This window comes from Aeromonas sp. MR16, assembly GCF_022549315.1.
Taxonomy (GTDB): Bacteria; Pseudomonadota; Gammaproteobacteria; order Enterobacterales; family Aeromonadaceae; genus Aeromonas; species Aeromonas aquatica.
Map to the genome: position 1 here is coordinate 1 of NZ_JAKZFK010000031.1, position 48,195 is coordinate 48,195.

Consider the following 48,195-nt stretch of genomic DNA (forward strand, 5'->3'; position numbering starts at 1 on the left):
TATCACATCCAGCATGTGAACGGATATCACAGGCGGTTGAAGGAGTGGATGGCGCGGTTCCATGGGGTGGCGACGAGCTATTTGAGGAATTATCTGGGCTGGCGAAGGATGTTGGAGCGTTATGGGCAGGCAGTGGATATCCCGCGTTGCTTGCATGAGGCGCTGGGGCGCCCCATGCAACACGTAATTGGGACATAGCCTTTGAAAAGCCCGCCGTGGCCGCCGTTTTAGTGCCGACGAATAAACGGACTATTTCATTAAAATCCGAATATTGAACAGATTTAATCAATCCGGCGGAATTGCGAGATAAAAAGATTGTCCATCTGGACGTCTATCTTGACCGAATGGCCCCGACTCACTACCGTGGGCACCCCATAGCGGCAGGATGCCCACCCTGTGCCCGAGCTGATTCGGGTTCACACAGGCCGCGACAGGAGGTCATTGTTCAAGTTTCGAGGAACACATGATCCAGACCCAACCCAGTGCCAGGGCCCTGCTGCCCCTGCTGGTCTTTCTTGCTCTCTTCATCGGTACCGGCACCTGGCTGACCCTGCAAGGAGTCGAATTCGCCTTCTACCAGTTGCCCGCCCCCGTGGCCGCCCTGCCCGCCGTCATGCTGGCACTGATGCTGGGCAAAGAGGGGTTCAACAAGAACCTCGAGACCTTCTTCAAGGGGGTCGGCGACAGCAACATCATGGCCATGTGCCTCATCTACCTGCTGGCGGGCGCCTTCGCCACCGTGGCCAAGGCCACCGGCGGGGTGGATGCCACCGTCGCACTGGGGCTGTCGCTCATCCCGAGCTGGTTCCTGTTGCCTGGCCTGTTCCTCATCTCTGCCTTCATTGCCACCGCCATGGGCACCTCCATGGGCACCATAGGCGCCGTGGCACCGGTGGCCCTCGGCGTCGCCCAGGCGACCGGCATCGATCCCGTGCTGATGGCAGGCACCATCCTCTCCGGCGCCATGTTCGGGGACAACCTCTCCATCATCTCCGACACCACCATAGCCGCGACCCGCAGCCAGGGCTGCGAGATGAGGGACAAGTTCCGGGAAAACGTCAAGATTGCCGCCCCCGCCGCCGTGCTGGTGATCCTGCTCTACCTGCTGCTGGGCTCCACCGGCGAAGCCCCGGCCACCAGCGCCGGCGCCGATCTGCTCAAGGTCGCCCCCTATCTGCTGATCCTGGTGCTGGCACTGGCGGGGATGAACGTGTTCGTGGTGCTGGGGCTCGGCATCCTGGCCGCCGGTGGCGTCGGCCTGGTCGGCAACTATCCCCTCGGTCAGTTCAGCAAGGACATCTATCAGGGCTTCACCAGCATGCAGGAGATCTTCCTGCTCTCCATGCTGATCGGCGGCCTCGGCGCCCTGATGGAGCGCCAGGGGGGGCTTGCCTGGATCAGCGCCCGCATCGCGGCCCTGATTGCCCGTTTCACCCGCGCCCACGATGGTGAACAGAACGAGAAGGCGGCCGAGCTCGGCATCGCCGGGGTGGTAAGCCTCACCAACCTCTGCACCGCCAACAATACGGTGGCCATCATAGTCGCCAGCAAGGTGGCGCGGGACCTGGCAGAGCAACACGGCGTCACCCCGCGCCGCGCTGCCTCCATGCTGGATATCTTCTCCTGCGTGGTGCAGGGCCTCATCCCCTGGGGCGCCCAGGCGCTGCTGCTCGGCTCCATCTTCGCACTGTCGCCGCTGGCGGTGGTGAGCATGAGCTTCTACCCCATGGCCCTGGCCTTGGCTGCCATAGTTGCCGTCTTTATCAAGCATCAGACCCGGGGCGCCGCCGAGCACCGACAAGCCGCCTGAGTAGCCACTCTTTGATGACGGGCACTGCCGCCAGACAGTGCCCGTCATTGGCCGGATCTTCTGCTGTCCGGCCAATGCACCGACCCTCCCCCGCTTTTCATCCCGGATGGCCCTTGTTAAGGTAACCCCAGCCTTTTCGCCCCATCACAGGAGCCCCCATGCCGGATACCCAGACCGATAGACCCGATGAGCGACAATCCCTGCGCCAACTCATTCGCCAGCGCAGAAAGAGCCTGAGCCCGGCCGAGCAGCAGGCAGCCGCCGCGCAACTGGTGGTCCGCTTCCAGGAGCACCCGCAGATCCTGGCGGCCAGCCGCATCGCGCTCTATCTCGCCAACGACGGCGAGCTCGATCCCGGCCCCGCCATTCAGTGGCTCTGGGCCCGGCAACAGGAGGTGTTCCTGCCGGTGCTGCACCCGGACGCCCCGGGTCACCTGCTGTTCCAGCGCTACACCCCCACCAGCCCCATGACCCGCAACCGCTTCGGCATTCCCGAGCCCGAGCTCGATATGTCGCAGGTGCTCCCCCACGACGCCCTGGACATCATCTGCACCCCGCTGGTGGCCTTCGATGGGTTGGGCAACCGGCTAGGCATGGGCGGTGGTTATTACGATCGCACCCTGGCCGACTGGCACGAACACGGACTGGGCCCGAGACCCCTGGGGCTGGCCCACGACTGCCAGCAGGTGGATGCGGTGCCCAAGGAGCAGTGGGACGTGCCGCTGCCCGAGATCATCACCCCCGCGCGTTGCTGGTGCTTCTCCTGAGTCGGCGGGTTGTGCTGGTCAGGGTCACTGCCCGGCCCATACCTGGCGATATTTTCGACTACCGCACGGCGCCATGAACGATAAACAGGCAAACGATTTACATCTTGGGGTTTTTAGGACCAGAACGTGAGCCAGGTGGTCGCCCTCGGGGGCGGGCTTGGATATAATGCGCCCGCTTTTTCCATAAGGATCCATCATGACTCAAGATGAAATGAAGAAGGCGGCCGGTTGGGCTGCGCTCAAATACGTGGTACCCGGCACCATCGTCGGGGTCGGCACCGGCTCTACCGTCAATCACTTCATCGACGCCCTGGCGACCATGAAGGACGAGATCAAGGGCGCGGTATCGAGCTCCATCGCCTCCACCGAGCGCCTCAAGGGTTTCGGCATTCAGGTGTTTGATCTCAACGACATCGATGCCCTCTCCGTCTACGTGGATGGCGCCGACGAGATCAACGCCAGCCGCGACATGATCAAGGGCGGTGGCGCAGCCCTGACCCGCGAAAAGATCGTGTCTGCCGTGGCCGACAAGTTCATCTGCATCATCGACAACACCAAGACGGTCGAGGTGCTCGGCACCTTCCCGCTGCCGGTGGAAGTGATCCCCATGGCCCGCGAATACGTGGCCCGCGAAATCCGCAAACTGGGTGGCAACCCTGTGTGGCGTGAAGGGGTGGTCACCGACAACGGCAACATCATCCTGGACGTCAAGGGGATGGCCATCCACGATGCCAAGGCGCTGGAAACCCGGCTCAACGCCATCGTCGGTGTGGTCACCAACGGCCTGTTCGCCCACCGTGGTGCAGATGTCGTGCTGATCGGCACCCCGGAAGGCGTGATCACCAACGAATAAGCAGGTTCTGTGGTGATGCTGCCTTCCCTCTCAATGCAAGGGCCCATCATCACACCGACCATGAGAAACGGCGCCTGATGGCGCCGTTTCTGTTTATGCCTCAACGAGTTGCAAACCAGGATTTACAACAAACGTTGATAACATCAAAGAATTTGACTTTCGTCACAAATATTCCCTCTCCCAAACGTTTTTGCTACTTTACGGTTTTCTTCACACCGTATACCTGCACAGGTTTTTAAAACAATAGAGGGATCGTCATGACAGCCAAGTTTTCGCTGGACAAGGATAAAATCAAGGTGCTGCTGCTGGAGGGAGTCCATCCCAACACGGTGGAAACCTTCCGTGCCGCCGGTTACACCAGTGTGGAGTATCTCAAGACTTCCCTGTCGGAAGAGGATCTGATCGAGCGCATTCGCGACGTGCATTTCGTCGGCCTGCGCTCTCGCACCCAGCTCACCGAGAAGGTGCTGGATGCCGCCGGCAAGCTGGTCGCCATCGGCTGCTTCTGCATCGGTACCAACCAGGTCGCCCTCGACGCCGCCCATGTGCGCGGTATCCCGGTGTTCAACGCCCCCTTCTCCAACACCCGCTCCGTGGCCGAGCTGGTGCTGGGGGAGATCCTGCTGCTGCTGCGCGGCATCCCGGAGAAGAACGCCAAGTGTCATCGCGGCGTCTGGGAGAAGCTCGCCAACCGTGCGGTGGAAGCCCGTGGCAAGAAGCTCGGCATCATCGGCTACGGCCACATCGGTACCCAGCTTGGCATCATCGCCGAGATGATCGGCATGAAGGTCTACTACTACGACATCGAGAACAAGCTCTCCCTCGGCAACGCCATCCAGGTGCCAAACCTGGTGGAGCTGCTCAACATGTCTGACGTCATCAGCCTGCACGTGCCGGAAACCGCCTCCACCAAGGATCTCATTGGTGCCGAGCAGCTGCGCATGATGAAACCCGGTGCCATCTTCATCAACGCCTCCCGCGGCACAGTGGTGGACATCGAGGCCCTGGCCGACGTCATCAAGAGCGGTCACCTCTCCGGCGCCGCCATCGACGTCTTCCCGTCCGAGCCCACCTCCAATGACGAGGAGTTCCTGACCCCGCTGCGTGGCCTGGACAACGTCATCCTGACTCCGCACATCGGTGGCTCCACCCAGGAAGCCCAGGAGAACATCGGGCTGGAAGTGGCCAACAAGCTGGTCAAGTACTCCGACAACGGCTCCACCCTCTCCGCCGTCAACTTCCCGGAAGTCTCCCTGCCGGGCCACAAGGGCTCCAGCCGTCTGCTGCACATCCACCGCAACCAGCCGGGGGTGATGAACCAGATCAACCAGATCTTCGCAGACGAAGGCATCAACATCGCCGGTCAATACCTGCAGACCAGCAGCCATATCGGTTACGTGGTGATCGACGTGGAGACGGAGCACAGCGAGAAGGCCCTCGCCAAGCTCAAGGAGATCGGTGGCACCATCCGCGCCCGGATCCTGCACTAATGCCCTGAGCCGGTTGCTCGGACAACAAAAAGCCCGTCTCGATGACGGGCTTTTTCATGTCAGGAGGAAGCTTGCTCTCGCAAGCTACCACCATCCCAGCAGATTGCGGCCAATCAAGGCGCCCCACACCAGGGCGTTGAGGGCCAGGGCGATGAAGACGGCGGCGGAGCCGAGATCCTTGGCGCGCCCCGACAGCTCGTGATGCTCGGAGCCGACACGGTCTACCACCGCCTCGATGGCGGAGTTGAGCACCTCGACGATCACCACCAGCCAGCTGATACAGATGAGCAGCAACGTCTGGTTGAGAGAGTCCCCGAGCCAGCAGGCCAGCGGCATCAACAGCAGCACAAGCACCAGCTCCTGGCGGAAGGCCGCCTCGTTAATCCAGGCCGACTTGAGACCCTTCATGCTGTAACCGGTTGCGTTGATGATGCGAGTGACCCCGGTCGCGCCTGGCTTTGCCACGATAACTACCTCATTTGGAATGGCTTTTGGGCTCACATCCTAGCAGAGCCCTTGAAGGTTTCCATCAGGGGATTTTTGCTTTATTTTATCCCTTTGCCTTTTCGGCACGCCATCAGGCGACCGCCCACATCACCCACTCGAGAATTGAGTCGAATGTCCATTCACACCGATGAATTGCGCACCCGCCCACTGGAGTCCCTGATCACTCCGAGCGAACTCGCGCACGCCTTCCCCATCAACGACCGCATCGCCCAGAACCTGCTGGATGCCCGCCGCGACGTGGAAGCCATCCTGGCCGGTGAGGATCAGCGCCTGCTGGTCATCGTCGGCCCCTGCTCCATCCACGATCCCGCCGCCGCCCACGAGTATGCCCTGCGCCTCAACGCCCTGCGCGAGCAGTACAAGGGCAGCCTGTGCATCGTGATGCGCACCTATTTCGAGAAGCCGCGCACCATCGTCGGCTGGAAGGGGCTGATCAACGATCCTCGTCTGGACGGCAGCTTCGACGTCAACGAGGGGCTGAAGCTGGCCCGCAAGCTGCTGGTGGACATCAACGAGACCGGCATGCCCACCGCCACCGAGTTCCTCGACATGGTGACCGGCCAGTACATCAGCGACCTCATCACCTGGGGCGCCATTGGGGCACGCACCACCGAATCCCAGGTGCACCGTGAGATGGCCTCCGCCCTCTCCTGCCCGGTCGGCTTCAAGAACGGCACCGACGGCAACACCCGCATCGCCATCGATGCGGTGCGTGCCGCCCGCCACAGCCACATCTTCTATTCCCCGGACAAGGACGGCAAGATGACCATCTACCGCACCGCCGGCAACCCCTATGGCCACGTGATCCTGCGTGGCGGCCACAGGCCGAACTACGACACCGCCAGCGTCGACGAGGCCTGCGAGGCCCTGGCCGATGTCGGCCTGCCCGAGCGGCTGGTGGTGGACTTCAGCCACGGCAACAGCATGAAGGATCACCGCCGCCAGCTGCTGGTGGCGCAGGATATCTGCGATCAGCTGCGCCGTGGCCGTACCGGCATCGCCGGCATCATGGCCGAGAGCTTCCTGGTGGAAGGGCGTCAGGACGTGGAGAACGGCTGCGCCGCCACCTTCGGCCAAAGCATCACGGATGCCTGCCTCTCCTGGAGCGACACCGAAACCCTGCTGGCCATGCTGGCAGAAGCCGCCCAGGTGCGGTTGGACAAGCACAAAGCCTGAGGCGAACGCCCGATGAAACAGGCCAGTGCATCGCCGATGCCTGGCCTTTATCTTTCCTGGGCCGACACCGAAACTCTGCTGGTCATGCTGGCGGAAGCCGCCCAGGTGCGGTTGGACAAGCACAAAGCCTGAGCATCGGCTCGACGCTCACTCTGCCTATGCAAAGGGCCAGACACCACAGGTGTCTGGCCCTTTCGTTTTGTGGCACGCAATCAGTGCCGAGTCTCCCTCGGCCAAGGCAACAGCTCCCTTCTCCCCTCGTGGGAGAAGGGCTGGGGATGAGGGGGCAACCCGCCTCACAGACTCGGCATAAACCAGACCCGGCCACCCGCCTCGATGCGATCCGTCTTTATCTGGAACACCCGGGCCAGCAAGGCTTCGTCGATAAGCTCGGTGCCCCCCTCGCTCACCACCTGCCCCCCTTGCAGGCAGAGGACGCGATCCGCCCAGTCGATGGCCAGATTGATGTCGTGGATGGCGAGCACCACCAGCAGCCCCTGTCGGGCCAGCTGCTTGAGCAGGCGCAGCAGGGCCAGCTGATGGTGCAGATCCAGCCCCGCCAGGGGCTCATCCAGCAGCAGGATGCGTCCCGCCGGATTGAGACCGGGCCAGATCTGCAGCAGGGTGCGGGCGATCAGCACCCGCTGCTGCTCGCCCCCGGACAGGCGGCTGAAGTCCCGCGCCAGCAACCCCTCCAACTCCAGCGCCGCGCACAGCTCGGCCACCGCCCGGTTGCGCAGCTCGGGCTCGGTCGTCTCATCCAGTCCCAGGCTCAGCACCTGAAACACCGGGATATGAAACAGTTGGGGCTGGCGCTGGGGCAGCATGGCACGCTGCCGGGCGAGCGCTGGCCAGCTCATGATCGAGATGGATTGCCCTTCAAGCAGCACATCCCCCTTCGCAGGAAGGATGCCGGCCAGGGCACCGAGCAGGGTCGACTTGCCACTGCCATTGGGGCCGAGCAGGGCCACCAGCTGACCGCCGCCCCAGGCGAGATCCAGCGGCGCCAACCGCTCGGGAACGGCCAGCGCACGGGCTGCGAGCACGTCATGGGAACGGTCAGGCATGGGCATCTTGCCTCAGCAGCAGATAGATGAAGAGCGGCGCCCCCACCGAGGCGGTGATGACGCCGATGGGCAGCTCGCCGGCGCTCAGGGCCGAGCGGGCCAGCAGATCGGCGCCGAGCAGCAGGGCGCCGCCGCCGAGCGCCGAGGCGGGCAGCAGGAAGCGCTGATCGCTGCCGCCGCACAGTCGCAGCAGATGGGGCACCACCAGGCCGACGAAGCCGATGACGCCACACAGGGCGACCGCCATGCCGGTGAGCAGGCAAACCGCCAGCACCAGCCGCACCCGCACCCTGTCCACGTCCAGCCCCATCAGTCGAGCCTGGGTCTCCCCCAGCAGCAGTTGCTGCAAGGCCCTGCCCTGCCAGCAAAGCCAGCCCAGCGTCAGCGGCAGCACCAGCCACCACCAGGCGAGCTGCTGGCTGCCATAGGAGAGGCTGCCCATCATCCAGAACATGAATTCGCGCAAGGAGGCATCGTCGGCAAAATACATCAGCCAGGTCATGGCCGCGTTGGTGAGGATGCCGATGGCGACCCCGAACAGCAGCAACCTGGCGTGGCCGAGCCTTGCCCGACGCGCCAGCCGGATCAGCAGCATGGTCACCAGCAGGGCGCCGCCGAAGGCGGCCAGCGACAGCCCCCAGCCCGGCAGATAGACGCCGAGGGCTTTCGCTACCGCCATCGCCACCATGGCCGCCAGCCCGGCACCGCTCGACACGCCGAGCAGGCCGGGCTCCGCCACCGGGTTGTGCAGCATCACCTGCAGCACGGCGCCGCCACAGGCAAGCGCCGCCCCGGCCAGCAGGGCCAGCAGGGCGCGCGGCAGCCGCAGCTCCAGCAGTATATGGCGCTCCAGCTCACCCAGCGGTTGCCAGGGCAGCAGCAGGAATTCCCCCCAGACGAGGGAGAACGCGAACAGAGACAGGGTCAGCAGCGACAGGGCGAGCAGCCAGCGGCGCTGCCAGCGCCGCTGGCGATGGATAAGAGCGAGATACACGCGGGATCCCCGAAATGAGACAGGCTCGGCCCCCAACCAGGGAGCCAGCAAGAAAGCTGCATGATAACAGCGCGTTACCACCCAAGGTCAAGGGTGGTAGGCCTTGGCCAGTCCCTCGACCTCGCCGCTCGCCACCATCTCTTGCAACGCCTGCGCCAGCACGGGCCCGAGGCGTTGATGGGGTGAGCGCTTGCTCATGCCAAGATAGAGCCGCACCGGGTACGGTGGGCGATAGTCCGCCTTGACGAGGCCGGCGTCGTTGCGCTGGCTCAGGGCATAATCCACCTGGCAGTCGGTGCCTATCATCAGCGGCAGATGGCCGCGCTCCACCATGCGTTGCAACTGGTCTTCGGTGGGTACGCCGTGCTTGTCGATCTGGGTGTCACTATCGAAGGGGTCGAAATAGGCCGAGTTGAGCACATAGCCCACCTCCTTGCCCTTGAGATCCTCATAGCGGAGCAGGGCGGCAACAGCCGCAGGCTTGCCATAGAAGGCGGGCCGGCATTGATAGTAGGCCGGTTGCAGGTAATCGACGAAGGCGGCGCGCTCTTGGGTATGAGCCAACCCTATCATCAGGTCGGCCTGACCTGTCTGCATCTGCTTGAGGGCCCGCCCCCATGGCACCCGCTTGAGTTCGAGCGCGATGCCGCTGCGGGCCTGCAATTGGCGCAGAATATCGATATCCAGGCCGTAAAATTGATCGTCCTGCGCGAGCATGCGAAACGGGGGCCAGACATCGGTGACCACCGTCAGGGTTGGCGCTCCGTTTGCCATTGAGGTCACGGGCGCCATGCAGGCAAACAACAGACCAAGCACTCCCCAGCTTGTCTTGCCCATCCATTTCCAGCCTTATGTTGCTCCATCCTTGTGAGACAAAAATACCCTCAAGCCCCACTTATGGAAACCCATGGAGTCGAGATAAAATGCATTGATTTCAAAGGAGAACCTAATGAACCCTATCGTCACCAGCATAGGACTGCTGATCTGCAGCAACGTCTTCATGACCTTCGCCTGGTATGCCCATCTCAAGAGCATGAACCACAAGCCCTGGATCATCGCTGCCCTGGTAAGCTGGGGAATCGCCCTGTTCGAGTACCTGTTGCAGGTGCCCGCCAACCGCATCGGCCACACGGTGCTGACGGTCGGCCAGCTCAAGATCTTGCAGGAGGTGATCACCCTGACGGTGTTCGTGCCCTTCTCCGTCTTCTATCTGAAAGAAGATCTGAAGTGGGACTACCTCTGGGCCGGGCTCTGTATCATGGGAGCGGTATTTTTTGTGTTTCGCGAGAAACTCACCGGCGCCTGACAGGGTACACTCAAGCACATTGACAACCATCGCATCCCTTTGAGTGACGAGGCAAAACATGGAATTGCGCGACATGCTACAGACCCTGGCCAGCCAGGATGGCTCGGATCTCTATCTCTCCACCGGTGCGCCTCCCTGCGCCAAGTTCAACGGCGCCCTGCGTCCCTTGAACGAGACACCGCTGGAGCCGGGCGAGGTGGCCAGGATCGCCGCCGACATCATGGATCTCGAGCAGAAGCAGCAGTTCGAGAAGGAGCTGGAGATGAACCTCGCCATCTCTCTGCCCCAGATTGGCCGCTTTCGGGTCAACATCTTCAAGCAGCGCAACGAGGTCTCCCTGGTGGCGCGCAACATCAAGACCGAGATCCCGCGCTTCGAGGATCTGAAACTGCCCCCGGTGCTGCTCGACACCATCATGGAGAAGCGCGGCCTGGTGCTGTTCGTCGGCGGCACCGGTTCGGGCAAGTCCACGTCGCTTGCGGCCCTCATCGACCATCGCAACCGCAACCACAGCGGCCACATCATCACCATCGAGGATCCGGTGGAGTTCGTCCATCGCCACCGCAAGAGCATCATCAACCAGCGGGAGGTGGGGGTGGACACCCGCAGCTTCCACGCGGCGCTGAAAAATACCCTGCGCCAGGCGCCGGACGTGATCCTCATCGGCGAAATTCGGGATAGGGAGACTATGGAGCATGCCCTGGCCTTCTCCGAGACCGGACACCTCGCCATCTCCACCCTGCACGCCAACAACGCCAACCAGGCGCTGGATCGCATCATCAACTTCTTCCCCGAGGAGCGCCGCCCCCAGCTGCTCAACGATCTGGGCAACAACCTCAAGGCCTTCGTCTCCCAGCGGCTGGTGAAGACCACGGATGGCGGTCGCCGGGCGGCGGTGGAGATCATGCTCGGCACCCACACCATTCGCGATCTCATCAAGCGCGGGGAATTTGGCAGCCTGAAGGAGATCATGGAGAAATCCAGGGCCCTCGGCATGCTCACCTTCGACGGCACCCTGTTCGATCTGGTGGTGGAAGGGGTGATCGACGAGGAAGAGGCGGTGAAGAACGCCGACTCGGCCAACAACCTGCGCCTCAAGATCAAGCTGTGGCAGGAGAAGGGCTCCCTCGCCAACAGCGCCGATGCCAGCGGCTGGAGCCTGGAGCCGACCAAGGATGACAAGGACAAGCTGTTCTAGTCAGACACAGCCCCTCCCCCATTGAACACACAGTCGCCATGGCGGCTGTGTGTTCAACAAAGGTGTAGCGGACTCACGTTCCGCTGCGCTCCTTACGACCGCTGGGCGCACAATCCCCCTCTCGGCAGAGTCGCTCGCTCGCACAAATGACAAAAAAATCAACTTGAATCCCGACCTCGATTGAAAGCCCTTTCGTCTAGGCCTCAAAGGGGGCACAATCGAGGAGGTATATCAACAAAGGGGTATTCAATGTTGTTACAACCTACCAATACAGCAAAGTCCAGACAGTTGCTGAATGAGACCATGGCCCTGGTTCTCGCTGGAGGGCGGGGCAGTCGCCTCAAGCAGTTGACAGACAGCAGGGCAAAACCGGCGGTGCATTTCGGCGGCAAGTTCCGCATCATCGATTTCGTGCTCTCCAACTGCATCAACTCCGGCATCCGCCGGGTCGGTGTGGTCACCCAGTACAAGTCCCACAGCCTGCTGCGCCACCTGCAGTCGGGCTGGTCCTTCCTGCGCTACCAGATGAACGAATTCATCGAACTGCTCCCCGCCCAGCAGCGGGTGGATGAGGTCAGCTGGTATCGCGGCACCGCCGATGCGGTCTATCAGAACCTGGACATCATTCGCGAACACGGCCCCAAGTACGTGGTGGTGCTGGCGGGGGATCACATCTACAAGATGGACTACGCCGCCATGTTGCTCGATCACGTCAACCTGGGCGCCAGGGTGACGGTGGCGTGCATCGAGGTGCCCCGCCAGGAGGCCAGCGCCTTCGGGGTGATGGCGGTGGATGCGGATCGCAAGATCAACGCCTTCGTCGAGAAGCCGGTCGATCCCCCCGCCATGCCCGGCAAGGCCGACACAGCGCTGGCCTCCATGGGGGTCTACATCTTCGACGCCGAGTATCTCTACCAACTGCTGGAAGAGGATCTTGCCAACGACGACTCCCACCACGATTTTGGCATGGACGTGATCCCGCGGGTGGTCAAGGAGGGCACCGCCTATGCTCACCCATTCGGCCTCTCCTGCGTCGGCTGCTGTCAGCAAAAAAAACCCTACTGGCGCGATGTGGGCACGGTGGACTCCTTCTGGGAGGCGAACATGGATCTCGCCTCGGTGACCCCTGAGCTCGATATCTACGATCAGGACTGGCCCATCTGGACCAGCCAGAAGATGACGCCCCCCGCCAAGTTCGTGCAGGATCAGAACGGCCAGCATGGCATGACCATCAACTCCCTGTTCTCCGGCGGCACCATCGTCAGCGGCTCCTTCATCGTGAGCTCTGTGTTGTTCACCAACGTGCGGGTCGACTCCTTCTGCACCCTGGATCAGGCGGTGATCTTCCCCGGGGTCGAGATAGGGGCCGGCTGCCGGCTGCGCCGGGTGGTGATCGACAAGGGTTGCAAGCTGCCGGAAGGGCTGGTGGTGGGGGAAAACGCCTGCGAAGATGCCCGCCGCTTCCACCGCTCCGAGCAGGGCATAGTGCTGGTCACCCAGGAGATGCTGGCCGCGCTGTGAGTCCGGGCCGCCCTCCGGGCACGGCACGAAAACAAAAAGGACCCGCCATCGGCGGGTCCTTTTTTACTGATGAAGCGCGCTGATACACGGAAATCAGCACCGCTGGATCAGGCCTATCTGGCCGGGTTCGCACCACTCGAACATCACCTCCTGGCTCTTGCCGCAGCAACTGCCGCCACACACCTGGGTCTCCCGCTTGGCGACGCGGCCCTTGCGCATCCAGACCCCGAGCATGGCCTCCACCGCATCCTCCGAGGTGTGGAAGTGGCGAGCCAGCTCCCGCCGGCTCACCCTCTGCTGTACGGCGAGGTAGTCACCCAGTTCCCGCAAGATCATAGTGCCACCACCTTGCGCGCGACTATGTCACCGTGACGACGGCCGAACCACCAGAGCAGCACCAGAGAGAGGCCATAGCTCGCGACCCACAGCAGGCTCTGCTCGGGGTGGGCGGCAAAGGTGGCCAGCTGATAGAAGACGGTGGCGCACAGGAAGGCCGTGTAGTTGCACCAGGCGGCGGTGAACAGGGCCCACTGACGACCGGTTTCCCGCACCAGGGCGCCCATGGCGGCGGCACAGGGCATGTAGAGCAGCACGAACAGCAGGTAGGCAAAGGCCCCGGCCATGCCGTCGAAGTGGGTCTGCATGTTGCCGTAGGTGGAGGTGTCGACCTCTTGCGCCTGCGCGGCGGCTTGCTGGTCTTCCAGCTCACCCACCTTGAGCCCCATGGGATCGCTCGGATCGATGTCGGCCAGGTTGGCGGGGATGGTGGCGAGCGCCTCCTGCAGGCTGCCCAGCAGGGAGTATTCACTCTCTTCCTCATCCCCGGTGTTGCCGGCGTAGAGGCTGTTGAGGGTGGCTACCACGGCCTCCTTGGCAAAGATGCCGGTCAGGATGCCGACCGTCGCCTGCCAGTTCTCTTCCCGTATGCCGATGGGATGCAGTACCGGGGTCACCGTCTGGCTGAGCTTGCTCAGCACCGAGTCCTCCTGATCCTGGTTGCCGAAGCTGCCGTCGGTGCCGAGGGAATTGAGCACGCTCAGCACGGCCACCATCAGCACTATGGTCTTGCCGGCGCCGAAGATGAAGGCCTTGAGTTTTTGCCAGGTGCGGATCCCCACGTCCACCGGACGGGGCCACTCGTAGTCCGGCATCTCCATCACCATGGACTCGCTCTTGCCCGGCAGCAGGGTGCTGCGCAGGAACAGACCGGTGAGCACAGCCACCAGGATGCCGAAGAGATAGAGGCCGAACACCAGGTTCTGGCCGGATTCGGGGAAGAAGGCCACCGCGAACAGGGCATAGACCGGCAGACGGGCGCCGCAGGACATGAAGGGCGCCATGGCCGAGGTCATCAGCCGCTCGCGCTCCGAGTTGAGGGTGCGGGTCGCCATCACGGCGGGCACCGTGCAGCCAAAGCCCATCAGCATGGGTACGAAGGCCTTGCCGGGCAGACCGAGGCGACGCATCAGGGCATCCACCACGAAGGCGGCTCTCGACAGATAGCCGGAGCTCTCCAGCACGGCGAGGAACAGGAACAGGCAGCCCACCACGGGGATGAAGGTCGCTACCGTCTGCAGACCGGCGCCGATGCCGTCCGCCAGCACGGCCCCCAGCCAGTCCGGCGCATCAACCAGCCCCAGCAGATGGTGGATCCCGTCCACGAACAGGGCGCCCCCCATGATGTCGAAGAAATCGATGAAGGCGCTGCCCACCTTGATGGCGAACATGAACATCAGGTACATCACCAACAGGAAGAAGGGGATGCCAATCCAGCGGTTGAGCAGCGCCTTGTCCAGCCACTCGCTCTGGGCGACGGTGAGCTTGCCCTGTTGCCGGCACGCCTGCTGGGCCCAGTGATGGATATGGCCGTAGCGCAGATCTGCCAGTTGCAGATCGATGTCCTGAGCATTGTGGGCACGCTGCACCAGGTTGCTGGCCGCGGCTTGCTGACCGGCCTGCAGGGTCTCCTGCATGGCGATGTCTTCTTCCAGCAGGCGCAGGGCACGACCACGGGCGGCCAGATGATGGGGGGCGAGCAGGGTCTCAAGCTCGGCGATGTCGGCTTCCAGCGGCTGGCCGTAGTCGAGCACCAGCGCGGACTGGGGCTTGCCGATGAACTGCTGGATCTGCGCCTTGAAGGCCGCCACCTGCTGGCGATTGTGAGCCGACAGCGACACCACGGGGCAACCCAGCGCCTGGGCGAGCAGGGTCTCGTCTATGGTGATCCGGCGTTTTTGCAGCAGATCGATCTTGTTGAGCACCACCACCATGGGCAGGCCCAGCTCACGCAGTTGCAGGGTCAGGTAGAGGGAGCGCTCCAGATTGGCGGCGTCGATGACGTTGAGCAGCAAGTCCGGCTGCTGGCCCTGTACGAAGCGGCTGGCGATCTGCTCGTCGAGGCTCGCCTCCTGATTGGCCAGGGCATAGATGCCGGGCAGGTCCATCAGCTGATAGTCGTGACCCCCGGCGGAAAATTCCCCCATCTTCTTGTCGACGGTGACCCCGCTCCAGTTGCCCACCTGCTGGCGGGCACCGGTCAGGGCGTTGAACAGCGAGGTCTTGCCGCTATTGGGATTGCCGACGGTAACCAGGTTGTAGCTCATACCGGTTTGACCTCGACTCGTTGTACCAGGCTCTGCTGTTGAAAGGGGTTCATAACACTTCCACCTCGATTTGCTGCGCCAGGCTCTTTTGCATGGAGAGACAGATACCCTGGCACTGGATCTGGAGCGGATCACCGAGCGGTGCCGTGCGCAGATAGATAACTTCAGTCTGAGGCAGCAGGCCCATCACCATCAGCTTGCGTCGTAGCGGGCGCGTCAACTGGTTCATGTTCTTGATGCGAGCACTCTGCCCCGGCGACAACTGTGTGAGAACCATGACTGACTCCTGAAGTTAAACAAGAATAATTCGCTTTTAGTCGGGGAATTATAAGCTGTGCCCCCAACTTTTATTTGCGTAAAATCAAACTCCGCTCAGCTAACTCACAAAGATTTACCATGACCCCAGACAACAACAGCCGCCTGGTCTATAGCACGGACGGCGGCATGATCAAGGAATCCACCAGCGCCCAACCCGCCTCCCCCTTCCCCACCGATGGGGTGGTGCGCATTCGCCGCGAGACCAAGGGCCGCAAGGGCGCCGGTGTCATCACCATCCACGGGGTGCCGGCAGATCAGCAGAAAACACTGGCGACCCTGCTCAAGAAGAAATGCGGTACCGGCGGTGGTCTGAAAGACGGGATCATCGAGATCCAGGGGGACAAAAGGGACCTGATCAAGGCCGAACTGGAGAAGGCCGGCTTCAGCGTCAAGCTGGTGGGCGGCTGATCTGCTTGTCTCCTTTCGGCTTTTTCCCTAGAATGCCCGCTCCCATCGAGGGGGAGTAGTCTCGCCGCCGGTTCCGCTTTTAGCCAACGCCGACGCGCGATCCTGATCAACATACTTGGTGCCAACTCACCATGGTCAGGATGATCCGGGCAATGCCGGATTTGACAAGACCTTTGACGGGCCAGTGCCAATACCGGGGACGGATGGCGCAGGCTTGTCATAGGTATAACAATTCCGTCCCCCGGTTATTTTTTATGGAAGCCTTGTTAACCTCAACCCTGAGCGTGGCCATCGCCGAAATCGGCGACAAGACCCAGCTGCTGGCGTTGCTGCTCATCTGTCGTTTTCGAAAACCCTGGCCCATCATTGCCGGCATGCTGGCGGCGACCCTGCTCAACCACGCGGGTGCCGCCTGGATAGGCGGGTTCATCAGCAACTGGCTGGATCCCAAGGTGATGACCTACCTGGTGGCGGCGGCCTTCATCGCCATGGCGGTCTGGATCCTGGTGCCGGACAAGATGGACGATGAGAAGAGTTCCCTCGACAAGTACGGCCCCTTCATGGCCACCTTCGTGCTGTTCTTCATCGCCGAGATCGGGGACAAGACCCAGATAGCCACTGTGCTGCTGGCGGCCAAGTACGACTCCCTCACTCAGGTCATCGCCGGTACCACCCTCGGCATGATGCTGGCGAACGTGCCCGTGGTGCTGCTCGGCAAGCTCGGCGCCGACAAGCTGCCCCTCAAGGGGATCCGCATCGCCTGCGCCGTGCTCTTCGTGGGGCTCGGCGTCAGTACCCTGCTCTTCGTCTGAGTTGGCCCCATAAGGTAGGGAGGTCAGCGTGAGCACTGACTTACCCCGCCAGCGCGCCAATCACATCAAGCCCCGATCCCAGATCGGGGCTTTTTTGTGCCTCCCTGCTGTGCCTCCCTGGCCGCCCATGCCGCTCTCCCCGCAACCTGGCCACTGTCGCATCCACCCGGTCGGGGTCTGCCCCGGGCCGCCGCACCGTGCCATAATGCGACAAACACAAGTACAGACAGGCACTTGGGAGCCTCGCCATGCACCTCACCTCAAGACAGACCCTGCTCGACTGGGTCAGACGCGGCCGCCTCGCACCGGCAAACCTGCCGGCCGCCCTGGCGCTGATGGGCCTTCCCCCCGCAAGCGCGCGCTGGCAGTGGCTGTTCGACAGGCTGCTGCTCTGGCTCGGCAGCCTGTGTCTGGGCGCCGGCCTAGTCTTCTTCGTCGCCTTCAACTGGCAGGAGCTCGGCCGCCTCTCCCGCCTCGCCCTGCTGGAGCTGCCCCTGCTCGCCATGCTGGTGCTGCTGTGGCGCAAACCCATGACGGACACCCCTCGCCAGGCCCTGCTGCTGGCCATCGCCCTCAATATCGGTGCCCTGCTGGCGCTGGTGGGCCAGACCTATCAGACCGGCGCCGATCCCTGGCAGCTGTTCGCCACCTGGGCCCTGCTGCTGTTGCCCCTGGCGGCGCTCGGCATGAGCCCACTGCTCTGGACCCTGAGCTGGCTGCTCGGCCAGCTGGCGCTGGTGCTCTACTGGCGGCTCGGCCTGTTCGGCTTCTTCTTTGCGTTCGATGAGCAGGCCCTCGGCTGGTGCCTGACCCTGTTCAACGCCGCGCTCTGGGGCGCGCTGCTGCTGGTGCCCGCCCGCGTCAGGCTGATGCCCTCCTGGCTGGCGGGGCTGGCGGCCGGGCTCGGTGTCACCTTGCTCGCCCTGCTGGCACTGTTCGATGCCGCCTCCCCCTGGGTCTGGCCCGCCTGGATCGGCTGGCTCGCCGCCGCCTATCTGCGCTGGCACCACAGATTCATCGCCGGGCTCGCCATGGGGTGCCTGAGCCTTATCGCCGTCACCCTGGCGGCGCTTGGCAAGTGGATGGAGCCGGACGTGAACGGTTTCCTGCTGCTGAGCCTTATCGCCATCGGCCTCTCGGTCCTGGCCAGTCGCTGGCTGCAGCAGCAACGGAGGCAACATCATGTGTAATCTGACCCATTGGCAGACCACGATGGCTGGCCTTTATCGCCATCGTACTCTCATCACTGTCGTCGCCAGCCGCTGGCTGCAACAGCAACGGAGGTCCCATGTCTGAGCTGACTCCCTGGCAGCGGCTGCTGGCCGCGGATCTGGTCGAAGGCGAGACGCCGCTCGACGATCAACCCCACTGGTCGAGCCGCTTCCTGCTCGGCATGGTGGGCTGGATAGCCGCCCTCTTCCTGCTGTTCTTCCTGTTCATGGCCTTCGAGGGTGTCATCCGGGAGGCCAACCACGCCCTCGCCATGGGCGGCCTGCTGATGGTTGCCGCCCTCGGCCTCAACCGCCAGGCCAAACGCAACGATCTCTGGGATCAGTTCGTGCTGGCGCTGGCGCTGGCCGCCGATGCCTGGCTGCTCTATGGCCTGATCGACAGGATCGATCTGCACTCAGCCCCCCTCTGGCTCGGTCTCTGTCTGCTCTCGTCAGGCATCGCCGCCCTGTTCGAACACTGGCTGATCCGGCTGTTTCACAGCTTCGCCGCCGCCCTGCTGCTCACCCTGGGGCTGGCCTGCCTCGGCCTGCAACTGCTGGCCCTGCCGCTGGTGATGGCGGCGCTCACCGCCTGCTGGCTGCTGGCCGAGCGCCGGCCCAGTCGCCATCAGCTCTATGAATCCCTCACCCTGGGGCTGGCCCTCTCCCTGCTGGTGCTGGGCCGCCTGCACCATCCGCTGTGGGAGAGCGGTGGCAGCGTGCTCGACGAGCTGGGGCGCTCCCGCCTGCCGCTCTGGCTCAACCCCGTGCTGTGCGCGGCCCTGTTGCTCGGGGTCATGGTGAAATTGAAACTGCCGTTGCTCTATGGCCTGCCGCTGGTGCTGATCAGCGCCATCATTCCCGGCATGGGGGCCGGCGCCCTGGTGCTGGTGCTCGGTTTCTATGCCGGGAGTCTCGGGCTGATGACACTGGCGGGCCTGCTGCTGCTCGGCTTCGGCTCCCTCTACTACTACGATCTGGGGCTGACCCTGATGACCAAATCCTGGCTGCTGCTGGGCTCGGGGGCCCTGCTGCTCGGCGCCCGCCAGTTGTTGAAAATCCTCAGCAAGGAGATCCCATCATGAGACGCCTCGCCCTTGTGTTGACCGGCCTCGCCATCCTGGCGGGCATCAACTTCAGCGTCTGGCGTTTCGAGCGCGCCATGAGCAGCGGCGAGGTGGTGCTGCTGCGCCTCGCCCCCGTCGATCCCCGCTCCCTGATGCAGGGGGACTACATGCGCCTCAACTACGAGCTCGCCCGCCAGCTGGGTAGCCTGACGCAAGACGCGGCCCCCGCGACCGACATCCTGGTGATCCGGCTCGATGAGCATCAGGTCGCGCACTGGGTGACTGACGGCAAGGCGCAGGCACTCGAGGCAGATCAGCGCCTGTTGCAGGCCCGCCGCCAGGATGGCCAGTGGCAGATAGGGCCGGATGCTTACTTCTTCGAGGAAGGAACCGGTGAGCAGTTCGAGGCGGCCCGCTATGGCGAGTTCAGGTTGCAGGCCGATGGCAAGACCCTGCTGGTCGGCTTGCGCGACGAGGAGTTCAAGCCCATAGGCCATATCCGGGCGGCCTGGTAGCCGCCCCCTCACCCCACATCGATTCGGTGCGCCAGCCCCCTCGCGGGGCTGGCGCCGTTCAGGCCGTTCGGGCGGCGGTCTGAACGGCCTGACTACACTTGAGGTGCGCACACAGCCTCAGGATGGTCGGGATGAGAAGATGGATACCCTTGGTCACAGTCGCCGCCCTCACCGCCGCCTCCTGGGGCGGGTCAGGCAGGGCCCAGGCCAGCCCGGCACTCGGCCAGTTGCACTACCTCACCGAAGAGTACAGACCCTATAACTTCACCGGCGAAGACGGCAAGCCCAGCGGCCTGGCCGTCGAGTTGCTGCAACTGGTGTGGCAGAAGACAGACACCCCGCCGCAAGAGATCAGCATGCTGCCCTGGGCCCGGGGCTACTACCTGCTGACCCAGAAACCCAACGTCGTGCTCTTCTCCACCGCCCGCACCGAGGCGCGGGATCCCCTGTTCAAGTGGGCCTGCCCCATCGGCTATGCCGAGATAGTGCTGATGGGGCTGGCTGCGCGCAACATCCAGCTCGGCAAGCTGGAGGATGCCCAGCGCTACAACATCGGCGCCGTGCGCACCGACGTGGGGGAGCAGCTCTTGCTCAACGGCGGCTTCGATGAGCAGAAGATCATGGCCGCCAACCGCCTCTCCCAGGCCCTGCGGATGCTCACCTCGGGCCGGGTCGATCTGCTCTCCAGCAACAAGACCCCGCTGCAGGAACTCATCAAGGCCCAGCAGCTGGATCCCGCCCAGTTCAAGGTGGCCTGGGTGCTGAGCTCGGAGCAATTCTGCTTCGCCTTCAGCCACCCGGTCGATGATGAGCTGGTCAAGGAGTTTCAGCGCGGCCTCACCCAGGTGCTGGCCAGCGAGGCGTTCCAGCGGCTCCAGCACAAGTACTTCCCGGCGCCCTAATCGCCTCACCGGCAACAGGCTCTTCCTTGTTGCCGCTCACCCCGATACCCGGACTCTGCACCAACGTGCCGGCTCCCCGCTTCCCCACCCCATGTTCCGCCGCCCCCTGAGATCGCCTATAAAACCATGCAATTTAGGCACTTGCAGCAGCTATGGGGGGTGGATTGGACCGCATTGGCTCCGTAAGATAGGCGCGCTATCTGCCGCCTGCTCAGGCAAAGACCCAGCACGCGGCCGCAACCCGGCGCGGCGAGACAGGCCGCCTGCCCGTCAGTTCACACAGTCAGGATCAACGATGAACCATCAATGGAAGCTGTTAGCCGGGATCGCCCTCTGCGCCCTGCTAGGGGGATGTGGCGACAAGACCACCGGCAAGGCATGTCTGGGGGCCGACAACGACTCGCTGGTCGAAGGCATGCAGGAGCAATGCAAGGCCGGCGATACCGTGGCCACCAAGCACCCGGCCTATTTCTGCGACTTCCACTACGCCGTGGCCTACAACGGCTACAACTCCGCCATTTGCATCTATTCGGGGGCGCAAAAACCGGAGAGAACCACAGAAAAATCATGACGAGGCAGATGGAAACACCACTGCTGCGTGGGAATGGCATATAAAATGCCATAGGGTAAGGGTGGATTGTTACCCTCCCTCGCCCCAGAAGCGCCGCTCGGGGGCTTTTTCAGGCAAACGGCGAGGAGTCGGGGGAAGCGGGGCCGTTATTTGACCCGCATCAGCCGATGGCTGGCGCTGCCCAGCTCGAGCTGAATAGCCTGCGAGCGCCGCATCTGGTCCACCTGCTGCACCATGCCCGCATCGTATCCCTTGCGGATCATCCACTGCATGGGCTCCTCGAAGCCGCCCTCGTTGACGATGAAGGTGTCGGTGTAGGCCTCATTGACGATGCTGACCACCCAGATGCGCTGCTGAAACTCCGAGAGCTCGGCAAAGAGCGCGGCCGCTTTTGACGCCAGCGCGCGATAACTGCTGATAAACCGGTTTGCCATGGCGAAGTGATCCGGGTTGATGTGGGGGCAAGCATCCTAACATCGATGGCGAAAAAGCGGCAATCCGGGCATTCACGCCGCCGTGCCGTGCGCGCCCCGCCAAACTATCAACGGAGCCGTCTCAGGAGGCCAGTGCGCGGCGCTGGCGCTTGATCTCATACATGCTCGCATCGGCCTGGCGCAGGGCGTCATCGATGCTGGTGTGCACAGGATCGACCGCCACCACCCCCACGCTGGCGCCGGGGTAATAGAAGCCCTCGGGCGTCAACGGCAGCTGGACCACGCTGTGCTCGAACAGCCGGCGCTGGAAACAGTGCACGGCGGCATCGACAGTGTCATCGCCGTGGAAAGGCCCCATGCCCACGGCGACGAACTCATCCCCGCCGACCCGCGCCAGCAGATCGCCGCTACGCAGGGCCGCCACCAGTTGCCGCGCCACGGCTTGCAGCAGCAGATCGCCGGCGTCATGGCCGTGGGTATCGTTGATGGCCTTGAAGCCATCAAGATCGATGAAGGCGATGAGCACGGGGTGCCCGGCACGCTCCGACAGGGAGAACAACCGGGTGAGTTCGTGCATCAGGGCCCGCCGATTGGGCAACCCGGTCAGGGGATCGCACAGCGCCTGGCGCGACAGCTCGTGATTGGCCTGCTGCAACTGCTGCAGCAACTGCTCCCGCTCCACATGCTCGGCGATCAGCCGGGCAAAGAAGGCGATCAGGTGCTCGGAGCCCGCCACCAGAGGCTTTTGTCCTGCGCTGGCGCCACACAGGGTGCCATAGAGCGAGCCAGAAGGGGTGCGCACCGGGCTGCTCAGATAGGTGCGAATGCCCAGGTCCCTGGCCGCATCCGAATCACTCCAGCAGTCGGCGACGTTGTCGGTATAGATGCGCCCCTCATCGATCGCCCGCCGACACAGGGTATCGCTCCAGTCCACCGTGATCCCCTCCGGGATCTGCAGCTCTGCCGCGTTGCGGGCATAGCGGACGCTCTGTTTGCCCTCCCCGAGGTCTATCTCGGTGAGATAGGTCGACTCCAGCCCGGTCACCGCCTCCAGCATCTCCAGCAGCGGCCGCGTCAGGCTCTCCAGATCCCGCGCCTGCGTGACCCGCTCCGACAGGGCCTGCAATATCTTGTCCATGCACATCTCCCAGCTTGCATGTAAAACCCGCACACCATAACCAAGGGGGGCACTCCCCCACAAGCAGGGCGAGGGTCCGGGCCGGAGAAATCCGGGCCTTTTCACGCTTTGGCCGCCCCGCCGCCATGACTTTTCCCGGCAATCTGACTCGCTCGCGGCCACAATGTTGAGCCAGCGCAAATATTCATTCATTTCTGATGCTTGCATCACTAATTTCATGGATCGGGTCAAGCTGGCTCCGTAGGATGGTAACGGGTGCCCGTTGGCCCCCTTCCCTGACGATCGTCCACGACGCACTCTGGCAGCCACAGTCAGGCGGTAGCGTCCTTGGCGGATGCCAGCCCGGCATCCCGCGCCTCGGCAAGATGCGAGGACCTTGTCCTCGACCAGTGCAATCCGTTAGCGTCTCGGGCTTTCGGTTTGATCCCTTCGTCCCTTGGGGGAGAGGGTTAGGGTGAGGGGTTACCAACCTTATTTGGCATGGCTTCGCCAGTAGGGTCGAGTAGGGTCGATTAGCGAAGCGTAATCGTCCGCGGTAACAGTCCCCTCCCCCCAACGGGAGAGGCGTAGGGTGCAATAAGCACAGCGCATTGCACCACGGTAACCATCCCCTCTCCCCTTGCGGGAGAGGGTTAGGGTGAGGGGTGGGGTGAGGGGTGGGTAGCGGCATTGCCTGACGAATGCCGCCCCACGTCTCAATGGCACGGCTTCGCCATGCAGGACACGAGGGCGCTGCCCTCGACGGGGTTTCGCCGCCGCTACGCGGCTTGGCGAGTGACTTTGGAAAGACCCAAAGTCACCAAAAGTCTTCTCCCCCACTTGTTCGCCCTCCTTCGTCGGGTTCCCTCGGTTCACCCGTTTGTCCCACGGCACGCGCCGATGGGCTTTGACCTCCACCATCCTTGGCGTCGGTCAAAGTCCGCTGCGGACATCCTTGTCCTTGCGCCAAACCGGGCCGAGCGTTGCTCGTCCAATTCCGGTTTGGCCCCTGGCCCAGCGGCGCTCGCTCGGCATCCTGCCTCGCGGCCTGGACAAACGGGCTCACCTCGGCGAACAACAGGGGGCCAGAACCAACCCGTAACCCCGAGGTTAGTTAACAACCGTCTGTTGTATATTTAGGGCAATGAATGGGAGAATAATTATCTCTGAATTTTCCCTTAGTCCACCTCATAGCAAAGCAATTTTGTCATATCTATACAGCAAGTCACATCAACTTGATTGCATAGGTTAAAAAGTAACGTGTGAGCACAGCAGAATGCTGCTCTCACATATACCAAGGGAAAAATAGTGAATATTCCTCCTAACTCAACCTTATATGTGAATAAAATTTTAATCACTTTAGCTTTATAATGGATTCAACTACATGAGCGATATTGTTAACAAACTTATTGAGGCTGTAGAAAAAGGTAATGTATGGGTAGCTTTAACAGTCGTAGCCGTTGCGATTATTTTTAATTTGCGAACTCTATTTAGTTTCTTTGAGGAGAGACAGAAAGCTAGAATAATAAAGCTAGAAGCCGCTATACAATGTCCTCAAATCGTAGGTTCGACTAAGTCTCATTTAGAAAATGAACTTGCTGCAGAGCATTTCAAAATAACTACCGGAATGCGATTAGAAAAAGAAATGCGAGAATCATTAATTAATCTACATAAGAAAAGCCATGGAGAGATATCGTTTGCTCACTTTAAAAGAGGGCTGCCTCATATTTTTTATAAAAACAAAAGGGTCGTCATAGAAATTAGTTTTATTGAATATGCATTATTCGTCTTCAATCTACTGTTTGGAATTGCTCTGATATTTGCAGGGTTATTTTTCATGGTATTGCCAACAGATAGATCTATTACATGGATAGAGCTATTTTCACAAATAGGACTAGGGTTTATTTTTATCACCACAGCATTATTCATGCTCACTCAAACATTTCCAATAATGTCTGCCAATCGAGTGAAAAAACTAATACAAAAAATAAATGCCATGGATTAATGCCACTTCTCTTAAAAAAACAATCAACATCTAGCTTGATAGACATAACGTTTAATAAACCCACACCAATTATTAATTTTTTGCATGTAACTTCATATAAACGTTGATCTTAACAGAAAACATTTTCATTAACCAACAACATTAACATTACTCACATTTCCAACCCACGATGAAAATAAAGGGACTTATAAATGCAATTTGATAAAGAATTACTTGGTAAGATATTAGACCCAATTCATGGTATAATCCGCTTAAGTGAATTGGAAATAAAATTCATTAATCACCCCCTATTTCAGAGGCTAAGAAATATAAAGCAGAATACTTTTTTATATAAAGTTTTTCCCTCAGCAATGCATAGTAGGTTTGAACACTCTCTCGGCGTTATGCATCTATCATATGAAATATTAAAGAATTTAAATTTAAATTCATATAGATATCAAAATAAATATAGTGATGGTAGAATTTTTAATAATATTGAGCACCTTCCTTTAAGTAATATTCGGGAACTGAGATTGGCAGCTCTATTACATGATCTTGGCCATGGTCCTATGTCTCATCAATTTGATTCATTTATGTGCAAAAAAGAGGATTTATCAGAACATCTTGGACAGGACTTTAGTGATATTTTCAAGATGATTTCCAATGGTGCCACCATTGACCATGAGCATATGTCTGCGATCTTCATAAAAATTATTTATAATAGCTTGAATGATGAATTACGCAATTCAATAGACATTGACAATGTCATAAGTATTATCGAGAGCAAATATAAAAATAATAGAATGACAGTAAATTTTGGTGATAAAAGCTTAGACATCCTTCCCCTATTTACATCTATAATATCATCCTGCCCTATTGATGCTGACCGAATGGATTATCTTCTAAGGGACAGTTATTTTTCCGGTGTGAAATGTGGTATCTATGATTACAACAGGCTCTTTATGTCTATTGTGCCTGTTATCGATAATAATCAAGTGTTTTTGGCATATAAAGAAAGTGGGATTGACTCTATTGTTGAGTTTATAAATGCCAGATCAAGTCTATTTGGGCAAGTTTATTACCACAAAACAAATAGAGCATTTTCAGCAATGTTAGGAAATGTTTGTGAAATATCAAAAGAAAGTACATCTGGAGAGACTTTGAGCCTATTTAAACTTGAGGAACCAGATGCGGCTAACCCAGAGAGTAAGTTGGAACAACTAGAGGCCTTTTATCTAGATAATTCAGATGACTTTTTTTTAAATGAACAACTGCCAAGCTTCGTTGAGGAAAGTAAATACCATGATCTTGGCAAAAAAATACTCAACGACATCATAAACAGAAACCCTTGGTCAAAAAAATACGAATCTAAAATATACCCAAAAAACTTAAAAATAACAGACCTCACAAAGAAAGAATTCGTATCAAAACTCAAATGTGATTTACTTGAATTAATTTCCAAGACTGTCCCTAAATATAAGTTCGCTATAGACATAATGACTGACAATGCATTTAAAGATATAGATAAGACAGAAATAAAACTTCTAAGGAAAAATTTACATGGAAGCTATGATATTAAAAAGCTATCCGAAAGTGGTGACAAACTCGACAAATATCAGTCAATTAAATATTTAATTAGAATATTTATATGTAAAGAATACGAAAGTTATATATCGAATGATTTAATATCAGAGATTGAAATGCTGAAGAATAATATTGCACATGAATATTTCGATTTATAGCATATAAAGACCGCAGCCCAAGGGATGCGGTTATTAATTTCTATCTGCCAAACAGTCCGCACCCAAACCAGAACGTTATTTAGCCAGTACCATGCACTTCAATTTCCTTGCGGTGGGATAGGCTGTCAATATTAAAACTGGTATCACGGGCGGCCACGGTATTGGTTCCCCCTGCAAACCGCCGAGTCGAGTTCAACGGGTCAGGAGCGCCATCAGGGATGATGGCGCAGCCGCAGCCGGCAGGGGCCAAAGCGGATCAGGGCGAGCACTGCTCGACCCCGATTTGGCGCGAGAACAGGGAGGTTATGGCGTAGGCCAAAGTGCCGTGTGCGGCGCTCCGTCCGACCCGTTGGACGAGGCGAGGGAACCCGCGAAGCGGGCGGTTTGCCGGGGGAAAAGACTTTTGGTGTTATTTGCCAAAGAGAGCGGGTCTTTCCAAAGTCACTCGCCCCAGCCCGAAGGGCGGGCGAAACCCCTTCGAGGGCAAGGCCCTCGCGTCCTGCATGGCGAAGCCATGCCAATCAGGAGAGAGGGAACGTGTCAGCCCTCCGGCAGACCACAAACAAAAACCGCAGCCCTAGGGCTGCGGTTTTTTATTGGGTCAACCTGTTGGCTCCAACAGGGCAACCGGTCTTAGGCACGGCGCCAGCTGGTTTTGCCGGCGCTGTCTTCCAGCACGATTCCCATCTCGGTGAGACGGTTGCGGGCGGCGTCGGCGGCGGCCCAGTTCTTGTCTGCACGGGCCTGGTTGCGCTGGGCGATCAGTTGCTCGATCTCGGCCACTTCTTCATCGGCGTCATTGCCCTTGAGGAAGGCGTCCGGATCCTGCTGCAGAATGCCTAGCACGGCGCCGAGTTCGCGCAGGCGGGCACCGAGGCCCGCGGCCACGGTCAGATCTTCGGCCTTCTGGCGGTTGATCTCGCGCACCAGGTCGAACAGGGCGGAGTAGGCTTCCGGGGTGTTGAAGTCGTCGTCCATGGCCTCCTTGAAGCGGGCCACCTGCTCTTCGCCACCGGCGGCGGGGGCCGCAGGCAGGTCGCGCAGGGCGGTATACATCCGCTCCAGGGCGGCGCGGGCCTGTTTCAGGTTGTCTTCCGAGTAGTTGAGCTGGCTGCGGTAGTGGCCGGACATCAGGAAGTAGCGCACGCTCTCGGCATCGTAATGAGCCAAGACGTCGCGGATGGTGAAGAAGTTGCCGAGGGACTTGGACATCTTCTCTTTGTCCACCATCACCATGCCGCTGTGCATCCAGGTGTTGACGTAGTCGCCACCGTGGGCGCAGCAGGACTGGGCGATTTCGTTCTCGTGGTGCGGGAACTGCAGATCCGAGCCGCCGCCGTGGATGTCGAAGTGGTTGCCAAGGTGCTTGGAGTTCATGGCGGAGCACTCGATGTGCCAGCCGGGGCGACCCGGGCCCCAGGGGCTGTCCCAGGTCGGCTCGCCGGGCTTGGACATCTTCCACAGCACGAAGTCGAGCGGGTTGCGCTTGGCATCCACCACGTCGACCCGGGCACCGGCCTGCAGCTGTTCCAGATCCTGACCGGACAGCTTGCCGTAGTCGGCGAAGGACTCGACGATGAACATGACGTCACCGTTATCCGCCACGTAGGCATGATCCTTGGCGATCAGGGTCTCGACCAGATCGATGATTTCATGGATGTGCTGGGTGGCGCGGGGCTCGATGTCCGGACGCACCATGCCGAGGGCATCGAAGTCGGCGTGCATGTCGCCGATCAGCCGTTCGGTCAGATCGTCACAGGTGACCCGGGTTTCGGCGGCGCGCTTGATGATCTTGTCGTCCACGTCGGTGACGTTGCGCACGTAGTTCAGCTCATAGCCGCTGTAGCGCAGGTAACGGGCCACCACGTCGAAGGCGACGAAGGTGCGACCGTGCCCGATATGACAGTGATCGTAGATGGTGACCCCACACACATACATGCCCACCTTGCCCGGGTGGATAGGTTTGAATTCTTCTTTTTGACGAGTGAGTGTGTTGTAGATCTTCAGCATCTTATGACCACTGCCTGTGAGTAAAATGGTCTGACATTCTAACCGCATCCGGTGGAGAAAACGAGGCGCAAACGCGCCGGATCTGGCGTTCACGCCATGTCAGCCCTATGCCGGGCGGCCTTGTTGGGCTAGAATTGCCACCACTTTATGCCACAACCCATGCAACAGCCGCGAGCCGGCTTCGTGCTCGCGCAACATTTGAAAGGACATATCATGGTTACTCTGCACACCAACCACGGCGACATCACCCTGACCCTGAATGCGGAAAAAGCCCCGGAAACCGTGGCCAACTTCCTGCAATACTGCCGTGACGGTCACTATGACAACACCATCTTCCACCGCGTCATCGACGGCTTCATGATCCAGGGCGGCGGTTATGCTCCCGGCTTCGAAGAGAAAGAGACTCGCGCTCCCATCAAGAACGAGGCGGCCAACGGCCTGTCCAACAAGATTGGCACCATCGCCATGGCCCGCACCTCCGAGCCGCACTCTGCCAGCGCCCAGTTCTTCATCAACGTGAACAACAACGATTTCCTCGACTTCAAGTCCCCGACCACCCAGGGCTTCGGCTACTGCGTGTTCGGCGAAGTGACCGCCGGCATGGACGTGGTCAACAAGATCAAGGGCGTCAAGACCGGTAACTCCGGCCGTATGCACCAGGATGTACCGGTTGAGAACGTCGTCATCACCAAGGTCACCCTTGCCGACTGATTGTTGTCTGCTGCGTAGCGATGAAACTGCGGCCCCGGCCGCAGTTTTTCCATCTGCGCGGGGCGCTCCTTCGCCCTTGGCCCAGAACTGGCGCCGTCTCGACTATCTGGCGCTCGGCAACGAGCGCCAGCGTTCGGCCCATGCCCTCCTCGGCGCCGGTCTGTGGGATGAGCTGCTGCTCCTCTGCCAGGATCTGGCACTGGTGAGCACGGTTGCCATCGGGCTCGACAGACCGGGCAGCGATCTCGATATCCTCTGCCAGCACAGGGATCCCGCCGCCCTGGCCGCCCTGCTTGCCCGCCAGGGCTGGCAGGCAAGCGACAAGGGGGAGCGGGTATGGTTGCTGGAGCACGAGCTGACCGGCCCCGATGACCGAGTCTGGCCCGTCGAGCTCTATGTCACTCCCTTCCCCATCCATACGCGCAACGGCTGGCGCCACCTCAGCCTGATGGCGGCCTTGCTGGAACACTTCGGCTGGGCGTTTTATCGGGCTGTGCTGCACCTTCGCCTCGAGCAAGGGCTCAAGGGAGAGGCGGCCATCTGCCAGCTGCTGGGGCTGCCCGGCGACCCTTATCAGGCGCTGTTGGCCCTGGAAAGGGTCGATCTGGAGCGGCTCATCTGGCAATCTTCTCCCCTTACCCATGTCCCCCGTTTCGAGGACAACCTCCCGATGCCCAGGATCTCATGAGCACCCTCTTTATCAGTGACATTCACCTAAGCCAGGCGAGGCCCGATATGACGGCCGCCCTGGTGCACTTTCTGGAACAGGACGCCCCGGGCGCCGATGCGCTCTATGTGCTGGGGGATTTGTTCGAATTCTGGATTGGCGATGACGATCCCAACCCGCTCCACCAGGAGGTGGCGGACGCCTTCCTCGCGCTGAGCCAGCAAGGGGTGCCCATCTACTTCATCCACGGCAACCGCGACTTCCTGCTGGGCCGGCAGTTTGCCAGGCGCGCGGGCATGACCCTGCTCGGCGATCCCTGCATCATCGAGCTCTACGGCGAGCGGGTGTTGCTCAGCCACGGCGATCTGCTCTGCACCCAGGATGTCGACTATCAGAAGTTTCGCCGCATCACCCAGCTGACATGGCTGCGCTGGCTGTTCCTGCGCCTGCCCCTCGGTCGCCGCCAGCGCATCGCCGGCAAGATGCGCGGCAAAAGCCAGATGGAGAATGCCAGCAAGCAGCAGTTCATCATGGATGTCACCCCGGCGGCGGTGGACGAGATGCTGCACCAACACGGCTGCCGGACCATCATCCACGGCCATACCCACAGACCCGCCATCCACGATTTCAAGCTGGACGGCAAACCGGCGCGGCGCATCGTACTGGGAGATTGGTTCGAGCAGGGCTCCGTCTTGATCTGCTCGCCGGCAGGACAACGGCTGGAGACCCGCACGCTCCCCTGAGCAGGGGTATCATAGGGGGCTTAGGTTCTCATATGACGATTTATGACCAACCCTGTCCCTGGACGGGATGCAATCCAATCCGCTGCGTATACTCTAAATCTCTTCACACAGCGAGGATGATGTTATGGGATTTATTACTTGGGTTGTATTGGGATTGATCGTCGGCATCTTGGCCAAATGGATCATGCCGGGCAAGGATGGTGGTGGTTTCTTCATGACGGTGATCCTGGGTGTGATCGGCGCCATGGTGGGTGGCTATGTCAGCACCCTGCTAGGCATGGGCACCATCACCGGCTTCAATCTGCCGAGTATTCTTATCGCTACCGTCGGCGCCTTGATCGTACTGTTTATCTACAACAAGGTGCGCACTTAAACGACCGACTGCCTCCCTGCTAGTACAAACTGTGTGTCCCCCGGTGGGCCAGGATCCGAAACCTTGGGTTTCGGATTTTTTATGGGCGCGCTTCCAGCCTGATGACACTGTCAGTGCCGCATCAGGCGAACGCATCCATCAGCAGATAAGTGCCGGGCTGCCGTTGATGCAGATCGATCAATGGCACCAGCCGCTGGAAATGCTCGGTGGCGCAGTGCGCATCCAGGGCCGCCCTGTCGGGCCACTCCTCCACAAACACGAAGTGCCCGGGATCTTTCTGATCGATGCACAGTTCATAAGAGAGGCACAGCGGCTCTGCCCTGGTCTTCTCCACCAGCTCCCGATACAGGGGCATGACCTCCTCGATGCGATCCCGCTTGATGAAATCCTGCGCGATGACTTTCAGCATGAATGACCTCTTGTTCAGCCTGACGACAATCCAGGAGGCCGACTCTAGCCCAGCCCGCCGCACGAAGCGAGCGCTGGTGTGCTGGCAGCCGGGCCGATTCATCATGATCAGACAGGCGATCAATGGCGCGCCCCCCAAAGGCGCACGACCTGACCCGGTTGGGCTCGCAATGTGAAGTGAAACGAAGAGAATTGGGGGGAAAGAGGTGGCAGAGCCGGTGCTCTGCCGTCATGGTCACACTGGTAAGGTACTACCCGTTACCACGACGCCAGTCACGGGGTCACGGTCAAGTCTGCGGTTGCACTGAAGTTCTGCCCATTGAGTATCCCGGTCGCGGTGATAGTGGTGGTACCCGCCCCGGCGGCGGTCGCCGCTCCTTTACTGCTGGCAGAGTTGCTGACGGTGGCGACCGCCACATCACTGCTGCTCCAGTTCAGGGCCGGGTTGTTGGTCAGGTCGAGAATGCTGCCATCAGAGAGTGTCGCGTTGGCGACAAAAACGGTGATGACGATAGGTTGCGACGCCGAGGGCGGCATGCTGGAGGCGGTCGTTGGGGTGAGGGCCAGATCGGTGACAACGGCATCCGTCACCTCCAACCGGGCGCTTGCCTCAAATACCTTGCCGTTCTCGGTCCCAGTGGCGTTGACGCTGGCTATCCCGGCCCCGACAGCGGTCGCACGACCAGTGGCATCGACGGTGACGATGCTGGCATCACTGCTGCTCCACTGAAGGATCACGTCATGGGTGGCATCTGTTATGGAGCCATCATCCAGAGTGACCTTTGCAATAAACTGCTGTTGCAATCCTGCCGGGATACGGCTCTCTGAGGGGGTGACTTGCAGATTGGTGATCTGCCTTGCGCCCGGGCCATTACCTCCCCCGCTCCCACTGGGCACGGGCACCATGGTTTCGGTGTCACAACTGCCTAGCAGCAGCGCCATTGTGCTGAGGAGCACATATCTCATATTGAGCACACTCATGATGGATTCCTTGAAGTTGGTGTTCGTTCAATTTTTCCCTGTCTGATCTGACGTCGTTGATGTTCAAGCGGGCGGTTCCTTTTGTGATAAAGCGTCAAGCGTACGTCAGCTTCTGCCGCTCTGCGCGCAAGAGACGGCGCCAAAAACGAGGCCATCCAAGGGCCATAGCCCCGCTCGGCTACTACCTTCCGATAGTCGCCTTGCCAGCCTGATCCCCCCTTTCTCGTGCGCGATCCTGACCCCGCCACCGGGGTTGCACGCTATGAGATTGATTCGATGGGATCTGGGTTGCTTGAGGCGGCGGCGAATGGTGTGGGAAAGGGCAGGCATGTATCGCAGCGATTGAGACCCCCTTTGCCATGCCAGATCTGCAACAAAAAATTGAGTATTTTTTGTTCTATCAAGCCGCATCTTCCGCCCATATTGGACTGGGTAGCCTCAGATGGATTGCCTGCGGGAAAATGGTACCTCGCCCTTGGTGGCGAGCTGCTTGCGGAGCCGAGGTGCATTGGGATCAGTCTTGCTCGGTCGCCCCTCCGGCTCGGTATCGGCAACCCGAACTCATTGGCAGTGTTTGGCCGAAGCGCCTCATACATGAGGGGGGTGTAGCTGGGCTAAACTCAGCGTTACCTTGTTCAGTTCGACCGATTTGTCCGGCCCGGCCGCTGGACAAGCAAGCAGTAGAGGACATGGTCATGAAAAGCTGGAAAATTTGCCTGATAGGAATACAACTCTTGCTGGCCGGTTGCGCCTCCAATGGGGGGACCACGCCTCCCCCGACCGGAGATGACGGAAGCAATGCTGGCGGTAAAAGCAGTGGCGGGGGCATGGGTGGTGGTGGCGGTAGTTACTTTACCAATCCGTCTGAAGCCCCCTAGTGCATCTTCGCGGTGCCCTCGACCTGAGTAAGACGAGCGCCGGCAGTGAGCCGGCGCTCACTGCCCAACCAGTCGCCGCCCCGCATATTCCGGGCGGCATCGAGGCCGGAAAGCTTGGCAAGTAGCCTTGTCACTCCCATCCCATCCCACTCCACTCCACTCCACTCACCCTATGGTGTCCCATTGTTCCCATAGAGGCGAAAACCGGGTCGACGGCTCAACCGCTGGTAGTAATCACTCACTGCCGGCAATGGCGGACGATCAAATGGCGTTTCGAACCAGCGATTGACCGACAGACCGATGGGAATGTCTGCCAGCGAGAAGCCGCTCCCCGCCACATAGGCGCCGGTAGATGCGAGCCGTTGCTCCAGGATCTGCATATGTCTGGACCACTGCACACAGCCCGCGCCGAATGCCTCAGGGTCCTGATGGTAGGGTGAACGCCTGACCAACGCCATGAAGGCGTAGCGCCAGGAACTGTTCAAGTCCGAGGCTTGCCAATCGATCCACTGATCGACCATGGCCCTCGCTCGAGCTTCGGTTGGATAAAGCGCAGCGTCGCCATAGCGCGCCGCCAGATAACGGATGATGGTGTTCGACTCCCACAGCGTGAAGTCGCCATCCTGGATCACGGGCACCATGGCGTTCGGGTTCAACGCCAGAAATTCGGCGCTCTGGGTGGATTGGAAACCGCTCCCCCACTCCTCCCGTTCGAACGGGAGACCTATCTCGGCGCAGGCCCACAACACCTTGCGCACATTGATTGACGACGCCTTGCCCAATATCCGTAACATGTCTTCGTCCTTGCATGGGAAAGAGCTGAGCTTCCATGAAGGGCAATGCGCCGGTCAAGGGAGATCTTGAAGGCCATTCCTGGCTGATGTCACAGCTGTCGCCATTGGCCAAAAACAAAAAAGGCCACTATCGCTAGTGGCCTTCATAAGTCTTTGATTTTAATGGTGCCCGAGGCCGGAATCGAACCGGCACGCCTCGAAAAGCGAGGGATTTTAAATCCCTTGTGTCTACCGATTTCACCACTCGGGCACCGCAATCGGTATCAAGTCCGCAGGGCGGGCTTGTCAATATGGAGGCACGTTCCGGAGTCGAACCGGACTAAACGGATTTGCAATCCGCTGCATAACCGCTTTGCTAACGCGCCATGCAAAAGAGAGTTGGCTCTCGATTGTCTGAATTTGGAGCGGGAAACGAGACTCGAACTCGCGACCCCGACCTTGGCAAGGTCGTGCTCTACCAACTGAGCTATTCCCGCATCGGTCTGGCTGATTGCCTGACTACGAGGACGCATTCTAGCGATGTTCCTCGCTCAGTCAACCAAAAACATTTAATACGCTGATCGTTCGGGTGTTTTTTACCCTTATCCTGCACTTTTGCCGCTCATGACTGCTTCCCTGCCCCAACGACAGGGAAACAGCGGTTTGCACTCATGCAAACTAGAAGCGAGAGTGATAGGTCAGATCGCCCCAGGCGGCCTTCATGTACTGGAACATGGACCAGAAGGTGAGCACGGTCGCCACGTAGAGCAGCACGTAGGCGAGCCACACCATCCAGATATCGTATTGCCAGATGAGGCCGGTGAGCGACACCATCTGGATCATGGTCTTCCACTTGCCGATCCAGCTGACCGCCACCGAGGAGCGCTTGCCAAGCTCGGCCATCCATTCGCGCAGGGCGGAGATGATGATCTCACGGCCAATCATGGTCATAGCAGGGATGGTGACCCAGACGGTGTTGTAGTGCTCGACGATGACCACCAGGGCTGCGGCCACCATGATCTTGTCGGCGACCGGATCGAGGAAGGCACCGAAGGCGGTGGACTGATTCAGCTTGCGGGCGAGATAGCCATCAAACCAGTCGGTCGCTGCCGCCAGGATGAAGACGATGGCAGCCGCCACATAGGACCACTGATAGGGAAGATAGAACAGGATGACGAAGACGGGGATGAGCAAAATCCGAAAAAACGTCAGCAGGTTAGGAATATTTGTCATTATTTTCAGCCACTTCTTGTATGCCGCTACATGGTAGCCCCAAGCCGATCACCGATGCAACCGGACAGGTGCCCGCCTTGGTCTATGGATCCATCAACAACCTCAGGATGCCGGTCATTATGGCATTGGCGGGCCCCCTGCGTCACGGCCCTTGTACGCCGGTGGGGTCAGTTTCCCCTCAATTGACACCGCTATCGCGCGTGCAGGGCATCGTGGATGGCGTGGGCCACGCCAGCTCCTGGCTGATGCCGGATATCACTTTTCCTGAACAGCGGGCCCTTATCCGGGCTCAGAGTGAGTGCAGGGCGTCGTGAATGGACTGGGCCAGCTCCTGGCTGATGCCGGGCACCTTGGCAAGCTCGTCCACCCCGGCCTTCTTCACCTCCTGCAGGCCGCCCAGATATTTGAGCAGGGCCTGACGACGCTTGGGGCCCACCCCGGGGATATCTTCCAGGGTACTGGTGGTACGGGCCTTGGCGCGACGGGCCCGGTGGCCTGTGATGGCAAAACGGTGAGATTCGTCACGAATGTGCTGAATAAGGTGTAAAGCGGGCATATCTGCCGGCAAGTGCAGCTCTTCGTGGCTGTCCCCCAGGATCAGGGTCTCCAGCCCCGCCTTGCGGGTCACCCCCTTGGCGATGCCCACCAGCAGCGGGTATTTGCCGCCAAGAAACTCCAGCTGACGGGCCAGGATCTCCTCGGCGCGGCGCAGCTGACCGAGGCCGCCGTCGATAAACAGCACGTCCGGCACCTTGTCCGGCTCCTGCAGCTTGCCGAAGCGGCGCTCCAGCGCCTGCTCCATGGCGGCGTAGTCATCGCCGCCGGTGATGCCGTCGATGTTGAAGCGGCGGTATTCCGACGAGAGCGGCCCCTCCCGGTTGAACACCACGCAGGAGGCGACGGTGCGCTCCCCCATGGTGTGGGAGATGTCGAAACACTCCATGCGGGCGATGGGGGCTTCGAGCTCCAGCAGCTCTTCCAGCTGAGTGAAACGGGCTGTGGTGGTGCTCTTGTGCGCGAGGCGAGAGCGCAGCGCCGTCTCGGCATTGATGGTCGCGAGCTTGATAAAACGCGCTCGTTCACTGCGGGTGCGGCTCTGTACCCGCACCTTGTAACCGGCGGTCTGGCTCAGGGTCTGGGCGATGACCTCTTCATCCTCCAGCGCCACGTCCAGCAGCACCTCGCTCGGGATCTGCCGTCCCCCCTGCCCCGACAGATAGAACTGCAGCAGGAAGGATTGCACCACCTCATCGAGGGGCGTATCCGCCGGCACCTTGGGGAAGTAGCTGCGCGAACCCAGCACCTTGCCCTGACGGATAAACAGCACGTGGATGCACGCCGTCCCCTGATCGAAGGCCACCCCCACCACGTCCAGCTCGTCCAGCACGTTGCCGCTCACCGACTGCTGCTCTGTGACCCGGCGCAGGGCCTGGATCTGATCCCGGTAGAGGGCCGCCTCCTCGAAGCGCAGATCGCCGCTGGCGGACTCCATCTTGCCGACCAGCTCACTGATCACCTGCTGGTTCTTGCCCGCCAGGAACAGCTTGGCCAGCTCCACCTGCTGGGCATACTCCGCCTCGCTCACCAGCCCGGCCACGCAGGGGCCGGCGCAGCGCTTGAGCTGATAGAGCAGGCAGGGGCGGCTGCGGTTAGCATAAACGGCGTCCTCGCACTGGCGCACCGGGAAGATCTTCTGCATCAGGTGCAGACTCTCGCGCACCGCACCACCGGAGGGGTAAGGACCGAAATAATCGCCTTTGATTTTTCGGGCACCACGGTGGACGCCGATGCGGGGATGGCGATGGTCTGTGATGATGATCCAGGGATAGGACTTGTCGTCTCGCAGCAGCACGTTGTAGCGCGGCTGGTACTGCTTGATGAGGTTGTGCTCGAGGATCAGCGCCTCGGTCTCGGTGTGGGTCACCGTCACCTGGATGTCGGCTATCTGGCGCACCAGGGTGCGGGTCTTGATGCTGTCCACGTTGGTGCGAAAGTAGGAGGCGAGCCGCTTCTTCAGATCCTTGGCCTTGCCCACATAGATGACGGTGCCGCCGGTGTCGTACATGCGGTAGACGCCGCTCTGGTTCGTCACGGCACTGAGGAAGGCTTTGCTGTCGAAGAGAGGTTCAGACGTCGTCATGATGATCTCCGCGATAGATATCGATATGGTTCATGACCGCACTCAGAAACGCCTTGCTGTCGAAGAGAAGTTCAGACGCCGTCATGATGATCTCCGCAACAGACATAGCTATGGTGGATCAGGGCACTCGGCAAGGCCTGGCTATCGAAAAGGGGCTCGGGAAGGGACATCGGCGACTCGGCTCAGGGCAAACGAAAATTCACGGGAGAGATCATACTGCGCCCCCTTGTTTGAAAGCAAAGGGCCTCTGAAAGCAAAACCTCCTGGCCACGGGAGCACAAAGCAAAAAGGCGGCTCGGGCCGCCTCTATTTATCCATAAGAGTCCATCACACCCGCTTACAGGGTGTCGGCATCCAGCATGCCATAGCGAATGGCCAGATGGGTCAGCTCCACATCGCCATTGATGTTGAGCTTGCTGAACAGCCGATAGCGGTAGCTGTTGACCGTCTTCGGGCTCAGGTTGAGCTGCTCGGAGATGTCGGTCACCTTCTGCCCCTTGGTGATCATCATCATGATCTGCAGCTCGCGCTCGGAGAGGGACTTGAAGGGGTTCTCGTCCGCCGAGGCAAACTGGCTGAGGGCCATCTGCTGGGCGATCTCCGGGGAGATGTAACGCTGGCCGGAGTGCACCAGCCGGATGGCGTGGATCATCTCGTCCGGGGCCGCGCCCTTGGTCAGATAACCGGCGGCGCCCGCCTGCATCACCTTGGTGGGGAACGGGTTTTCTGAATGAATGGTCAGCACTATGATGCGCACATCGGGCCGGATCCGCAGGATCTTGCGGGTCGCCTCCAGGCCGCCGATGCCCGGCATGTTCATGTCCATCAGGATCACGTCGGGGTGGTGTTGCCGGCAGAAGGTCACGGCTGTCTCGCCGCTCTGTGCCTCGCCCACCACCTTGATCCCGCGGACATCCTCCAAAATGCGTCTTATCCCTGTACGCACCAACTCATGATCATCGACCAGGAATACATTAATCACCCATACACCCCGTTTTTTATCTCGTTATATGCCAGTTAGGGTTAACACGGCGTCTTGCATCATAACCAAACTCGATGATTTGGCAAACCATGCCCTGTGAAAGTTTGAAACTGCTCATGAATACTGTTTATTATCAAATGATTATACACAGATTCAACTTTGAAGCGGTTCGTCGCCGCAGACCACCACCACAATGAAAAAAGCCCCGAATTTCCATCCAGGGCTTTTTAAGGCAGGGTAAACGGCGATTACTTGGCCGTGCCCGCCTTGGCCGCCTCCCTGGCCCGCAGATCATGCTGGAATTGATACTCCGGCTGGGTCTCGTTGAGGCGGCTGCGCAGCTCGCCGTTGTGGCCAATGGTCACGTGGCAAGAGACGCATTGGAGTTTTTCCCCTTTTTGTTGCATCTCCTGGTAATGGGCGTGCATCTGCAGTGACTTGGGGTTGGTGGCCACCGTTTTTTCCAGCAATCCCTGGTGACAGGAGAGGCAGCCCGAATCGTAGACAAACTCCTCGCGCCTATCCCGCTTACCGAGCCAGTCGATCTTGCTGGTATCGGTCAGGGTCACCTTGTAGACGTCGTTGAGACCACTGGTCGCTTTCTTCAGCAGATAGTTGAAGGTGTTGTCATGGGGCAGGTGACAATCGGCACATTCCGCCTTGAAGCCCACCCTGTTGCTACCCCCGTGAATATCATGCCGATAGGCCTCCACCATGGGTTTCATCTCGTGGCAGGAACCACAGAAGCGCTCGTCACCGGTCGCCTTGACCACCTCGGCCCCGATCAGGCTGATCCCCAGGGAGACCAGACCCAGGACGCACGCCAACAGTAGACCGAATTTCATTCGATTCATCAACAAGGCTCCTAGGGGGTGGGACCAAACCAGTCACGGGTATTGTCGTGGCAGGTCTGGCAGAGATTTTGGGACGGCTTGTGCTCGGCATGGCACTCGTAGCAATCGAGATCCAGCTTGTCGTGCAGCGAGTTGTGCGGATTGGTGTGGTTCGCATCCATGAAACGGGTGCGATTCGCCACCTTCTGCGCGCTGCCGTGACACGCCAGACAGTCCTCGGTCTTGAGCCGCTGGTACTGCTTGGGATCCTTCCCCTGGTGGCAGTTCTCACAGGTGAAGCCGAGCTTGCCATGATGCGGCTTGAGGCTATGGCTGGCCGCCGGGGAGACGGGCGTCATCGCCGTGACAGGAGCCCCCGCCTCGGCCAGGGCGCCACCGCCAAACCAGAGGCCCGCCAGCGCCATCAGGGTCAGGAATAATGGTCTCATTCCTCTGCTCCTTAAGCCCAAGGCTCTGTTTTAGCGGCATTTTCGCCAGCGATCATGCCATAGACACCGCTATCCAGGCTGCTGCAGGCGGTCAATCGGATATAACCGAAGGTACCGGCGGCGGCTTCACCGCAGACGAAGACGCCGGGAATGGGCTGTTGACTGACCACATCCAGCGCTTCGGCCCTGGGGGTGATGAGGGCGCCACCCTGGCTGTAGTTGTAACGGGGATTGAGATACATGGCGTAATAGGGCGCCTTGCCGATGGCGATGGCGCTGCCCACCACGGCTCTTGGCTTGCCAAAGGCATCCTGATCCTTGGCCATGTTGGCGTTGTATTCGGCGATGGTCGCCTCCAGCTTGTCCAGATCCATCTCGAAGCGGGCCGCCAGTTCGGTCAGGGTATCGAACTTCCAGATGGTGCCCTCGGTGCCATTTTTCGCCTCCAGCGAGAGTTGGAACCGCTGCTTGTCGTGATAACTGTCCACCCCGGTCTGGTCATAGATGAGGATCGCCTGCTGACCGGGCTTGAGCTTGCGCCGCTCGGCCAGGATCGCCAGCCCCAGACCCTGACGGTCGTTGTTGTTGTGCTCGTTGATGAAACGCTTGCAGGTCTGCGGGTTCACCAGAATGCCCCAGTTGATATCCTCGGTGGGGATGGCGAAGGCGAAGCGGAAGAGCGTCATGTGCACCGGTTTGAAGCCCGCCTGCATCATGCACTTGAGGGCGCCGCCGGTGGCGCCTGGACTGGCGGTAGAGACACAATCGTGCAGCACGCCTATCTCATCGCCGCGGAACTTGCGATCCTGATTGAAGCCACCAGAGGCCATCACCAGCGCCCGCTTCACCTTGTAGAGCTTGGTGACGCCCGTACCGTTGAAGGCGGGATCGTCGTTGCGGCCGAAGTCGGGGGTATTCAGATCGAAGAAATACTCCTCGCGCACCCGCACCCCTACCACGCGGCCGGTCGCATCCCGATAGATCTCTTCCAGCTTGACCCGCTTGCGGATCTCGATGTTGGGCAGGTGCTTGGCCATGTAGCCATGCAGGTTCTTGATGACACCGGTCCCCCCCTCTTTTGGCCATACGACCCGGGCGCGGGAGTGACCGCCGAGGTTTTTAACCCCAGTGCCGTTGCCCATGCTCTTGTCATATTCGACGCCGTGCTCGGCCATGAAATCGAAGAGCTGCAAGCTGTTTTGCGCGACGACCTTGCTGATCTCGGGATGATTAAAGCCCTTGGACTCCTTCTCCATGTCCCCATAGAGCAGCTCCCAGCTGTCATCCGTCACCCCCATCTCTTTTTGCCACCGGGAACCGACCACCGCCATGTTGAGGCCGGAGATCAGGGAGGAGCCGCCGAGACGGGACATCTTGTCGGCGATGACGATCTTCATGCCGGCCCGGGTCTCTGCTGCCTTGATGGCCGCAACGGAGCCCGCGATGCCACTGCCGACGACCAGAATGTCCATCTCCTCGTCCCAGGGCAGTTGAGTCGGGTCGATGCAGCTCTGGGTCTGACTGGCGGCCGCAGCCGCGGGCAGGGCGGCGGCGATGGACGCAAAGGCGGCTGTCTGCAGGCCCTTGGTCAAAAAATCGCGCCGGGAACGATTGGAATTCTCTTGCATGATGCACTCTCTGCTACTGAAGAAGAGCGCCATGGTCCATAATGCGCGGTCGCCGCTCCATAGTGGCTGACCGCAGATCGGCGCCAAACTTGATCTGCATCAAGGACGCGGTGACGCCTATTGGGTCTCCTTCCCCATGTCCCCCTCCAGGAGCCACGAATTCATGGGCCGCTTCATCCTCTGTGCCTCCCTGCTCTGGTTGAGCTGGCTCGGGCCGACCCCCGCCAAGGAGTGGCAGACCAACCTCAGGCCGGTGATCCGCATCGGTGTCATCGCCTTCGATCAGCCCGGCTCCGAGAAGGCCCGCTGGCAACCGACGGTGGATTACCTCAATCGACGCCTGCCGCAGTATCAGTTTCTGCTGGTGAGCGGGGACGTGCGCAGCCTCAACCAGCTCGTCGCCTCCGCCACCCTGGACTTCGTCATCAGCAATGGCCTCAAGTTTCTCGACTATCAGCGTCAGCATGATGCGGTACGCCTCCTGAGCCTGAGCCCCCTGCGGGGCTCGGCCGAGCAAGCGGTCGGCTCGACCCTCATCGGCCGCGCCGACGCGCCTCCCGTCGGCGACTGGCAGACGCTGCGACACAAGCGCATCGTCGCCACCAGCCCGGAGGCCTTCGGCGGCTTTCAGATCATGCAGGGGCTCTGGCTCAGGGCCGGGCTTCACCCCGAGGAGGCCTTCCCCAACCTGGTCTTCGCCGGCTTGCCACAGGAGGATCTGCTGCGCCACCTGGCGGAGGGGCGCGCCGAGGTGGCGATACTGCCGACCTGCATCCTGGAGCAGGCCATCGCCCAGGGCCGTTATGACGCCGATCAATTCGTCGTCATCATGCCGCAACCCCAATCCGTGCTCCCCTGCCAGAGTTCGACCCCGCTCTATCCCACCCTGAGCCTGGCCAAGATGGCCCACGTCAACGAGGGCTTCGCCCGGGATCTGGCCAAGGTGCTGCTGGAGATCCCCACCGACTCGGCCGCCGCCCGGGCCGGCCACTATCGGCACTGGACGGTGCCGGTCAAGGATGCGGCCGTCATTGCCCTGCAACAGCAGCTGGACGCCGCCAACGCGCAACCATTGGCGGTGCAGGTCTGGTATCAGTATCGCGGCTGGCTGCTGATCGCCCTGGGGGGGCTGCTGCTGCTGGGGGGCTATCACCTGAGGGTCAAGTACCTCATCCAGCTGCGCACCCGCCAGCTCAAGGAGAGCAACGCGCGGCTGACCCGGGCGCTGACCGACAATCGCCTCGCGGCCGAGCGCCTGAACCAGCAGCAGAGCCAGCTCTTCTCGGCACAGCGGGTGCTGCTGTCCGGCGAACTGGCGGCCGGGATGGCCCACGAGCTGAACCAGCCGTTGATGGCCCTCAACAACTATCTGGCGGGCTGTCGGCTGCGTCTGGCGGCAGTACCGCCGGCGCTGGCCGATGTCGAGCAAGGGCTAGACCTGGCCCTCGCCCAGGTGAGCCAGGCCAAGGGGATCATCGCCCGGCTGCGCGACTTCATGCGCAAGGGTGAGGTGCAGGATCGCCTGATCTCCCTCGACGAGTTGCTGCGCGGTACCCTGCCACTGTTCCACGACCAGTTCGTGCGCCAGCGCATCAGCCTGCACCTGCCACAGGGGGAACCCGTCCATCTGCGGATAGACCCTACCCTGATGCAGCAGGTGCTGGTCAATCTGCTCTGCAACGCCAGCGAGGCGGTGGCGCTCAACCCCGACACGCGGCCGCCATGCATCGCCATCCGCCAGCGGATAGAGGCCAATCGGGTGACCATCAGCATTCATGACAACGGCACAGGCATGACAGAGGCGCAGCGGGCCCATCTCTTCGTGCCGTTTCACACCAGCAAGAAAGAGGGGCTGGGCCTCGGCCTTGTCATCTGCAAGCGGATCATCGAATCCTATGGGGGCACCATTTGGGCGGAAGCGGTGCCGCAGGGGGCGGTGATCGCCTTCTCGCTACCGCTCCAGCCACTGGAAGAAGGAGAGCAGGAATGAAGGATAACGTCTATCTGGTCGACGATGATCCCGCCGTGCGGGCGTCGTTGGGCTGGCTGCTGGAGGCGGTGCAGATCAGGCTGCAGAGCTACGACGGGGCCCGCAGCTTCCTGGCCGAGGCCGATCTGAGCCAGCCTGGCTGCCTGATCCTCGATCTCTGCATGCCTGGGATGAGCGGTGGCGAGCTGCAGGAGGCGCTGAACCGGCTCCCGAATACCCTTGCCATCGTCTTCCTCACCGGTGAGGCGGATGTCGCCACGACGGTCAGCCTCTTCAAGCAGGGCGCCTTCGACTTGCTGGAGAAGCCGGTGGATTCGGCGGTGCTGCTGGCGGCGATCGGCCGCGCCTGCGCCCACAGCCGCGCGGCACATGAGCGTCAGCTCGCCCGCCAGGTGCTGCAGACGCGGCTCGATCTGCTGTCGCCACGGGAGCGGGAGATCATGGAACTGGTACAGGAGGGCATGCAGAACAAGCAGATAGCGGATCGGCTCTGCATCGCCCTGCGCACCGCAGAGATCCACCGCCACAACATGATGAAGAAGATGGGTTGTACGACCCCGCTGCAGTTGGTACAGCTGCTGACGGAGGCTCAGTCTCGTTATCCGGCTCGAGCGATGGATTTGGACAACCCGGCCCCTGTCTGAGCGGCAATAGAAAAACGGCGCCTCTTGGCGCCGTTTTTCTCGGATGGACACTCCGACCTCAAAGGGCCAGCAACGCACGCACCTTGTCCAGATCGCGCTGGGTATCCACCCCGACCGGGGGAGCTTCCAGCGCCTGGGCCACGTGGATCTTCTCCCCGTACCAGAGCACCCGCAGCTGCTCCAGGGCCTCGATCTGCTCGAGCTGGCTCGGCGCCCAGTCCACATAGCGCTGGATGAAACCAGCGCGATAGGCGTAGATGCCGATGTGGCGCTGGTAATGTGCCCCGATCTGCTCCTGGCTCTGGGCGAAGCGATCCCTGTCCCAGGGAATGCTGGCGCGGCTGAAGTAGAGGGCGTAGCCATCCTTGTCCGTCACCACCTTGACCGCGTTGGGGTTGAACGCCTCTTCGGCATCCACGATGGGCACGGACAGGGTGGCCATGGGCGCACTCGCGCCGGCCAGATTGTCGGCCACCTGGCGGATGATGGCGGGCGGAATGAGCGGCTCATCCCCCTGCACGTTGACAACGATGGTCTCGGCGGTGAAGCCGTAGTGACGGCACACCTCGGCGAGGCGCTCGGTGCCGGACTGATGATCGGCCGAGGTCATGCACAGCTCGACGCCGGCCTGCGCTGCAAACGGCGCCAGCGCGCTGCGCACCCGCTCGTCATCGATCGCGACTATCACCCGCTCGGCACCGGACTGCAGGGCCTTTTCCACCACGTGCTGCACCATGGGCTTGCCATGGATGTCCGCCAGCGGCTTGCCCGGCAACCGGGTAGAGGCGTAGCGGGCCGGAATGACGACGACGAAACTCATGGCTTCAGCTCTTCCAGGGGCAGATGGCGAGCCCGGTTCTCCAGCAGGACGGGGATCCCCTCCTCCAGCGGATAGGCCAGTCTGTCGAAGCGGCAGATGAGCTCCTGTGGCGCCTTGTCAGATTGCGGTTGATAGTGCAGCTTCCCCTTGCAAACCGGGCAGGCGATGATGTCGAGCAGTTTAATATCCAGTGCCAAAACGAGACTCCTTCAGCGACGCCCGACGACGATGATGTCGAGCAATGTAATAGGCATGTCCGGAGCCATAACGAGACTCCTTCGGCTGCGCCCGACGGCAACGATGTCGAGCAATGTAATATCCATGTCCGGAACCCAAAACGAGGTGCCTTTCGCGGCACCGGCCTGGCATTCGCGCCGGACAACTCGGTATTTTTATCTTAACAGGCCAATATGGCAGTCATTACACAAGGTAAATATCACACCATAAGCATAAACGACTTATCTATTTATCATCCCCAGCACGAGACACTGCCAGAGAGGCCAGCAGAGTGTCGAGCAAGGAGGTCGGCAGCTCGGCGCTGACCGGCAGATACCACCAGCTATCCGGCGCAAAGGCCCGGCACTTGACCGCATCCTTCTCCGTCATCAGCAAGGGGCGTTCACCGAAGCGGGCCAGCAGCTCGGTGCTGTCGAACGCCTGATGATCCGCGTAGCCGACGCTCTGTTGCAACTCATAGCCGAGGCTGGTCAGGGTGGCGAAGAAACGGGGGGGATGGCCTATGCCGGCCAGGGCATCCACGGCGCGGGGCAAAGGCTCGCCGACCAGCGCATCATCCCGCACCCGGCGCGGCGCATCCGCCACCAACTGCATGGGGTACTCTCCTCTGGCGGGGGTGCCGCCATTGCAGAGGATGGCATCGACCCGTTTCAAGCGGGTCATGGGCTCACGCAGGGGCCCCATGGGTAGCAGGCAGCCGTTGCCGAAGCGGCGCATGCCGTCCACCACCACCAGCTCTAGGTCCCGGGCCAGGGCATAGTGCTGCAGGCCATCGTCGGTGATGATGATGTCCACCTCACCGCTTTGCTCCAGCAGCCGCACCGCATCGCTGCGCTTGGGGGCCACCACCACCGGGCAGCCACAACGCCTGGCGATGAGCACGGGTTCATCCCCCGCCTGCGCCGTGGTACTGGCGGCGTCGAGCCGGTACGGATAGTGCGGCGCCTTGCCGCCGTAGCCGCGGCTGACCACGCCGGGGCGCAGGCCACGGGCCTGCAGCTGCTCCACCAGCCAAACCACCACAGGAGTCTTGCCGTTGCCCCCCACCGAGAGATTGCCCACCACGATCACCGGCAGGCTGGCCCGATAGCTTTTGAGCCAGCCACGGCGATAGGCGACGCGACGCGCGCCGCTGATGAGGGCAAACAACAGGGCGAAGGGGGCCAGCCACCAGCGCCAGCCGCTTCGCCCGTACCAGAGCCGTTCCAGCATCAGCCTTGCTGACTCACAGCGGGTTGGCTCGCACCAAACTGGATGGCGCGCAGCTGGGCATAGGTGCCCTGCTGGGCCATCAGGGCGGCATGGTTGCCACGCTCGACGATGTGCCCCTCGTCGATCACCAGGATCTCATCCGCCTTCTCGATGGTGGAGAGGCGGTGGGCGATGACCAGGGAGGTGCGCGCCTTGCACAGCTCATCGATGGCCGCCTGGATGTGACGCTCTGATTCGGTATCCAGCGCCGAGGTCGCCTCGTCGAGCAGCAGAACTGGGGCATCGCGCAACAGGGCACGGGCGATGGCGATGCGCTGACGCTGACCGCCGGAGAGGGAGGCCCCGTTCTCACCGACCACGGTGTCATAGCCTTGGGGCATCTTGCTGACGAACTCATCCGCATGGGCGATGCGGGCCGCCTGCTGGATCTCTTCCCGGCTGTAGCGATCCTCCGCCGCATAGGCGATGTTGTTGGCCACGGAGTCGTTGAACAGGTGCACATGCTGGGAGACCAGGGCGTACTGCTTGCGCAGCTCGCTCAAGCGATATTCGCGGATGTTGACGCCGTCCAGCAGGATCTCGCCCTGCTCGATGTCGTAGAAGCGGGTCAGCAGGCTGGCGATGGTGCTCTTGCCGGAGCCGGAGCGACCCACCAGGGCCACGGACTTGCCCGCCTCCACCTTGAAGCTGATGTTGTGCAGCGCCGGGGTGTCTTTGGTCGGGTAGGTGAAGGTGACGTTGCGGAACTCGATCTCGCCACGGGCCCGCTCCAGGGTGCGGGTACCGGTGTCTTCTTCCGGGGTGGAGTCGAGCAGACCGAACAGGCTCTGGCAGGCGGTGATGCCGCGCTGGAACTGGTTGTTCACGTCGGTCAGGCTTTTCAGCGGCTTGAGCAGCATCATCATGGAAGTGACCATGACGGTGAAGGTACCCGCGGTCAGGGTCGCCTTGACCGAGTCTATGGTCGCCACGTAGAGGAAGACCGCCAGGGCGACCGAGGCCACCATCTGGACGATAGGGCTGCCGATGGCGTCGGCCGCCACCATCTTCATGGTCTGCTGGCGCATCCGGTTGCTGACGGTGAAGAAGCGCTTGTCCTCCACCTGCTGGCCACCGAACATCAGCACCTCTTTATGCCCCTTGAGCATCTGCTCGGTGGAGGTGGTGATATCACCCACCGCCTGCTGGATGTGGCGGCTGATCTTGCGAAAACGGCGGCTGATGAGGCCAATCAGAATGCCCACCACGGGGCCCACCACCAGGAAGATCACCGACAGCTGCCAGGAGTGCCAGAACATCAGGCCGAGCAGACCGACCACGGTCGCCCCTTCCCGCACCAGGGAGACCAGGGTCGAGCTCGCGGCGGAGGAGACCTGACCGGCGTCATAGGTCACCTTGGAAAGCAGGTTGCCGGTGTTCTGGCGATCGAAGAAACTCATGGGCATGGCCATCAGGTGGCTGAACACCTGCTGCTGCAGCCGCATCACCACGTGGTTGCCGACCCAGGCCATGCAGTAGTTGGAGAGGAAGGCGGCGCAGCCGCGCAGGGCGACGATGCCGAGCACGAAGAAGGGCATCCATTTCAGCACAGTGCTGTCGTTGCCGTTCAGGCCCTGATCGATCAGCGGCTTGATGGAATAGACGAAGGTGGTATCCACGGCCGCATAGCCCAGCATGCCGATGATGCCGCCAACCAGTCCCAGCTTGCGATCCCGGACATACCCGAGCAGGCGCTTGAAGACAGGCCAGCTCTCTTGTGAGGTTTCTTGTTGCATGAAAAGCCGTTAATAAGGGAAATGACGGGGTATTCTAGCCAAAGCCGGGGCAACCACCAAGCGCCGCCACACGGATACCATGAACCCGGCGTGCCCATCAGACTAAATTTCCGCCATTTCCAGCCACCTCTGGCAAACAGATGGGAAATGACGGCTTATTCCTCTCGCCACAGCCGGGGCTGCCACCAGGCAGCCATCAGGCAGCCATCATGCGGATACCATGAACCCGACGTGCCCATCAGACTAAATTTCCGTCATGTCCAGCCACCTCGGGCAAACAGATGGGAAATGACGGCTTATTCCTCTCGCCACAGCCGGGGCTGCCACCAGGCGCC

The 48,195-nt window shown here is 60.6% G+C and carries 46 protein-coding genes, 3 tRNA genes and 1 pseudogene; 24 read left to right on the forward strand and 26 right to left on the reverse strand.

From position 1 onward, the window contains the following. From MM194_RS18080 to serA, 5 genes and pseudogenes are all read left to right on the forward strand, one after another. Positions 1–198, forward strand: a pseudogene (locus MM194_RS18080) (IS1595 family transposase); the annotation flags it as partial. Positions 199–463: 265 nt separating this feature from the next. Next, entirely contained in the window at positions 464–1,810 is a 1,347-nt protein-coding gene (locus MM194_RS18085; RefSeq protein WP_033130119.1) for a Na+/H+ antiporter NhaC family protein, read from the forward strand. 158 nt (positions 1,811–1,968) lie between these two features. Further along, positions 1,969–2,577: a 5-formyltetrahydrofolate cyclo-ligase gene (locus tag MM194_RS18090; RefSeq protein ID WP_033130118.1), complete on the forward strand. Its 609-nt coding sequence runs from the start codon at positions 1,969–1,971 to the stop codon at positions 2,575–2,577. Positions 2,578–2,773: 196 nt separating this feature from the next. Then, entirely contained in the window at positions 2,774–3,430 is a 657-nt protein-coding gene (gene rpiA / locus MM194_RS18095; RefSeq protein ID WP_241344329.1) for a ribose-5-phosphate isomerase RpiA, read from the forward strand. A gap of 257 nt (positions 3,431–3,687) precedes the next feature. Further along, entirely contained in the window at positions 3,688–4,920 is a 1,233-nt protein-coding gene (gene serA / locus MM194_RS18100) for a phosphoglycerate dehydrogenase (protein WP_241344330.1), read from the forward strand. Positions 4,921–5,004: 84 nt separating this feature from the next. Here serA and MM194_RS18105 read toward each other — a convergent pair whose 3' ends face one another. Further along, the gene (locus MM194_RS18105; RefSeq protein WP_033131220.1) at positions 5,005–5,385 is read right to left on the reverse strand and encodes a diacylglycerol kinase; all 381 of its coding nucleotides are present in this window, start codon (positions 5,383–5,385) and stop codon (positions 5,005–5,007) included. 153 nt (positions 5,386–5,538) lie between these two features. On the opposite strand from MM194_RS18105, the gene MM194_RS18110 reads away from it, so the two are divergent. Beyond that, a complete protein-coding gene (locus MM194_RS18110) occupies positions 5,539–6,603 on the forward strand; it encodes a 3-deoxy-7-phosphoheptulonate synthase (protein WP_033131219.1) in 1,065 nt (354 codons plus the stop codon). Between the two features lie 296 nt (positions 6,604–6,899). Here the strand turns inward: MM194_RS18110 and MM194_RS18115 are convergent, their stop codons facing one another. From MM194_RS18115 to MM194_RS18125, 3 genes are all read right to left on the reverse strand, one after another. After that, on the reverse strand, positions 6,900–7,670 hold the full coding sequence (locus tag MM194_RS18115; protein ID WP_241344331.1) for an ATP-binding cassette domain-containing protein: 771 nt from the start codon (positions 7,668–7,670) through the stop codon (positions 6,900–6,902). Next, a complete protein-coding gene (gene btuC / locus MM194_RS18120) occupies positions 7,663–8,664 on the reverse strand; it encodes a vitamin B12 ABC transporter permease BtuC (RefSeq protein ID WP_241344332.1) in 1,002 nt (333 codons plus the stop codon). Before btuC ends, MM194_RS18115 begins: the two co-directional genes overlap by 8 nt. A gap of 87 nt (positions 8,665–8,751) precedes the next feature. Continuing rightward, a complete protein-coding gene (locus MM194_RS18125; protein WP_033131217.1) occupies positions 8,752–9,501 on the reverse strand; it encodes a transporter substrate-binding domain-containing protein in 750 nt (249 codons plus the stop codon). Positions 9,502–9,613: 112 nt separating this feature from the next. Between MM194_RS18125 and MM194_RS18130 the strand changes: the two genes are divergently transcribed. From MM194_RS18130 to glgC, 3 genes are all read left to right on the forward strand, one after another. Further along, positions 9,614–9,970 (forward strand): DMT family protein, encoded by a 357-nt coding sequence (locus tag MM194_RS18130; protein WP_033131216.1) that lies wholly within the window; start codon positions 9,614–9,616, stop codon positions 9,968–9,970. A 58-nt stretch (positions 9,971–10,028) separates the two neighbouring features. Next, positions 10,029–11,168 carry a type IVa pilus ATPase TapW gene (tapW, locus tag MM194_RS18135; RefSeq protein WP_033131215.1) on the forward strand — a complete coding sequence of 380 codons (1,140 nt, stop codon included), beginning with the start codon at positions 10,029–10,031 and terminating at the stop codon, positions 11,166–11,168. 249 nt (positions 11,169–11,417) lie between these two features. Then, the gene (glgC, locus tag MM194_RS18140; RefSeq protein ID WP_241344333.1) at positions 11,418–12,689 is read left to right on the forward strand and encodes a glucose-1-phosphate adenylyltransferase; all 1,272 of its coding nucleotides are present in this window, start codon (positions 11,418–11,420) and stop codon (positions 12,687–12,689) included. A 93-nt stretch (positions 12,690–12,782) separates the two neighbouring features. Here the strand turns inward: glgC and MM194_RS18145 are convergent, their stop codons facing one another. From MM194_RS18145 to MM194_RS18155, 3 genes are read right to left on the reverse strand one after another with little or no spacing between them, the layout of a single operon-like run. After that, positions 12,783–13,025, reverse strand: coding sequence for a FeoC-like transcriptional regulator (locus MM194_RS18145; protein ID WP_033131213.1), 243 nt, complete (start codon positions 13,023–13,025; stop codon positions 12,783–12,785). Further along, a complete protein-coding gene (feoB, locus tag MM194_RS18150) occupies positions 13,022–15,292 on the reverse strand; it encodes a Fe(2+) transporter permease subunit FeoB (protein ID WP_241344334.1) in 2,271 nt (756 codons plus the stop codon). Before feoB ends, MM194_RS18145 begins: the two co-directional genes overlap by 4 nt. A 49-nt stretch (positions 15,293–15,341) precedes the next feature. Continuing rightward, the gene (locus tag MM194_RS18155) at positions 15,342–15,569 is read right to left on the reverse strand and encodes a FeoA family protein (RefSeq protein ID WP_033131211.1); all 228 of its coding nucleotides are present in this window, start codon (positions 15,567–15,569) and stop codon (positions 15,342–15,344) included. Between the two features lie 119 nt (positions 15,570–15,688). Here MM194_RS18155 and MM194_RS18160 point away from each other — a divergent pair, with 119 nt between their 5' ends. The 7 genes from MM194_RS18160 (at position 15,689) to MM194_RS18190 (ending at position 21,096) form a co-directional block, all read left to right on the forward strand. After that, entirely contained in the window at positions 15,689–16,018 is a 330-nt protein-coding gene (locus MM194_RS18160) for a translation initiation factor (protein ID WP_033131210.1), read from the forward strand. A gap of 254 nt (positions 16,019–16,272) precedes the next feature. Next, on the forward strand, positions 16,273–16,830 hold the full coding sequence (locus tag MM194_RS18165; RefSeq protein ID WP_033131209.1) for a TMEM165/GDT1 family protein: 558 nt from the start codon (positions 16,273–16,275) through the stop codon (positions 16,828–16,830). Positions 16,831–17,078: 248 nt separating this feature from the next. After that, positions 17,079–18,020 carry a DUF2157 domain-containing protein gene (locus MM194_RS18170; RefSeq protein WP_033131208.1) on the forward strand — a complete coding sequence of 314 codons (942 nt, stop codon included), beginning with the start codon at positions 17,079–17,081 and terminating at the stop codon, positions 18,018–18,020. Positions 18,021–18,118: 98 nt separating this feature from the next. Continuing rightward, positions 18,119–19,126 carry a DUF4401 domain-containing protein gene (locus MM194_RS18175; protein WP_241344335.1) on the forward strand — a complete coding sequence of 336 codons (1,008 nt, stop codon included), beginning with the start codon at positions 18,119–18,121 and terminating at the stop codon, positions 19,124–19,126. Continuing rightward, positions 19,123–19,623 (forward strand): GDYXXLXY domain-containing protein, encoded by a 501-nt coding sequence (locus MM194_RS18180; protein WP_241344336.1) that lies wholly within the window; start codon positions 19,123–19,125, stop codon positions 19,621–19,623. Before MM194_RS18175 ends, MM194_RS18180 begins: the two co-directional genes overlap by 4 nt. Before the next feature lie 131 nt (positions 19,624–19,754). After that, on the forward strand, positions 19,755–20,525 hold the full coding sequence (locus MM194_RS18185) for an ABC transporter substrate-binding protein (RefSeq protein ID WP_241344337.1): 771 nt from the start codon (positions 19,755–19,757) through the stop codon (positions 20,523–20,525). A 295-nt stretch (positions 20,526–20,820) separates the two neighbouring features. Beyond that, positions 20,821–21,096 (forward strand): hypothetical protein, encoded by a 276-nt coding sequence (locus tag MM194_RS18190; RefSeq protein ID WP_241344338.1) that lies wholly within the window; start codon positions 20,821–20,823, stop codon positions 21,094–21,096. Positions 21,097–21,242: 146 nt separating this feature from the next. Here the strand turns inward: MM194_RS18190 and MM194_RS18195 are convergent, their stop codons facing one another. Then, entirely contained in the window at positions 21,243–21,530 is a 288-nt protein-coding gene (locus tag MM194_RS18195) for a hypothetical protein (protein ID WP_241344339.1), read from the reverse strand. Between the two features lie 121 nt (positions 21,531–21,651). Beyond that, a complete protein-coding gene (locus tag MM194_RS18200) occupies positions 21,652–22,668 on the reverse strand; it encodes a diguanylate cyclase (RefSeq protein WP_033131232.1) in 1,017 nt (338 codons plus the stop codon). Positions 22,669–24,031: 1,363 nt separating this feature from the next. Between MM194_RS18200 and MM194_RS18205 the strand changes: the two genes are divergently transcribed. Together MM194_RS18205 and MM194_RS18210 are read left to right on the forward strand one after the other, a co-directional pair. Continuing rightward, positions 24,032–24,652, forward strand: coding sequence for a hypothetical protein (locus MM194_RS18205; RefSeq protein ID WP_033131202.1), 621 nt, complete (start codon positions 24,032–24,034; stop codon positions 24,650–24,652). A gap of 191 nt (positions 24,653–24,843) precedes the next feature. Further along, positions 24,844–26,373: an HD domain-containing protein gene (locus MM194_RS18210; RefSeq protein ID WP_033131201.1), complete on the forward strand. Its 1,530-nt coding sequence runs from the start codon at positions 24,844–24,846 to the stop codon at positions 26,371–26,373. A gap of 633 nt (positions 26,374–27,006) precedes the next feature. On the opposite strand, the gene cysS is transcribed toward MM194_RS18210, so the two are convergent. Continuing rightward, positions 27,007–28,383 carry a cysteine--tRNA ligase gene (cysS, locus tag MM194_RS18215; RefSeq protein WP_241344340.1) on the reverse strand — a complete coding sequence of 459 codons (1,377 nt, stop codon included), beginning with the start codon at positions 28,381–28,383 and terminating at the stop codon, positions 27,007–27,009. A gap of 213 nt (positions 28,384–28,596) precedes the next feature. Here cysS and MM194_RS18220 point away from each other — a divergent pair, with 213 nt between their 5' ends. From MM194_RS18220 to MM194_RS18235, 4 genes are all read left to right on the forward strand, one after another. Next, the gene (locus MM194_RS18220; protein WP_033131199.1) at positions 28,597–29,094 is read left to right on the forward strand and encodes a peptidylprolyl isomerase; all 498 of its coding nucleotides are present in this window, start codon (positions 28,597–28,599) and stop codon (positions 29,092–29,094) included. Further along, complete coding sequence (locus MM194_RS18225; protein ID WP_052101068.1) at positions 29,084–29,782, forward strand: DUF4269 domain-containing protein; 699 nt, start codon at positions 29,084–29,086, stop codon at positions 29,780–29,782. Before MM194_RS18220 ends, MM194_RS18225 begins: the two co-directional genes overlap by 11 nt. Then, complete coding sequence (lpxH, locus tag MM194_RS18230; protein WP_033131198.1) at positions 29,779–30,504, forward strand: UDP-2,3-diacylglucosamine diphosphatase; 726 nt, start codon at positions 29,779–29,781, stop codon at positions 30,502–30,504. The genes MM194_RS18225 and lpxH overlap by 4 nt, the downstream gene beginning before the upstream one ends. 124 nt (positions 30,505–30,628) lie before the next feature. Beyond that, the gene (locus tag MM194_RS18235; protein ID WP_033131197.1) at positions 30,629–30,877 is read left to right on the forward strand and encodes a GlsB/YeaQ/YmgE family stress response membrane protein; all 249 of its coding nucleotides are present in this window, start codon (positions 30,629–30,631) and stop codon (positions 30,875–30,877) included. Positions 30,878–30,998: 121 nt separating this feature from the next. Here MM194_RS18235 and MM194_RS18240 read toward each other — a convergent pair whose 3' ends face one another. The 12 genes from MM194_RS18240 to MM194_RS18295 all read right to left on the reverse strand — a co-directional run bounded on the left by MM194_RS18240 (position 30,999) and on the right by MM194_RS18295 (position 41,182). Further along, positions 30,999–31,286 carry a putative quinol monooxygenase gene (locus MM194_RS18240; protein ID WP_033131196.1) on the reverse strand — a complete coding sequence of 96 codons (288 nt, stop codon included), beginning with the start codon at positions 31,284–31,286 and terminating at the stop codon, positions 30,999–31,001. 272 nt (positions 31,287–31,558) lie between these two features. Continuing rightward, the gene (locus MM194_RS18245; protein ID WP_033131195.1) at positions 31,559–32,266 is read right to left on the reverse strand and encodes an Ig-like domain-containing protein; all 708 of its coding nucleotides are present in this window, start codon (positions 32,264–32,266) and stop codon (positions 31,559–31,561) included. Between the two features lie 1,048 nt (positions 32,267–33,314). Continuing rightward, positions 33,315–33,938 (reverse strand): glutathione S-transferase, encoded by a 624-nt coding sequence (locus MM194_RS18250; protein ID WP_241344341.1) that lies wholly within the window; start codon positions 33,936–33,938, stop codon positions 33,315–33,317. Between the two features lie 163 nt (positions 33,939–34,101). After that, positions 34,102–34,188: transfer RNA gene (locus MM194_RS18255), tRNA-Leu, on the reverse strand. A 41-nt stretch (positions 34,189–34,229) separates the two neighbouring features. Continuing rightward, positions 34,230–34,303 (reverse strand) — tRNA-Cys (locus MM194_RS18260). Between the two features lie 35 nt (positions 34,304–34,338). Next, a tRNA-Gly gene (locus tag MM194_RS18265) sits at positions 34,339–34,414 on the reverse strand. Positions 34,415–34,595: 181 nt separating this feature from the next. Next, a complete protein-coding gene (pgsA, locus tag MM194_RS18270; RefSeq protein WP_033131193.1) occupies positions 34,596–35,150 on the reverse strand; it encodes a CDP-diacylglycerol--glycerol-3-phosphate 3-phosphatidyltransferase in 555 nt (184 codons plus the stop codon). A gap of 289 nt (positions 35,151–35,439) precedes the next feature. Further along, on the reverse strand, positions 35,440–37,290 hold the full coding sequence (gene uvrC / locus MM194_RS18275; RefSeq protein ID WP_033131192.1) for an excinuclease ABC subunit UvrC: 1,851 nt from the start codon (positions 37,288–37,290) through the stop codon (positions 35,440–35,442). Positions 37,291–37,627: 337 nt separating this feature from the next. Then, the gene (uvrY, locus tag MM194_RS18280; RefSeq protein WP_011706579.1) at positions 37,628–38,272 is read right to left on the reverse strand and encodes a UvrY/SirA/GacA family response regulator transcription factor; all 645 of its coding nucleotides are present in this window, start codon (positions 38,270–38,272) and stop codon (positions 37,628–37,630) included. 248 nt (positions 38,273–38,520) lie between these two features. Beyond that, positions 38,521–39,126, reverse strand: coding sequence for a NapC/NirT family cytochrome c (locus MM194_RS18285; protein WP_081966183.1), 606 nt, complete (start codon positions 39,124–39,126; stop codon positions 38,521–38,523). Positions 39,127–39,137: 11 nt separating this feature from the next. Then, a complete protein-coding gene (locus MM194_RS18290; RefSeq protein WP_033131190.1) occupies positions 39,138–39,554 on the reverse strand; it encodes a cytochrome c3 family protein in 417 nt (138 codons plus the stop codon). Positions 39,555–39,565: 11 nt separating this feature from the next. Then, on the reverse strand, positions 39,566–41,182 hold the full coding sequence (locus MM194_RS18295) for an FAD-binding protein (protein WP_161785833.1): 1,617 nt from the start codon (positions 41,180–41,182) through the stop codon (positions 39,566–39,568). A 163-nt stretch (positions 41,183–41,345) separates the two neighbouring features. On the opposite strand from MM194_RS18295, the gene MM194_RS18300 reads away from it, so the two are divergent. Together MM194_RS18300 and MM194_RS18305 are read left to right on the forward strand one after the other, a co-directional pair. After that, entirely contained in the window at positions 41,346–43,172 is a 1,827-nt protein-coding gene (locus MM194_RS18300) for a PhnD/SsuA/transferrin family substrate-binding protein (RefSeq protein WP_241344342.1), read from the forward strand. Further along, a complete protein-coding gene (locus MM194_RS18305; RefSeq protein ID WP_241344343.1) occupies positions 43,169–43,816 on the forward strand; it encodes a response regulator in 648 nt (215 codons plus the stop codon). Before MM194_RS18300 ends, MM194_RS18305 begins: the two co-directional genes overlap by 4 nt. Before the next feature lie 58 nt (positions 43,817–43,874). Here MM194_RS18305 and kdsB read toward each other — a convergent pair whose 3' ends face one another. The 4 genes from kdsB to msbA all read right to left on the reverse strand — a co-directional run bounded on the left by kdsB (position 43,875) and on the right by msbA (position 47,860). Further along, positions 43,875–44,636, reverse strand: coding sequence for a 3-deoxy-manno-octulosonate cytidylyltransferase (kdsB, locus tag MM194_RS18310; protein WP_033131189.1), 762 nt, complete (start codon positions 44,634–44,636; stop codon positions 43,875–43,877). Next, the gene (locus MM194_RS18315) at positions 44,633–44,833 is read right to left on the reverse strand and encodes a Trm112 family protein (protein WP_033131188.1); all 201 of its coding nucleotides are present in this window, start codon (positions 44,831–44,833) and stop codon (positions 44,633–44,635) included. The genes kdsB and MM194_RS18315 overlap by 4 nt, the downstream gene beginning before the upstream one ends. A 265-nt stretch (positions 44,834–45,098) precedes the next feature. Then, a complete protein-coding gene (gene lpxK / locus MM194_RS18320; protein WP_241344344.1) occupies positions 45,099–46,085 on the reverse strand; it encodes a tetraacyldisaccharide 4'-kinase in 987 nt (328 codons plus the stop codon). Next, on the reverse strand, positions 46,085–47,860 hold the full coding sequence (gene msbA, locus MM194_RS18325; RefSeq protein WP_033131186.1) for a lipid A ABC transporter ATP-binding protein/permease MsbA: 1,776 nt from the start codon (positions 47,858–47,860) through the stop codon (positions 46,085–46,087). The genes lpxK and msbA overlap by 1 nt, the downstream gene beginning before the upstream one ends. Between the last annotated feature and the right edge of the window lie 335 nt (positions 47,861–48,195).

Coding starts and splice junctions, on each gene's coding strand:
- MM194_RS18085 (WP_033130119.1), top strand. CDS start 464: ATGATCCAGACCCAACCCAGTGCCAGGGCCCTGCTGCCCCTGCTGGTC.
- MM194_RS18090 (WP_033130118.1), top strand. CDS start 1,969: ATGCCGGATACCCAGACCGATAGACCCGATGAGCGACAATCCCTGCGC.
- rpiA (WP_241344329.1), top strand. CDS start 2,774: ATGACTCAAGATGAAATGAAGAAGGCGGCCGGTTGGGCTGCGCTCAAA.
- serA (WP_241344330.1), top strand. CDS start 3,688: ATGACAGCCAAGTTTTCGCTGGACAAGGATAAAATCAAGGTGCTGCTG.
- MM194_RS18110 (WP_033131219.1), top strand. CDS start 5,539: ATGTCCATTCACACCGATGAATTGCGCACCCGCCCACTGGAGTCCCTG.
- MM194_RS18115 (WP_241344331.1), bottom strand. CDS start 7,670: ATGCCTGACCGTTCCCATGACGTGCTCGCAGCCCGTGCGCTGGCCGTT.
- MM194_RS18125 (WP_033131217.1), bottom strand. CDS start 9,501: ATGGGCAAGACAAGCTGGGGAGTGCTTGGTCTGTTGTTTGCCTGCATG.
- MM194_RS18130 (WP_033131216.1), top strand. CDS start 9,614: ATGAACCCTATCGTCACCAGCATAGGACTGCTGATCTGCAGCAACGTC.
- tapW (WP_033131215.1), top strand. CDS start 10,029: ATGGAATTGCGCGACATGCTACAGACCCTGGCCAGCCAGGATGGCTCG.
- glgC (WP_241344333.1), top strand. CDS start 11,418: ATGTTGTTACAACCTACCAATACAGCAAAGTCCAGACAGTTGCTGAAT.
- MM194_RS18145 (WP_033131213.1), bottom strand. CDS start 13,025: ATGATCTTGCGGGAACTGGGTGACTACCTCGCCGTACAGCAGAGGGTG.
- feoB (WP_241344334.1), bottom strand. CDS start 15,292: ATGAGCTACAACCTGGTTACCGTCGGCAATCCCAATAGCGGCAAGACC.
- MM194_RS18155 (WP_033131211.1), bottom strand. CDS start 15,569: ATGGTTCTCACACAGTTGTCGCCGGGGCAGAGTGCTCGCATCAAGAAC.
- MM194_RS18160 (WP_033131210.1), top strand. CDS start 15,689: ATGACCCCAGACAACAACAGCCGCCTGGTCTATAGCACGGACGGCGGC.
- MM194_RS18165 (WP_033131209.1), top strand. CDS start 16,273: ATGGAAGCCTTGTTAACCTCAACCCTGAGCGTGGCCATCGCCGAAATC.
- MM194_RS18170 (WP_033131208.1), top strand. CDS start 17,079: ATGCACCTCACCTCAAGACAGACCCTGCTCGACTGGGTCAGACGCGGC.
- MM194_RS18175 (WP_241344335.1), top strand. CDS start 18,119: ATGTCTGAGCTGACTCCCTGGCAGCGGCTGCTGGCCGCGGATCTGGTC.
- MM194_RS18180 (WP_241344336.1), top strand. CDS start 19,123: ATGAGACGCCTCGCCCTTGTGTTGACCGGCCTCGCCATCCTGGCGGGC.
- MM194_RS18185 (WP_241344337.1), top strand. CDS start 19,755: ATGAGAAGATGGATACCCTTGGTCACAGTCGCCGCCCTCACCGCCGCC.
- MM194_RS18190 (WP_241344338.1), top strand. CDS start 20,821: ATGAACCATCAATGGAAGCTGTTAGCCGGGATCGCCCTCTGCGCCCTG.
- MM194_RS18195 (WP_241344339.1), bottom strand. CDS start 21,530: ATGGCAAACCGGTTTATCAGCAGTTATCGCGCGCTGGCGTCAAAAGCG.
- MM194_RS18200 (WP_033131232.1), bottom strand. CDS start 22,668: ATGGACAAGATATTGCAGGCCCTGTCGGAGCGGGTCACGCAGGCGCGG.
- MM194_RS18205 (WP_033131202.1), top strand. CDS start 24,032: ATGAGCGATATTGTTAACAAACTTATTGAGGCTGTAGAAAAAGGTAAT.
- MM194_RS18210 (WP_033131201.1), top strand. CDS start 24,844: ATGCAATTTGATAAAGAATTACTTGGTAAGATATTAGACCCAATTCAT.
- cysS (WP_241344340.1), bottom strand. CDS start 28,383: ATGCTGAAGATCTACAACACACTCACTCGTCAAAAAGAAGAATTCAAA.
- MM194_RS18220 (WP_033131199.1), top strand. CDS start 28,597: ATGGTTACTCTGCACACCAACCACGGCGACATCACCCTGACCCTGAAT.
- lpxH (WP_033131198.1), top strand. CDS start 29,779: ATGAGCACCCTCTTTATCAGTGACATTCACCTAAGCCAGGCGAGGCCC.
- MM194_RS18235 (WP_033131197.1), top strand. CDS start 30,629: ATGGGATTTATTACTTGGGTTGTATTGGGATTGATCGTCGGCATCTTG.
- MM194_RS18240 (WP_033131196.1), bottom strand. CDS start 31,286: ATGCTGAAAGTCATCGCGCAGGATTTCATCAAGCGGGATCGCATCGAG.
- MM194_RS18245 (WP_033131195.1), bottom strand. CDS start 32,266: ATGAGTGTGCTCAATATGAGATATGTGCTCCTCAGCACAATGGCGCTG.
- MM194_RS18250 (WP_241344341.1), bottom strand. CDS start 33,938: ATGTTACGGATATTGGGCAAGGCGTCGTCAATCAATGTGCGCAAGGTG.
- pgsA (WP_033131193.1), bottom strand. CDS start 35,150: ATGACAAATATTCCTAACCTGCTGACGTTTTTTCGGATTTTGCTCATC.
- uvrC (WP_033131192.1), bottom strand. CDS start 37,290: ATGACGACGTCTGAACCTCTCTTCGACAGCAAAGCCTTCCTCAGTGCC.
- MM194_RS18285 (WP_081966183.1), bottom strand. CDS start 39,126: ATGAATCGAATGAAATTCGGTCTACTGTTGGCGTGCGTCCTGGGTCTG.
- MM194_RS18290 (WP_033131190.1), bottom strand. CDS start 39,554: ATGAGACCATTATTCCTGACCCTGATGGCGCTGGCGGGCCTCTGGTTT.
- MM194_RS18295 (WP_161785833.1), bottom strand. CDS start 41,182: ATGCAAGAGAATTCCAATCGTTCCCGGCGCGATTTTTTGACCAAGGGC.
- MM194_RS18300 (WP_241344342.1), top strand. CDS start 41,346: ATGGGCCGCTTCATCCTCTGTGCCTCCCTGCTCTGGTTGAGCTGGCTC.
- MM194_RS18305 (WP_241344343.1), top strand. CDS start 43,169: ATGAAGGATAACGTCTATCTGGTCGACGATGATCCCGCCGTGCGGGCG.
- kdsB (WP_033131189.1), bottom strand. CDS start 44,636: ATGAGTTTCGTCGTCGTCATTCCGGCCCGCTACGCCTCTACCCGGTTG.
- lpxK (WP_241344344.1), bottom strand. CDS start 46,085: ATGCTGGAACGGCTCTGGTACGGGCGAAGCGGCTGGCGCTGGTGGCTG.
- msbA (WP_033131186.1), bottom strand. CDS start 47,860: ATGCAACAAGAAACCTCACAAGAGAGCTGGCCTGTCTTCAAGCGCCTG.